This window comes from Corynebacterium silvaticum (assembly GCF_002162115.2).
Taxonomy (GTDB): domain Bacteria; phylum Actinomycetota; class Actinomycetes; order Mycobacteriales; family Mycobacteriaceae; genus Corynebacterium; species Corynebacterium silvaticum.
The window spans coordinates 1901202-1958872 of sequence record NZ_CP021417.2 but is presented as its reverse complement, the minus strand read 5'-3'; the positions used below and the strand labels follow the sequence as shown (position 1 = coordinate 1958872).

General features: G+C 56.6%; 42 protein-coding genes, 2 tRNA genes and 10 pseudogenes (2 of these 54 cut by a window edge). 41 read left to right on the top strand and 13 right to left on the bottom strand.

Translation table 11 applies throughout. From position 1 onward, the window contains the following. The 3 genes from ettA to CBE74_RS21630 all read left to right on the top strand — a co-directional run. Positions 1–426 carry the 3' end of an energy-dependent translational throttle protein EttA gene (gene ettA / locus CBE74_RS21640; RefSeq protein WP_014526132.1) on the top strand. The gene continues 1245 nt to the left of window position 1, outside the view, so 426 of the gene's 1671 nt are visible here — the last part of the coding sequence; the start codon falls outside the window, past its left edge; the stop codon is at positions 424–426. 199 nt (positions 427–625) lie between these two features. Further along, positions 626–1054, top strand: coding sequence for an acyl-CoA thioesterase (locus tag CBE74_RS21635; RefSeq protein WP_087454406.1), 429 nt, complete (start codon positions 626–628; stop codon positions 1052–1054). Positions 1055–1059: 5 nt separating this feature from the next. After that, the gene (locus tag CBE74_RS21630; protein ID WP_087454405.1) at positions 1060–1668 is read left to right on the top strand and encodes a DUF8185 domain-containing protein; all 609 of its coding nucleotides are present in this window, start codon (positions 1060–1062) and stop codon (positions 1666–1668) included. A 1-nt stretch (position 1669) separates the two neighbouring features. Here CBE74_RS21630 and CBE74_RS24655 read toward each other — a convergent pair. The 4 genes and pseudogenes from CBE74_RS24655 to pepN form a co-directional block, all read right to left on the bottom strand. After that, a pseudogene (locus tag CBE74_RS24655) lies at positions 1670–2566 on the bottom strand (DMT family transporter). A gap of 5 nt (positions 2567–2571) precedes the next feature. Then, the gene (locus CBE74_RS21615) at positions 2572–2964 is read right to left on the bottom strand and encodes a globin (RefSeq protein WP_087454404.1); all 393 of its coding nucleotides are present in this window, start codon (positions 2962–2964) and stop codon (positions 2572–2574) included. 24 nt (positions 2965–2988) lie between these two features. Continuing rightward, positions 2989–3953: pseudogene (locus CBE74_RS21610) on the bottom strand (mechanosensitive ion channel family protein). Between the two features lie 128 nt (positions 3954–4081). Next, entirely contained in the window at positions 4082–6697 is a 2616-nt protein-coding gene (gene pepN / locus CBE74_RS21605) for an aminopeptidase N (RefSeq protein WP_087454403.1), read from the bottom strand. Between the two features lie 288 nt (positions 6698–6985). Between pepN and CBE74_RS21600 the strand changes: the two are divergent. From CBE74_RS21600 to CBE74_RS21590, 3 genes and pseudogenes are all read left to right on the top strand, one after another. Next, positions 6986–7603 (top strand): annotated as a pseudogene (locus CBE74_RS21600) (mycothiol-dependent nitroreductase Rv2466c family protein); the annotation flags it as partial. Between the two features lie 181 nt (positions 7604–7784). Then, positions 7785–8258 (top strand): ribose-5-phosphate isomerase, encoded by a 474-nt coding sequence (locus CBE74_RS21595; protein WP_087454402.1) that lies wholly within the window; start codon positions 7785–7787, stop codon positions 8256–8258. Positions 8259–8373: 115 nt separating this feature from the next. Continuing rightward, positions 8374–9381, top strand: coding sequence for a pirin family protein (locus CBE74_RS21590; RefSeq protein WP_087454401.1), 1008 nt, complete (start codon positions 8374–8376; stop codon positions 9379–9381). A gap of 87 nt (positions 9382–9468) precedes the next feature. On the opposite strand, the gene CBE74_RS21585 is transcribed toward CBE74_RS21590, so the two are convergent. Together CBE74_RS21585 and CBE74_RS21580 are read right to left on the bottom strand one after the other, a co-directional pair. Next, a complete protein-coding gene (locus CBE74_RS21585; RefSeq protein WP_087454400.1) occupies positions 9469–10251 on the bottom strand; it encodes a hypothetical protein in 783 nt (260 codons plus the stop codon). Between the two features lie 135 nt (positions 10252–10386). Continuing rightward, entirely contained in the window at positions 10387–10629 is a 243-nt protein-coding gene (locus CBE74_RS21580; RefSeq protein ID WP_087454399.1) for a helix-turn-helix transcriptional regulator, read from the bottom strand. 270 nt (positions 10630–10899) lie between these two features. Between CBE74_RS21580 and CBE74_RS21575 the strand changes: the two genes are divergently transcribed. From CBE74_RS21575 to clpX, 7 genes are all read left to right on the top strand, one after another. Next, positions 10900–10974: transfer RNA gene (locus CBE74_RS21575), tRNA-Gly, on the top strand. Between the two features lie 387 nt (positions 10975–11361). Continuing rightward, positions 11362–11435: transfer RNA gene (locus tag CBE74_RS21570), tRNA-Pro, on the top strand. A 76-nt stretch (positions 11436–11511) separates the two neighbouring features. Further along, a complete protein-coding gene (gene tig / locus CBE74_RS21565) occupies positions 11512–12864 on the top strand; it encodes a trigger factor (protein ID WP_087454398.1) in 1353 nt (450 codons plus the stop codon). Between the two features lie 357 nt (positions 12865–13221). Beyond that, the gene (locus CBE74_RS21560; RefSeq protein ID WP_013912109.1) at positions 13222–13821 is read left to right on the top strand and encodes an ATP-dependent Clp protease proteolytic subunit; all 600 of its coding nucleotides are present in this window, start codon (positions 13222–13224) and stop codon (positions 13819–13821) included. Positions 13822–13836: 15 nt separating this feature from the next. After that, positions 13837–14466 carry an ATP-dependent Clp protease proteolytic subunit gene (locus CBE74_RS21555; RefSeq protein ID WP_013912108.1) on the top strand — a complete coding sequence of 210 codons (630 nt, stop codon included), beginning with the start codon at positions 13837–13839 and terminating at the stop codon, positions 14464–14466. A gap of 76 nt (positions 14467–14542) precedes the next feature. Beyond that, positions 14543–17350 (top strand): aminodeoxychorismate synthase component I, encoded by a 2808-nt coding sequence (gene pabB / locus CBE74_RS21550; RefSeq protein WP_087454397.1) that lies wholly within the window; start codon positions 14543–14545, stop codon positions 17348–17350. 162 nt (positions 17351–17512) lie between these two features. Beyond that, complete coding sequence (clpX, locus tag CBE74_RS21545) at positions 17513–18799, top strand: ATP-dependent Clp protease ATP-binding subunit ClpX (protein WP_087454396.1); 1287 nt, start codon at positions 17513–17515, stop codon at positions 18797–18799. A 59-nt stretch (positions 18800–18858) separates the two neighbouring features. Here the strand turns inward: clpX and CBE74_RS21540 are convergent, their stop codons facing one another. Beyond that, positions 18859–19617: a TetR/AcrR family transcriptional regulator gene (locus CBE74_RS21540; protein ID WP_087454395.1), complete on the bottom strand. Its 759-nt coding sequence runs from the start codon at positions 19615–19617 to the stop codon at positions 18859–18861. Positions 19618–20227: 610 nt separating this feature from the next. On the opposite strand from CBE74_RS21540, the gene CBE74_RS21535 reads away from it, so the two are divergent. From CBE74_RS21535 to CBE74_RS21520, 4 genes are all read left to right on the top strand, one after another. Next, entirely contained in the window at positions 20228–21208 is a 981-nt protein-coding gene (locus CBE74_RS21535; RefSeq protein WP_087454394.1) for a malate dehydrogenase, read from the top strand. 164 nt (positions 21209–21372) lie between these two features. After that, complete coding sequence (locus CBE74_RS21530) at positions 21373–24108, top strand: valine--tRNA ligase (protein WP_087454927.1); 2736 nt, start codon at positions 21373–21375, stop codon at positions 24106–24108. Continuing rightward, positions 24109–25671 (top strand): bifunctional tetrahydrofolate synthase/dihydrofolate synthase, encoded by a 1563-nt coding sequence (gene folC / locus CBE74_RS21525; protein WP_087454393.1) that lies wholly within the window; start codon positions 24109–24111, stop codon positions 25669–25671. Next, positions 25668–26096, top strand: coding sequence for a DUF4233 domain-containing protein (locus CBE74_RS21520; RefSeq protein ID WP_087454392.1), 429 nt, complete (start codon positions 25668–25670; stop codon positions 26094–26096). Before folC ends, CBE74_RS21520 begins: the two co-directional genes overlap by 4 nt. Before the next feature lie 25 nt (positions 26097–26121). Here the strand turns inward: CBE74_RS21520 and CBE74_RS21515 are convergent, their stop codons facing one another. Next, positions 26122–27072 carry an ornithine cyclodeaminase family protein gene (locus CBE74_RS21515; RefSeq protein WP_087454391.1) on the bottom strand — a complete coding sequence of 317 codons (951 nt, stop codon included), beginning with the start codon at positions 27070–27072 and terminating at the stop codon, positions 26122–26124. A 97-nt stretch (positions 27073–27169) separates the two neighbouring features. On the opposite strand from CBE74_RS21515, the gene ndk reads away from it, so the two are divergent. Beyond that, on the top strand, positions 27170–27580 hold the full coding sequence (ndk, locus tag CBE74_RS21510; RefSeq protein WP_029974871.1) for a nucleoside-diphosphate kinase: 411 nt from the start codon (positions 27170–27172) through the stop codon (positions 27578–27580). A gap of 200 nt (positions 27581–27780) precedes the next feature. Here ndk and CBE74_RS21505 read toward each other — a convergent pair. Continuing rightward, positions 27781–28484 (bottom strand): annotated as a pseudogene (locus tag CBE74_RS21505) (hypothetical protein). 423 nt (positions 28485–28907) lie between these two features. On the opposite strand from CBE74_RS21505, the gene CBE74_RS21500 reads away from it, so the two are divergent. The 5 genes from CBE74_RS21500 to proB all read left to right on the top strand — a co-directional run bounded on the left by CBE74_RS21500 (position 28908) and on the right by proB (position 36264). After that, complete coding sequence (locus CBE74_RS21500; protein WP_087454390.1) at positions 28908–32291, top strand: translation initiation factor IF-2 N-terminal domain-containing protein; 3384 nt, start codon at positions 28908–28910, stop codon at positions 32289–32291. A gap of 232 nt (positions 32292–32523) precedes the next feature. Next, a complete protein-coding gene (rplU, locus tag CBE74_RS21495) occupies positions 32524–32829 on the top strand; it encodes a 50S ribosomal protein L21 (RefSeq protein ID WP_013912095.1) in 306 nt (101 codons plus the stop codon). 39 nt (positions 32830–32868) lie between these two features. Then, positions 32869–33135, top strand: coding sequence for a 50S ribosomal protein L27 (gene rpmA / locus CBE74_RS21490; protein ID WP_087454389.1), 267 nt, complete (start codon positions 32869–32871; stop codon positions 33133–33135). 282 nt (positions 33136–33417) lie between these two features. Next, a complete protein-coding gene (gene obgE, locus CBE74_RS21485) occupies positions 33418–34944 on the top strand; it encodes a GTPase ObgE (protein ID WP_087454388.1) in 1527 nt (508 codons plus the stop codon). A 66-nt stretch (positions 34945–35010) separates the two neighbouring features. Beyond that, complete coding sequence (proB, locus tag CBE74_RS21480) at positions 35011–36264, top strand: glutamate 5-kinase (RefSeq protein WP_087454387.1); 1254 nt, start codon at positions 35011–35013, stop codon at positions 36262–36264. Between the two features lie 37 nt (positions 36265–36301). Here the strand turns inward: proB and CBE74_RS21475 are convergent. Both CBE74_RS21475 and CBE74_RS21470 read right to left on the bottom strand, forming a co-directional pair. Next, positions 36302–37902, bottom strand: a pseudogene (locus CBE74_RS21475) (aspartate:alanine exchanger family transporter). Between the two features lie 109 nt (positions 37903–38011). Next, positions 38012–38359 (bottom strand): YbaN family protein, encoded by a 348-nt coding sequence (locus CBE74_RS21470; RefSeq protein ID WP_087454386.1) that lies wholly within the window; start codon positions 38357–38359, stop codon positions 38012–38014. A 204-nt stretch (positions 38360–38563) separates the two neighbouring features. Here CBE74_RS21470 and CBE74_RS21465 point away from each other — a divergent pair. From CBE74_RS21465 to CBE74_RS21415, 11 genes and pseudogenes are all read left to right on the top strand, one after another. Next, a pseudogene (locus tag CBE74_RS21465) lies at positions 38564–39483 on the top strand (D-isomer specific 2-hydroxyacid dehydrogenase family protein). Positions 39484–39541: 58 nt separating this feature from the next. Next, entirely contained in the window at positions 39542–40828 is a 1287-nt protein-coding gene (locus CBE74_RS21460; RefSeq protein WP_087454385.1) for a glutamate-5-semialdehyde dehydrogenase, read from the top strand. Between the two features lie 48 nt (positions 40829–40876). After that, on the top strand, positions 40877–41533 hold the full coding sequence (gene nadD, locus CBE74_RS21455) for a nicotinate-nucleotide adenylyltransferase (protein WP_087454384.1): 657 nt from the start codon (positions 40877–40879) through the stop codon (positions 41531–41533). A gap of 54 nt (positions 41534–41587) precedes the next feature. Further along, positions 41588–42055, top strand: coding sequence for a ribosome silencing factor (gene rsfS / locus CBE74_RS21450; protein ID WP_087454383.1), 468 nt, complete (start codon positions 41588–41590; stop codon positions 42053–42055). Positions 42056–42059: 4 nt separating this feature from the next. After that, positions 42060–42806 carry a histidine phosphatase family protein gene (locus CBE74_RS21445; RefSeq protein WP_087454382.1) on the top strand — a complete coding sequence of 249 codons (747 nt, stop codon included), beginning with the start codon at positions 42060–42062 and terminating at the stop codon, positions 42804–42806. An 11-nt stretch (positions 42807–42817) separates the two neighbouring features. Continuing rightward, complete coding sequence (locus tag CBE74_RS21440) at positions 42818–43648, top strand: DegV family protein (protein WP_087454381.1); 831 nt, start codon at positions 42818–42820, stop codon at positions 43646–43648. 151 nt (positions 43649–43799) lie between these two features. Next, positions 43800–44480 (top strand): ComEA family DNA-binding protein, encoded by a 681-nt coding sequence (locus CBE74_RS24770; RefSeq protein WP_087454926.1) that lies wholly within the window; start codon positions 43800–43802, stop codon positions 44478–44480. Beyond that, positions 44477–45796, top strand: a pseudogene (locus tag CBE74_RS24640) (ComEC/Rec2 family competence protein); the annotation flags it as partial. The gene CBE74_RS24770 and the pseudogene CBE74_RS24640, both read left to right, overlap by 4 nt. Positions 45797–46204: 408 nt before the next feature. Then, positions 46205–47167, top strand: a complete 963-nt coding sequence (gene holA, locus CBE74_RS21425) for a DNA polymerase III subunit delta (protein ID WP_087454924.1) — start codon at positions 46205–46207, stop codon at positions 47165–47167. Positions 47168–47177: 10 nt separating this feature from the next. Next, positions 47178–47579, top strand: coding sequence for an ankyrin repeat domain-containing protein (locus tag CBE74_RS21420; protein WP_087454925.1), 402 nt, complete (start codon positions 47178–47180; stop codon positions 47577–47579). Continuing rightward, positions 47569–48216, top strand: a complete 648-nt coding sequence (locus CBE74_RS21415) for a LysE family translocator (protein ID WP_087454380.1) — start codon at positions 47569–47571, stop codon at positions 48214–48216. Before CBE74_RS21420 ends, CBE74_RS21415 begins: the two co-directional genes overlap by 11 nt. Positions 48217–48314: 98 nt before the next feature. Here the strand turns inward: CBE74_RS21415 and rpsT are convergent, their stop codons facing one another. Beyond that, on the bottom strand, positions 48315–48578 hold the full coding sequence (gene rpsT, locus CBE74_RS21410) for a 30S ribosomal protein S20 (protein ID WP_023636099.1): 264 nt from the start codon (positions 48576–48578) through the stop codon (positions 48315–48317). A 284-nt stretch (positions 48579–48862) separates the two neighbouring features. Continuing rightward, positions 48863–49417, bottom strand: coding sequence for a type II toxin-antitoxin system PemK/MazF family toxin (locus CBE74_RS21405; protein ID WP_087454379.1), 555 nt, complete (start codon positions 49415–49417; stop codon positions 48863–48865). Between the two features lie 195 nt (positions 49418–49612). Between CBE74_RS21405 and lepA the strand changes: the two genes are divergently transcribed. From lepA to CBE74_RS21370, 7 genes and pseudogenes are all read left to right on the top strand, one after another. Further along, positions 49613–51460 (top strand): translation elongation factor 4, encoded by a 1848-nt coding sequence (gene lepA / locus CBE74_RS21400; RefSeq protein ID WP_087454378.1) that lies wholly within the window; start codon positions 49613–49615, stop codon positions 51458–51460. Between the two features lie 218 nt (positions 51461–51678). After that, positions 51679–52149 carry a hypothetical protein gene (locus CBE74_RS21395; protein ID WP_225870268.1) on the top strand — a complete coding sequence of 157 codons (471 nt, stop codon included), beginning with the start codon at positions 51679–51681 and terminating at the stop codon, positions 52147–52149. 131 nt (positions 52150–52280) lie between these two features. Further along, a pseudogene (locus CBE74_RS21390) lies at positions 52281–52909 on the top strand (ATP-binding cassette domain-containing protein). After that, positions 52906–53613 (top strand): ATP-binding cassette domain-containing protein, encoded by a 708-nt coding sequence (locus tag CBE74_RS21385; protein ID WP_087454377.1) that lies wholly within the window; start codon positions 52906–52908, stop codon positions 53611–53613. The pseudogene CBE74_RS21390 and the gene CBE74_RS21385 overlap by 4 nt, the downstream one beginning before the upstream one ends. Beyond that, positions 53610–54858 (top strand): annotated as a pseudogene (locus tag CBE74_RS21380) (MFS transporter). The gene CBE74_RS21385 and the pseudogene CBE74_RS21380 overlap by 4 nt, the downstream one beginning before the upstream one ends. Then, on the top strand, positions 54855–56363 hold the full coding sequence (locus CBE74_RS21375; protein ID WP_087454376.1) for an ABC transporter substrate-binding protein: 1509 nt from the start codon (positions 54855–54857) through the stop codon (positions 56361–56363). The pseudogene CBE74_RS21380 and the gene CBE74_RS21375 overlap by 4 nt, the downstream one beginning before the upstream one ends. Before the next feature lie 6 nt (positions 56364–56369). Beyond that, positions 56370–57671: pseudogene (locus tag CBE74_RS21370) on the top strand (ABC transporter permease subunit); it runs 438 nt beyond the window's last position.

Here is a 57671-nt window from a genome sequence, read left to right as displayed (position 1 = left end):
GGCCAAAACGAGATGCCTTCGCGCGCGTATCTGTCTGCCTTCGGCTTTAAAGGCCCTGACCAGCAGAAGCCATCCAAGGTCTTGTCTGGCGGTGAGCGCAACCGACTGAACCTCGCGTTGACGTTGAAGCAGGGCGGCAACCTGATTCTTCTCGACGAGCCAACCAACGACCTCGACGTGGAGACATTGGGTTCCCTGGAGAATGCTCTTCAGAAGTTCCCGGGCTGTGCCGTGGTGATTTCTCACGACCGTTGGTTCCTGGACCGTACGTGTACGCACATCCTTGCATGGGAAGGCAACGTGGAAGAGGGCCAGTGGTTCTGGTTCGAGGGCAACTTTGAGGATTATGAAAAGAACAAAGTTGAGCGCCTCGGCGCTGACGCAGCGCGTCCTTCCCGCGTCACACACCGTAAGTTGACTCGCTAGTCATAGTGATCATGGCCGGTAGCGCACTGCGCTAGTTGATGCCCCTCGGTACCTGATGAGTGATTGGACAATCGTTCACTAGGGCTGAGGGGCATCGCTGCGCATAATATGTGCGACGAGGCTAACATTGTGGAATATCACACACCGATGCACGGTAGTGTGTGCTTTAACCTGATAGAAAACTTTGAGAAAGTAGAGCATGTCGGCAGAATCCACCCATCAAGTCCACACAACTACAGTTCCCGTTCGGTGGACCGACTTTGATCGTTTTGGTCATGTCACAAACTCAGCGTATGTTGACCTAGCTCAAGAGGCTCGCACCAAGTGGGCAAACGATGAATTTATGGCGCAGGGGCATGACAATCCTGCGGTATTTGTTCGCCGAATTGAGGTGGACTACTTGCGGCCCATCATGCCCAGTACCACTGAGGTTGAGGTTGAAACATCCATCGTCCAGATCGGAACCACGTCGTTTACCACTCGCCAAAGCTTGAAAGACTGCGAGGGACACGTATGCGCAGTGGTGCTCGCCGTACAGGTGGCAGTAGACCTTAAGACTGCGCGCCCTCGCGAGATCGAGGCCCATGAGCTGCAGGTTCTCACCAAGATTGCAGAATCGGCGCGTTAATCAAGATGAACGAGAGTCTAATTATTCCCGAAGGCCCAGCAGCGGGGATAACGAGCCTGTTGCAGCGCGCTGTTGGCTTAGACCGACACGCTTATGCGCGGTTGCAGCAGGTAGGAGGCTACGTGAACGTGTATGTGACTACTCCTTTTGGTGTTGTCGCATCGCGGAGAGTCAGGGGAGAAGCGTCGAGAGACGGCGCGGTTTTGCTGGCTACTGACTTGCTGGCGCGGGGGGAAGGGAAGCCACACGATGCCTCCTGGGCAGGCGCGCTTCCCCCAGTGACGGGCTTTAAGCTTATCGACGAAATCCCCGTCGGCGTTGCCAGCGACCTTGCAGAAAAAGGTCGCTCTTTGGCTCGACAATTTTCCGGCCCGATGGGGCCTCCCGCAAGCTTGTTGGATCAAAAGGTTATGGCGGTATCGAGCGCGGATAGTTCCGTAGATATTTCGATGCGGATGATTTTTGCCTGCACTTCCCTGGGATTTATTCCTCCGGCTACTGCACCAGCGCATATACCGAGGCATCTCCGGGTATCCAGCACCGGACGGTGGGCACGCATTGATGCCCCCTACGGAACGGTCTATGAGTCCAAGGGGCTTTCTTTGCTGCTGTAGGCTACAGCAGCCGGATCATTATGATCCCCGTAAGCATGGCACTAACTCCGAGAATCTGCCGGACTCCTGTGCGCCCACCGCGGATGCGCTCAACGGCAATACTTGAGATCATCATCCCGAGTAATGCTGCAACCACGGTAAGACTGGTTCCGATCTTTGGCACTAATGCCGCGTTAGTGAAAACAAACAATGCCCCAAGGCTTCCTCCAAACCACATCCACCATGGGTGAGAAGACCCGAGACGCTGTATCCGTGGGCGCCAGCGTAAAACGATGTTGAGCACGATGAGAACCGCCGCTCCGACGGCGAACGACACGAGCGCCGCCGTTGCCGCTGAGTGAAGCACAGAACCAAGCCTGCAGTTGATAGCCGATTGCATGGCGGTAAGCATGCCAAATGAGATTCCGGCGAGCCGCCAGAGCCAGTGAATAAGGCTCACCGATTGGGTCTCGGAACTTTTCGGTTTCCCCACGGTGGCGATCACACCGACAAACACCAGAAACGCGCCGAGTACTCGGAGCAGAGTCATCGAGTTCTGCGGAGCATCGAATAAGCCCCAGTGGTCGATGGCTAGTCCCATGAAGATTTGCCCTGAGATCGGCAAGACAACAATCTGCACTGCGCCGAGCCGGGGGAACATGAAAATATTCGCGGTAAGGGCGATGACCCCCAAAAGTCCGCCAAGCCAAATCTATGCGGGGGCGTCGTAAGCAGCTGAGACGTTGGGCAGCTGTCCGGTGACAGCTATAAGCGCTACCGCGAGGGTCAGCGTCTCCACGCAAAAGGAGATCATCGAGGAAGAAAACGGCGTTCCGGTGGATGCACTGAGTCGGGTGTTAACAACCGTTTGGATGGGGATAACCGCACCGGCGGCGACACCAAGGAGAATCCACAGCATGGGAATTAAGAAGTGCGGTTGATGAGCATATCGGCTACGCGCTGCATATGGTCCCACAGCGCGGCGCGATAGGCGTCGGGCAACGTCTCTGCATCGAGGCTATCCAGCGCGGATTCCATGAGCAGCAGCCAACGGTCTGCGGCGGCTTGGTCGATGGGGAAGTGCGCATGCCGCATACGAAGGCGGGGATGTCCGCGATTCTCTGAGAACGTTTGTGGTCCTCCCCAGTATTGGACGAGGAACCAGCGGAGGCGGTCTTCTGCGCCTTCCCAATCGTCGTGTGGATACATGGGCCCCAGGATGTCGTCGGTGCGAACGAGCTCGTAGAAGCGGTGGACGAATGCGCGGAATGTGGACTCGCCGCCCACAGCGTCATAAAAGGATTGGGGAGTAGACATGGGACTTTCGTTTTCTGAGAAGTGTTAGTCGGAGATGCGTCGCGAAGCCGCAATGCCTTCAGGATAAGGCGTATCAATGTTGTTGTGCTGGAGAGCAGTGAGTACGCGCGCTGTTAATTCTCGGGTGACATACCATTGCTGATCCGGGAGGGTTGTTACGCGGGCGCGGATCAACATGTGATCGAGCCCAATGGAATTAACGCCATCGACGGTAGGAGAGTCGAGGAGTACGTCGCTAATAGCCGGCTCTTGTGCCGCGGCATTTACTGCATCAGTCACAGCCTCGATGGCGGCGCTAGCGTTTTCATCCAATGCAATAGGAATATTGATGAGGGCGACAGCATATTCTTGACTGAAAATTACCGATCCTAAGAATCTCACCGTTGCGGACAAACCACTGGGTGCCGTGAATATCGCGCAAGGTTGTGAGCCGGAGACTGACGTCCTCAACGGTTCCCACGATGTCTCCCACATCGATGGTGTTGCCGACACCGTATTGGTCTTCAATGAGCATAAAGACACCAGATAAAAAGTTTTTGACCAGAGACTGGGCGCCAAAACCAAGAGCCACGCCGACGACGCCTGCCGACGCCACGATCGGGGTGACATTGATCCCCAAGTACGTAAGAACCGCCAGGCCTACCCACACCCAAATCACAACTGAGACAGCAGATAGACAGACCTACCGCCGCGAGTGTGAGCATGCGGGATTGCCTGCGCTGTTCCTGCGTTGCGCTGAGCGCCTCGGACGTTTTGTTATTGGCCTTTCCGCGCAGTGGCAGCACGGAAGAAATTTTCGAGGGCTTTTTATTGATATTGATTTGAGCTGCTTTGGTAATGGATTTCCGTAGAAGCCAGTTTGCCACCAGCCCGATAAGGATAGTGATTCCGATTTTGATAGGCCTGTCTACCAGCCATTCTTGGGTGTTTACGGATCCTAACCAGGATGAGACTGCCTCGGTCTGTTCTGTAGCACTAAAGATTGTCATCGCTGCCCACCGTAGCAGCGCGCTGTGTAGTAGGGCTGTGAAAGGGGGCGGTTTTTGTATGGCATTCAAGAAAGACGCGAACGCTGCCGCAGGACACATCGGTTCCTGCGGCAGCGTTGACATAAAAACTAGCGTGCGTCTATCTCGCGTAGGCGCAAGGCACGCTCCTGCTCAGACATTCCTTCAGACACCACCCGGCGAACACCAGCCGGCAAGGAATCCTTGTTAAGGAACTCGTGGGCGTTTTCTACCCCTTGTGCGGAAATATCCCAATGAGGATAGATTCCGGAAAGCGTCACCAGCGCGACCTCAGAAGACATCTCAGCCCAGATCTTTTCCGCCAACGCAAAAATCGCGGAGCTATAGCGGGTGAGATAAGGGGCGGAGCCTGTGAACGTAAGGCCTTCGAGCTTATGTCGCAAGAAAAGATTAGACAGGGTGTTGTGTGTGTCGGTGACTTCAGCAAAAATCTCTGCCTTAACCTCAGCATCCGGTTGCGCGGCATATGCGCGCAACGCCGCCAGTTCACCGGCAGAAGAATGATCCATACCGCGCAACTTCTCCACGTTCTCGCGGACCGCTATTCCAGTGATCTCACCGTGGGCGATAAGCGCTGTGAGCGCCCACCAGCGCAGATCAGAATCTACGGTAAGGCCTGGAAGTGACGTAGAACCTTGCACAATCGCAGCAAACTCGGTGGCTGCCTCTTTGGTAATGCGTATCTTTGCCAGAGCTTGGACAAACGCCAGCTGTGCATCAGAACCAGGCTGTGCGTTGCGAGCACCCACCAAGAGAGCGTCGGCAAGCATGTCGCGTCCGGTGCTATCTGCCCATGCAGGGGCCACGTAGGACCGTACGGCCTTTGCCGCCTGGCTCAGAATTCGTTCAAGCACCGCAATTTCAGTCTCAAACTGGGCGCCACGTGCAACGAGCGTGACAAAGTCACGAGCGCGCATACTCCCGTCCCTTGTCATTTCCCATGCGGCAGACCAACACAGCGTACGCGCCATGGGATCAGAGATTTTGTCGATGTTGTTCACGATGAAATCCAATGAAACTGGGTCCAGCTGCATCAGGCAGTACGTGAGGTCGTCATCGTTGACCAGAATCAGGTCGGCTTGCGCCCGACCGAGTATTTCCGGAACCGGCGTGGATGCGCCCTCAACGTCAATCTCGCATCGGTGAGTTCTCTTCACCTGACCGTCGATAAGCGAATAAAGCCCCACGGCGATCCTGTGCGTCCGAAGCTCGCCCGCGCCGGGTGCTGCTCCACTTTGTTGGATGGCGAACTCGGAATAAACGCCATCCTTAACGGTAAAGGTGGGGGAAAGCTTGTTAATTCCAGTGGTCTTGAGCCATTGGTCGGCCCACTGGGAGAGATCGCGGCCGGAGGCCTCTTCAAAGGCTCCAAGCAGATCATCAAAGGTTGCGTTAGCAAATGCGTGATTGGTAAAGTGCTTACGGACACCCGCCAGGAAGGCCTCCCGTCCCACAAAAGCCTGCAACTGTTTGAGCACCGAAGAACCCTTGGCATATGTAATGCCGTCGAAGTTTTGTTCAACGGTCTCAATATCGGAGGCGTCGGCTGTGATCGGATGCGTGGAGGGGAGTTGGTCTTGGTGATAGGCCCATGACTTTTCCACATTGGCAAAGGTGACCCATGCCGTGGAGTATTCCGTTGCCTCGGCTTGAGAGATCGCCGCGGCCCAGGTAGCAAAGGACTCGTTGAGCCAGAGGTCGCCCCACCACTTCATGGTGACAAGGTCGCCAAACCACATGTGGGCCATCTCGTGCAGGATTGTGTCGCAGCGACGCTCGTAGCGGTACTTGGTGACTTTAGAGGAAAAGACGTATTCATCGCGGAAGGTCACCGCACCAGCGTTTTCCATGGCGCCCATGTTGAACTCCGGAACAAAGATCTGGTCATACTTGTAAAACGGGTACGCCATGCCAAAGTTCTCGTGATAAAACGTGAACCCTTGTCTGGTCTCCCTCATCAAGGTGTCCGCGTCTAAATATCGTGCCAATGATTTCCGACAGTAGATGGACATCGGAATCTCTAGCGCTGTGGGCTGGTCTTCGGGAGTCTCCGGATGGTGCGTCAGCGCGCCAGACCAGGTGTCTGAGACCTCGTGATAATCGCCGGCGCACAACGCGACGAGATACGTGGAAAGCTTGTAATCCACGTGCGAGGTATGGATAGCCTTATCCTCAGTGGTCGTGACCTGGGAATAAGCATTGGTGATTACTTTCCAGGCTTTGGGAGCCGTGATGGTAAAACTATAGGTCGCTTTGAGATCTGGCTGGTCAAAGCACGCAAACATGCGTTTGGCATCAGCTGTTTCAAACTGCGTGTACAAGTAGACGCGCTGATCTTCCGGATCGATAAAGCGGTGAAGCCCCTGGCCTGTATGTGAATAGACGCATGAGGCGGTCACGGAAAGGGAATGCAGTCCCGGGGTCAGCCCTCGTAAAGAGAGTCCCTGGGTCTCATCGTAGCCGTCGGAGGTCAGCGAGACCGCTGCTGCGGTGATGTCTGTGCCGTCGAGAAGCACTTCCGCTACGGACGCTGCTCGAAGATCAATAAAGGTATCTCCGGCTTCCTTTACGGTGAAAGACACCGTGGTGGTGGAAGGGAATTCTTTGTCCCCTTCGGTTAAATCAAGAGAGATACCATAATGATGTACGTCAAGAAGGCGGAAACGCTGCTCGGCTTCTGTTTGCGTGAGATTAATGGAAGACATGTGGTGAAGGATCTCCTTTAGCTTGGGGAGCGAGGCTAGCTAGAGGCTAGGCACGAAAAGCTACGTGGGGGTACTGCATGTGATCTGTGGATTTACTTTACAACTGCCTGCCCCAGCGCAACTGGCTATTGGGAAAGTCTTTTTGGCATAGGACGGACGCAGGGCGGACATCGATTGGACTCAGGCCAGGTGTGGCGCGGAATGATTGCGTGGAGGAATGCGTTGAAAAAGGCAACGGCGGAAGCACGTTGGGTAAGCAACGAGCACGATGAAGTGAAGGAGAATCCTATGACCGAACACGTGACATTCTGGTTCGACGTGAGCTGCCCTTTTTGCTGGGTAACCTCTCGATGGATCAAAGAGGTAGAGCAGGTGCGCGGCGTCCAGGTCTCATGGGTGCCGATGAGCCTTTCTGTTCTCAACGAAGGTCGGGACGAGCTGCCAGAAGACTACAAAGAGAAGATGAAGGCGAACTGGGGACCAGCGCGAGTGTTCGCGGCAGTCGCTTCGCAGCACCCCGATAAGCTCGATGAACTCTACACAGTCATGGGAACCGAGATCCATAACAACGGACACGGTGGCAAGAAGGGTTTTGGCGCCTATGACGAGATCATCAAGACTGCGGTGTCCGCGGTCGGCTTAGATCCCGAATTGGCTGAGGTTGCGAACACCGAGGCCTGGGATAAAGAACTGCGTGAATACCACCACAGCGCTATGGACTTAGTGGGTAACGACGTGGGAACACCAGTGATCAAACTGGGAGACTCCGCGTTCTTTGGCCCAGTTATCACCAGGATCCCGCGTGGGGAAGAAGCCGGGAAGCTTTTCGACGCCTCCATCGCACTAGGTTCCTACCCCTATTTCTTTGAACTAAAGCGGTCGAGGACTGAGAATCCTCGCTTTGACCAGACCAATAAAAGGTGCAGTGCGCCACAGGGTTTCCTGATGCCACACTCGTGTGCCGCCTTGCATAACAAGATATTTCCTTGTTAAGGCCTTAGGAGAAGTAGCGCGGATGAGGTGGGAAGCCCTGAGGTGATTTGTCCCCTTCTTGATGGGGTGCGGTGATGCGATACACTTTGGAACTATGCGCGTTTACCTCGGAGCGGACCATGCAGGGTTCGACATGAAGAATATCATCGCGGAACACCTCAAGATCAAGGGACATGAGGTTATCGACTGCGGTGCACACACCTATGACGCCCAGGATGACTACCCGGCGTATTGCATTGAGGCTGCTAGCCGCGTGGTCAATGACCCCGGTTCACTCGGCATCGTTTTGGGTGGTTCGGGCAACGGCGAGCAAATCGCCGCGAACAAAGTGAAAGGTGCTCGCTGTGCGTTGGCATGGTCGGTAGAAACCGCTCGCTTGGCTCGTGAGCACAACAACGCTCAGCTGATCGGTTTGGGCGGTCGTATGCATTCTGAAGAAGAAGCACTGCAGATCGTCGATGCCTTTATCGAGCAGGAGTGGAGCAAAGAGGAGCGCCACCAGCGGCGTATCGACATCCTCTCCGAATACGAGCGCACAGGAATTGCCCCGGCACTTCCAGAAGCCTAATACTTAACAAGCGTTACGGCTCCTACTAAAACTAACGATCCCTGATATCCGAGGCCTCTCTGAGGACGTGATATCGGGGATTTCTTACTACGCGCAATCGATGAGGAGGAAAACGATGAAGGATATGCATAGCAACCAGGCCATGCGAGCCCCAGTGGAAATCATCACTGCGCGGGAGGTTCCACTCGGAGGACTGCGCGCGATGAGCGTGCGTCGGACGCTACCTCAGAAGAAACGGACAATGATCAGGGCATGGTGCTTTGTGGATCATTATGGTCCCGATGATGTTTCTCAGACCGGCGGCATGGACGTGGCGCCGCACCCGCATAGCGGTTTGCAGACCGTCAGTTGGTTGTTCCGTGGGGAAATAGAGCACCTTGACTCAGGCGGAAACGTCGGCACGGTGCGCCCTGGAGAGGTTAATTTAATGACCTCCGGGGCCGGAATCTGCCATTCGGAGGTGTCTACGGCAACCACGGAGACTCTCCACGGCGTTCAGCTCTGGGTTGCGTTGCCGGATTCGGCCCGGAACACAGCGCCGCGCTCTTTTGAGCATTACTCTCCTGAACCCATAGATTTAGGGGAGGGGCAGGCAATTGTTTTCCTTGGCGAGCTCTGCGGCGTGAAAAGCCCGGTACAAACTTTTACCCCGCTGGTAGGAGCGGAAATACGCATCGAAAAGAAATCATCCCTCACCATATCCCTCGATCCGGCTTTTGAGCATGGGATGCTTATCGACGCCGGCACCATCGCAGTAGAAGACGTTTCCATTCCTCACGCGGCGCTTGCTTACGTGGGAGTGGGCACAGATCGCATTGAGATCACCAACCATGGTGACAGCGAAGGCAGGGTACTGCTCATCGGTGGGCAGCCGTTTGAGGAAGACATCGTTATGTGGTGGAACTTTGTCGGGCGATCGACTGAGGATATTCGCCACAGTAGGCAAGAGTGGGAAGCCCGTACAGATCGTTTTGGCAAGGTCGCTGGCTATCGAGGTCATGGCGGGGTGAATGACGCGGGTGAGGGAATCAACGCGCAGGGTTTGGCCCGGATTGAGGCCCCCGCGTTGCCCAATGTGACGCTGCGTCCGCGTCGTAATCCGGCGCCGTATGCACGACCGTAGGAAGCCAAAGGACACCTAGCAAACAATAAAGTGCCCGTGCATGGAAGCACGGGCACTTGTGTCACAGACTTTGGTGATTTTTAGCGCTTAGAAATCAAAGTCGAATCCGCCGCCATCGCCACTGTCGCCGCCGAAGAAGCCGTCAAAGAATCCGCCGTCATCTCCTCCTCCTATGTCGCCGCCGGCATCGCCGCCGTTGGCTGCAAGGCCTTCTGCATAGCCCTTGTCAAAGCCGGACTCAAAGGCATTAGCGCTGTATCCGACGCCAGACATGCCGTTGAACAGCGAGCTAAAGAGAAACACGGATCCGGCAGTCCAGAGGCCACTGCGCAACGCACCAGCCCACCATGGCTCGGAATACCAGCCGGCAGGAACCGGACGGCCAGCGACCATTCCGCCGGGGTAGTAGTTCGGGGTCTCGGGTGTCGCGTTAGGCGAAGCCGTAATCTGTTGTCCCTCGAACTCGATGGTTCGGTTCTCGGTGACTTTACCTGCTTGACGTTGGCCTTCTAGCGGTGGCAGTTCAGGGCCAGCGGGCAGTCCCATGATCTCACGAGCGGCATTCACATAGTGTAGGCCCTCCAACGCGGACTCGCGCGCTAGCTCGGCTTGGCGCACCGTTGCAGCCGTGCTGATCTGGGATGATGCTGCGTTGTAGCGCTCGGAAGCGTCGGCAATGGCTTGCGTGGACGCCGCATCGGTGCCTGAGATGGTGAGCACCTGCGACCCCAACCTTTCGATCCAACGGCGGGCTTCTGCGATTGAGTCTTGGAGATTGTCTGACTCAATTTGCTGGTTACTTTTATTGCCTCGGCTAAGGAAGAAGATGGCACCGCCGACGACGAGGACGACAAGTAATAACGCAATCATTGTGAATGCCTCCGTGGGAAATTGGGTACGTTAGTTACAGTGAACAACGTTCCAAGGAAACAAAAAGTTCCTCAGCCTAACCTTTTGGGGTGGTCTGCTGAGGAATGAGTTGGGACAAGATTACGTGAGGTGAATTTACTTGTCCGCGACGGGGTCTTCAGGCTCTGGGTCTTTTACCGCATTACGGGCATTAACCCATTCTTTGACTGCTTCAGAATCCCACAGAGTTAGGCCATGGTGTTTAGCTACGGGAGAAGGGGCACGTCCTCGACCTGCATAACTCGTAAATGTGCCTCGAGCTGTGCCCGAGAACTCTGCGCAGTCATTTGCGGTCCACAATTCGCGGCCGGTATCTGCGTCGATGATCTTCGGTTGCATGAAAACATAATAACTCACTAATCAATAATGTGTCTTTTTGTGCAGGTTATCGGGGCTTGGCCCTGGGCGAATGGGGGTTATGAAGCTTCTTTGGCGGTGAAAAACTTTAGAGAAATTATGTAGAAAAACTTGGTTCTGTCAGAGGTGTGGTGGGGTAGGGGACTGTTAGGTGCTGGGGTATAAGGATGTGCGGACATACTGGGGTTTTGTCCTTATCGTGAAAGTCCGCTACTGTTATGCGCACAGCGTTCGACGCACTCAAACGCTAGTGGGAATGTCGTATAGTGGCTAATACCTCAGCCTTCCAAGCTGAAGACGCGGGTTCGATTCCCGTCATTCCCTCCACTTTCTTAAAGCCGGTGGCCTTGATTCAAGGTCACCGGCTTTTTGCGATCTTGTTGGTTTGGAGGAATGTCGTTTTTGAGAACGCTGAAAAATTCGACCGGCGGTTTTGTGAGTTGCATGGCCGCTAGCGTTCTCAAAAACGACAATTTTCGGCTTTGACGGGATGGGGATCGGCGGAAGGATGGCGGAAGGATAATGCGCGAAAAAATTGCCCTAACGTGTGGTGATAATTTCCTCTTTTTGTGGCTTTGAACTGGCGTTTTGGGAATAGTCGATTCTATGGCGTAACTTTTTAGGAGCAGCTTGTACACTGCAAGTACGAACTTGGTGCGAGAAACTCTTGTTCTATGTTTGTATTGTGTGCGCGTTTGTTTGAAAGTTCGACAACGGGACGTGGCGCAGTTTGGTAGCGCACCTGCTTTGGGAGCAGGGGGTCGCAGGTTCAAATCCTGTCGTCCCGACGTAGATCCCTCCACTTGGTAAGGGTGGAGGGATTTTTTAAATTTATTGAGTACCCAACGATCAGGAGAATGGCTCGTGAAGAGTTCCGTCGAAAAGCTGAGCGACACCCGCGTCAAGCTCAACGTTGAGGTTCCTTTCGAGGAGCTGAAGTCTGAGATCGATCAGGCCTACAAGGCGTTGGCTCAGCAGATCAACATTCCAGGCTTCCGTCGTGGCAAAGCGCCGCGCCAGCTTATCGACGCCCGCATTGGCCGCGGACCGGTTTTGGAGCAGGTTGTCAACGACATGCTTCCTACCCGTTACCAGCAGGCCTGCGAGGAGAACGAGCTCGTGGTCTTGGGTCAGCCCACCATTGACATCACCAAGGTTGAAGACGGCGACGTCGTTGAGTTCACCGCCGAGGTTGACGTCCGTCCGGAGATTACCGTCCCAGATTTCGCTAGCTTCAACGTAGAGGTTCCAGCAGTCAAGGCCGATGAAGAAGCAATCGATGCTGAGATCGATCGTCTGCGCGAGCGTTTCGGTGAACTGAAAGACACCAAGCGCAAGCTGAAGACCAACGACTTTGCCACCATCGATCTTGCCGCTTCCGTTGACGGCGAGGCAATCGAAGAGGCCACCACTGAGGGTATGTCTTACCAGGTTGGCGCTGGCGATCTTATTGATGGCCTGGACACCGCTCTCCGCGGTCTGAAGACCGGTGAGTCTGCAGAGTTCACCACCACCCTTCAGGCTGGCGAGTACGCAGGTAAGGAAGCAACCGTTACCGTGACTGTTCAGCAGACCAAGGAGCGCAAGCTTCCTGAGGTCGATGAAGAGTTCGTGCAGATGGCTTCCGAGTTTGACACCGTCGAGGAGCTGCGCGAGTCCGTCACCGCTCAGGTTGAGGAAAAGGCAAAGGCTGCACAGGCAACCGCCATCCGTGATGAGGTTTTGAAGGTGGCACTCGCAGAGTCCACATTCGAGCTTCCAGAAGGCGTTGTTAACGAGCAGGTTGAGGCTCAGTTGCACCAGCTGCTTGGCCAGCTCGCTCACGATGAAGCCGCTTTGAACACTGCTCTTGAGGCTCAGGGAACCACCCGCGAAGACTTTGACGCAGAGAACCGCAAGAACTCTGAAGAAGCAGTCCGCACCCAGCTGTTCCTCGATGCTCTTGCCGAGCAAGAGGCACCTGAGGTCTCTCAGCAGGAGCTGACCGATCATATCCTCTTCACTGCACAGAGCTATGGCATGGAGCCAAACCAGTTTGTGATGCAGCTGCAGCAGTCCGGTCAGATTGCTAACCTGTTCTCCGATGTTCGCCGTGGCAAGGCTTTGGCAGCAGCTATCTGCCGTGTCTCCGTTAAGGACGAGAAAGGCAACGTAGTTGACCCGACTCAGTACTTCGGTGAGGAAGAAGCAGAGGCTTCCGAGGACGAGGCTAAGTAATAAGCTAAAAACAAAAAAGACCTCAATGAGTATGCAACGCTCATTGAGGTCTTTTTGCTATGCCGAGGTAGAAGCGAGATAGAAGATTATGTCGTTTTTGAGAACGCTAGAAAAATCGACGTGGGGTTTTGGGGAGCGCGAGTGCGCTAGCGTTCTCAAAAACGACAACTGGGCAATAAAACCGTGCAACATGCTGTGCCGCTGCGGGGTAGCCGTGAAATAGTGTGGCCCTGCTTGTTAGTTTGTCCTACGCTGTGAGCGAACAGGTGCCATAGGGGGACTAATAGGCAGGTAACGTGGGTTGCATTCGATAGCCACGTGGCTGGCTAAAAATAAAAATCTGTAAGGAGTACTGGAATGAGTGACCAGATCCGCATGGCTCAGGGCAGCGCTGGCCTGAACCTGAGTGATTCCGTGTATGAGCGCCTTTTGCGCGAGCGGATTATCTTCCTTGGAACACAGGTAGATGATGAGATCGCAAATAAGCTCTGTGCGCAGATCTTGCTGCTGTCGGCTGAGGATCCACACCGCGATATTTCCCTGTACATTAACTCGCCGGGTGGTTCTGTCACAGCAGGTATGGCCATTTATGACACGATGAAGTACTCACCCTGCGATATCGCTACGTACGGCATGGGTCTTGCTGCTTCCATGGGGCAGTTCTTGCTCTCCGGTGGCACGAAGGGGAAGCGTTATGCGCTTCCGCATGCACGGATTATGATGCACCAGCCTTCTGCCGGCGTCGGCGGAACCGCCGCTGATATTGCTATTCAGGCTGAGCAGTTCGCGCAGACCAAGCGTGAGATGGCCGAGCTCATCGCAGAGCACACCGGTCAGACGTTTGAGCAGATTACCAAGGACTCTGATCGTGACCGTTGGTTTACAGCTGCGCAGGCTAAAGAATATGGCATCGTCGACCACGTGATTGCGTCCGCACAAGGTCCGCTTTCTAACTAAGGCAGGAGAATATAAATGACTACTTCCGGAATGCAGATGCCCTCTGCTCGTTACGTGCTGCCTTCGTTTATCGAGCACTCTACTTATGGCACCAAGGAGACGAACCCTTACGCCAAGCTCTTTGAAGAGCGCATTATCTTCTTGGGCACACAGGTGGATGATACCTCTGCCAATGACATCATGGCGCAGCTATTGGTGTTGGAGGGGCTTGATCCCGATCGTGACATAACGATGTACATCAACTCCCCAGGCGGGTCTTTTACCTCCTTGATGGCGATCTACGACACCATGCAGTATGTGCGCCCTGACGTGCGCACCGTCTGCTTGGGCCAAGCGGCGTCTGCAGCGGCGGTGCTGCTCGCTGCGGGTGCACCTGGTAAGCGTGCCTGCTTGCCTAACTCTCGTGTGCTGATTCACCAGCCTGCTACGCAGGGGACGCAGGGGCAGGTCTCGGACCTGGAGATCCAGGCGAAAGAGATCGAGCGTATGCGCGCGCTGATGGAGCAGACCCTTTCGCGCCATACTGGTCGTACTCCTGAGCAGGTTCGCATTGATACTGACCGCGATAAGATTCTCACCGCGCAAGAAGCTGTGGAATACGGCATCATTGACCAGGTTTTTGATTATCGCAAGCTCAACGGCTAGCCCGTTTTGGTCTTAAGGAAGTCCCCGCCGCACCCTAAATTATTGGTGCTGCGGGGACTTTGCCATAATCGGGAGCGTGATTACACCTGCTTGCGATGCGAGGGGACGTCGAGAAGCTAGCGGCGAGCCCGAGAAGACTGCTCTCCGCGTTTTAGTCATCGATAATTACGATTCCTTTACGTATAACATCGTGGACTATCTTGCGCGTTGCGGGGCTGCGGTCACAGTGATGCGTAACGACGCCCCCCTCGATACCAATCGCATCTGTAAGCAGGGCGGCGCGTCCCCTGATGCCTTTGACGCGGTCGTGATTTCTCCAGGTCCTGGCACCCCTGCTATTCCCTCAGACCTGGGAATCTCTGCTGCGGCGTTGGAGCATGCGGAGGTGCCGGTACTTGGCGTATGCCTGGGCATGCAAGCGATGGCTTATGTTGAGGGCGGAAGGGTAGAAAAGGCGCCCGAGCCGGTCCACGGCAGGGAAGACACAATCTGGGTGACTTCAACCGGCCCATTGTGGGATGACATCGCGGATTCTTTTACTGTGGTGCGCTACCACTCGCTCGTGGTCACCGACGTCCCCGATTGCATGCGAGTGACCGCTACGAATGCTGAGGGGCTTGTTATGGCCCTAGAACACAAGGCAAAACCGTGGTGGGGGGTGCAATTTCACCCGGAGTCTATCGGCAGCGAATACGGTGAGCAGCTCATTGCTAACTTTGTGGGGATCGCGGAGCAGCATGCACACCGAGGCCCGGGAGAAAACTCGGATGTACAGCAGCGCGAGGTTGTCCGTGCCTCCCGTAGCCGATCTGTTGTGGTGCGTGAGTCGGCTGTCCCAGAGGGAGTAGAACCCGTCGATATTTTTGTGGCCCTCGGAGGACAGGGCGCGCTGGTGGAGTTCGAGGGTAAGAGCATCATTGCGCCCTACGACGGCGGAGAAATAATTGATTCCCTCGATGATTTGTCTCTGAGCGTGGACTCATACCCGCAGGTGCATGTCGAGAGCAACGATGGCGCAACTGCTGCGGCGCTACCCGGGTGGTTTGGCTATGTGGGTTATGAGGCGCACCATTCTGACTTAGGCCCGCAGGCACAGGCGCAAGCTCCCGCGGCCGGTGAAGCACTAAAAATGTTTTTTGCCGAGCGGATTGCGGTCATCGAGCGAGGCCGCCTGCAGCTGGTAGCGCTTGCCCCACACAACGCGCCCGAGGCACAGGAAGCCATAGAGTGGTGGTGTGACGCTGCGATGACGCAGATACATGCTGCCACTCCCGTGGGGACTTTCGACCCGTCTGTGGTGGGACGACTGCGACTGCGGGAATCGCGACGGAAGTATCTGCACAGTATCGCTGAGATTCAAGAGCTCATTAGCCAAGGTGCAACGTATGAGGTGTGCCTGACCACCCAGCTAGAAGCACCAATCGATGGCGACTTTGATGCACCTGCGGCGTATCGACGCCTCACCGAGATTGCTCCGGCCCCTATGCGATCGCTGGTTGTTCTAGGCGATACCCATGTGGTGAGCTCGTCGCCGGAGAGGTTTTTAAAGGTTAACCAGGGTGTCGTGTCCTCGGAACCGATCAAAGGCACTCGCGCGCGGTGCCAGGACGAGGAAAAAGACGCAGACATGCGGCACGACTTGGCCACGAATCAGAAAGACCGCGCGGAAAATCTCATGATCGTGGATCTGGTGCGCAATGATCTGGCGCACGTCTGTGAATACGGCAGCGTGCGGGTGGACGAGCTGTGCCATGTAAAAACTTTTGCCAGGGCGCACCAGTTGGTCTCCACGATCAGCGGGAAGGCGAGGGAGTCTGCGACCCCCGTGGACGTGATTCGCGCGGCTTTCCCCGGAGGGTCGATGACGGGCGCCCCTAAGTATCGGACGATGGAGATCATCGCCACGCTGGAGGGGCATCCGCGTGGGGTCTACTCCGGTGCGGTCGGCTTTATCTCCGTGGACGGAAGCATGGATCTGGCAATGACGATACGCACCGCGGTCGTGCAGGGGCAGCGCTTGAGCTATGGGGTAGGGGGCGCCATCATCGCGCTATCTTCCGCCGATGCAGAATGGGAGGAGATAGTCACAAAGTCTGCGCCGTTGCTGAGCCTGGTTGCGCAGGGCTTTCCCCATGAAGAGCTTCTGGAATGTGATGGCGTCAGGCTACAACCGGCACTCCACACGCAACCCCCGACGGTGATTGATTCCTTTTTGCTTGTCGACGGCCACGTCCGAGGCTTTGACTCCCATTGCCAGCGCTTCCGCTCCAGTTGTGTGGCCCTACAGACAGCGAGGGTGGAAGAGGTCGATAGGTTCTTAGCCGCCGTCAAGCGAGAGCTTCCTCTGCATGGGGAGTGGTTTCCGCGCCTGGAAAGCCTCCCCGGCGGCACGCTGCGCGTGCGGTTTAGGCCTGCGCCGAAGCGTCGAGAAGCTACGACGCTGACCACTGTGATGGTGCAGCCTGGGCAGCTCCAGCATCCGACGATAAAAGGGCCCGACCTGGCTGAACTGTTAAGAATTAACAATGCAGTACCTACCGACGACGCTCTGCTTATTTCCCCACGGGGAGTGCACGAGACGACCACGGCGGCCCTCTTGGCCTGGAAAGATAATGAACTCGTGTCCATGGGGTCAGAACGCCTGGACTCAGTGACTGAGTGCATGGTCAGGGAGATCGCTCGGGAATTGGGGTACCGAGTGGCCCAGAAAACGTATGACCGCTCGGCGCTGCACGGCGTTGAGCTGTGGGTTGTCAACGCGTTGCACGGAATTTCTCGCGTGAGTGAGCTCGATGGTGAGCCAGTTCCATGCGGCACCCAACGACTAGCGCGATTCCGCCATATGTTGGCCGACAAACAACAGCCATTAATCAAAGAAAACTAAGGGATAATTCTGCTACGGTGGATTGTCTTGTGCCTTGGGGTAAAAAGGCGCTGGGCGCGTACGAGCCCGTTAGTTTGACGCACCCGCTAAAGTGAAGGACAGTCGATTACTAATCCGTTTGGCCGCTGACGGCTGGGAAGAATTGAGAGCTTCAACCTCACCATGACACGTATGCAAGAAAGCGCTGACCTGCTCAAATGCTCCTTCTGCGGAAAGAGTCAGAAGCAGGTAAAGAAGCTGATCGCGGGTGGCGGAGTTTATATCTGCGACGAATGTATCGAACTATGCAATGAGATCATCGAGGAAGAGCTCAGCACCGCTGCTGAGGAGAAGAAGGACGAGGGCACTAAACTGCCGCGCCCCTCGGAGATTTCCGCGTTCCTTGACAAATATGTCATTGGGCAAGACGACGCTAAGCGAATCCTGTCTGTGGCAGTGTATAACCACTACAAACGAGTGCGCGCTGAAGAGTCTCGTGTTCTGAGCACACGTAAGAATAAAGACGATGAGACAGAGTTGCAAAAGTCCAACATTTTGATGCTTGGGCCAACCGGCTCCGGAAAGACGTATCTTGCCCAGACCCTGGCTAGGCTTCTCGACGTCCCCTTCGCCATCGCAGACGCCACGTCGTTGACCGAAGCCGGCTATGTGGGCGAAGACGTAGAGAATATTCTTTTGAAGCTGCTGCAGGCGGCGGAATTTGATGTTCAGCGTGCACAGCGGGGGATTATCTATGTCGATGAGGTAGATAAGATTTCTCGGAAGTCGGATAACCCGTCCATTACGCGAGATGTGTCCGGCGAAGGCGTGCAACAGGCATTGCTCAAGATCCTTGAAGGGACTGTGGCGTCCATTCCTCCACAGGGAGGGCGCAAGCACCCCAATCAGGACTTTATCCAGCTGGATACCTCAAACATTTTGTTTATCGTCGCAGGCGCATTTGCGGGGTTGGAAAAGGTTATCGAGGAGCGTCGTGGCAAAAAAGGCATTGGTTTTGGTGCCGAGCTGACCACCAAAGAAGACATCGATGAGATCGATGTATTCAAAGAGGTACTGCCAGAGGACTTGGTCAAGTTCGGGCTTATCCCGGAGTTCATTGGCCGGTTGCCGATTGTTGCCACCGTGGGGAATTTGGATCAACGATCCCTGGTTAAGGTGCTTACCGAGCCTAAAAACTCTCTGGTAAAGCAGTATCAGCGTCTTTTTGAGATGGATGGGGTGGCTCTGGAGTTTGATGATGACGCCCTTGAGATCATTGCTGATCTAGCGATAGAGCGTGGGACCGGTGCACGAGGGCTGCGTGCCATCATGGAAGAGCTCCTAGTCCCCGTCATGTATGACATCCCGGATAGGGAAGACGTGGGAGTAGTCACGGTGACTGCAGCATCGGTGCGAGGCGACGAATCTCCGCAGATGTCTGAACACACTGGAGAAGAAAAGACTGCATAACAGATGAAGAAAAGCGGTTCCACTGGGATAGTGGAACCGCTTTTTAGATACTGATCAATTTAAGAAAACGGATCTGCGTCGACTTGGTAGGAGGCTTCCTCCATGTTGCGTGTGATCGAATCGCTGGGGGCTGTCGACGTGAGGTAGCTGACGTCATCAGAACCTTTGAGATTGGATGTGAGGAAAGCCAAGACGGCGTCGACCGCCAGGCGAGCCATTCCTTGAGTATTGTCCTCATCCATCATGTCTACGCTGTAGAGGTTGAGCGTGGTGGAACGAGAATTGACTCGGAAGACGGCTAGCGAGGCGATGAGGGTAAACACGTCCTGTGCGGAGATCCCAGGACGGAATGCGCCGGCATCTTGCCCTAGCATGAGCAGCTTGTCTAGCTGCAGCATGATAGAAGACTGATCGGAGAGTGGGCTAGCCTCCGCGATTTTGCCAAAGTGGTGCAGGTTTTCCATCTGCAAAATACGAATAGATTCTGGGTGCATTACGTATGTTCGGAAGACAGCTTCGACGACCTTGCGAACTCCATCGACGGGGACAGGTGTTTCTAGTTGCATGTCCTCTGCTGGTGGTCTGAGCCTGCGTACTGCCTCTTCCAAACATCTGCGATAAAGACCCTTTTTATCACCAAAGTGATAATGGATCATTCGTTTAGACATCCCGGATTGCCTTGCGATTGCCTCAAGCTTGGCATCGGAAAAGCCTAGTTCGGAGAACATCTCTAGTGCGATTGCGAGAACCGCCTGCGGGGAGACCTCTGGCGTGTTATCTACGGAAGTATTCTCGTTGTGATCCACAGTGCCATTCACGATGTACTCCTATCTCGAACAATGACGTCGAGGACTGCTGCGTGGGCCGATTAATCCTCGCGAAATATATAGATAAATTAGTGATATTTTTAACTGTTTCCTCCATGGTGGTGCTCCGCCCTATGCCAGCGTGAACGCAGAACACAGGTTAACTTAGCGGTGGAAACGAAAACTTTTAGAGGGAGCAAGAGAAAAACACTACCCTCGTGGCTAAAGATAGTCGAAAAGTGCTGGGTTTCACTGTTAAAGACTATTCGGGGTTAACGTCTCTATCTTTTTGGGGGTGTTTGGGACGTTTTACTGGCTTCCTTCTCGCTGACGTTCCAGCGCGGTTGTCGGCTAAAAGTGGCTAAAAATGCACTTTCGGGGGTAAAATAAGCCGTTTTGAAATAGTGTTTAAACTCACATGTGATCATTGTCTTCTAGGGATGACCTGTGGAAACGATAAACCGACAGGCAAAAAAGTGGCGTTCCTATTACGCTTGAGGGTGGTATTTGACGTAGTTCACAGCCGTGCAGAGTAATTGCTTGGTACCACCATGGGTGGGCGTCGTGCGGTGTGAGCGTCGAATAAAGCTAGGTTCTTTATTTGTAAGGAGTACAACTCACGATGAATCACTCTGTGAAGAAGATTGCTGTCACTGGTGCGGCTGGGCAGATTGCCTATTCTTTGCTGTGGCGCATTGCCAATGGCGATGTATATGGCAAGGACACCCCAATTGAGCTTCAGCTCCTTGAGATCCCTCAAGCAATCGGTGGAGCTGAGGGCGTAGCAATGGAATTGCTCGACTCGGCCTTCCCACTTCTGAAGAACATCACCGTGACTGATTCCGCCGATGTTGCTTTTGATGGTACGAATGCGGCATTCCTTGTGGGTGCAAAGCCACGAGGAAAAGGCGAGGAGCGGGCTGCGCTGCTGACCGGCAACGGTAAAATTTTTGGTCCACAAGGCGATGCACTGAACCGCAATGCGGCAGATGATATCCGCGTCTTGGTCGTAGGAAATCCTGCCAACACCAATGCCCTGATTGCGCAGTTTGCTGCTAAAGACATTCCCGCTGACCGCTTCAATGCAATGATGCGTTTGGATCATAACCGCGGTATTTCCCAGCTTGCGGACAAGATCGACCGCGATAAGAACGGGATTGAGAAGTTTGTTGTGTGGGGTAACCACTCCGCAGGGCAGTTCCCGGACATTGCTTATGCAACCGTGGATGGAGAAAAGCTGTCCGACTTGGTTGATGACGCATGGTACCGGGATGAGTTCATTCCTCGGGTGGCTAAGCGCGGCGCTGAGATTATTGAAGTCCGTGGAAAGTCTTCGGCTGCTTCGGCCGCGTCCTCGGCAATCGATCATATGCATGACTGGATCAATGGAACGGAAGGGCAATGGCGTACGGCTGCTATTCCTTCGGATGGTTCCTATGGCGTCCCAGAGGGTCTCATCTTCGGCTTCCCGACCATCGCGGAAGGCGGCGAATGGAAGATCGTCGATGGCCTTGAGCTCTCAGACTTCCATAAGGAAAGCATCGCCCGTAACGTGAAAGAGCTTGAAGAGGAGCGCGCGGCTGTCGCCGACCTCCTGACGTAGTTCTCCCACAAAGTCTTTCACAAGATTGCTCCCGACAGGGCCTCATGAGGCTCTTGAATCGGGAGCATTTTTGCTTTTATATATTCGGTGAATAAGGAAAGCCGGGAAGGCTCGAGAGCTACCTAAAAACCCCAGCGTGAAGTGTGCTTGGTGCTAACGCTAAGATGGTCGACGTGACTGCGAATAATGAGAATGCAAACCGCGCTGACCGCCTCCCCGCGAGCTGGGATCCCCAAGCTCATGAGCAGGAGCTTTATCAAAGCTGGGTGGATGCTGGCTACTTCACTGCTAACACCTCTAGCTCCAAGCCGCCGTTCTCTATTGTGCTTCCCCCGCCAAACGTAACTGGCCAGCTCCATATGGGCCATGCCCTGGACCATACGCTGATGGACTCCATCGCTCGACGCAAGAGAATGCAAGGCTTTGAAGTCTTGTGGCTGCCGGGTATGGATCACGCTGGAATCGCGACTCAGACCAAAGTCGAGGCCATGCTCAAAGAAAAAGAGGGCAAGAGCCGGTGGGACTATGACCGCGAAGAATTCATCGGCCATGTCTGGAACTGGAAAAACGAGTACGGCGGAACTATCGGTAAGCAGATGCGAGCTATCGGCGATTCCGTCGATTGGTCCCGCGAGCGCTTTACCCTTGATGAGGGCCTCTCACGCGCAGTCCAAACTATTTTCAAGCAGATGTATGACCGCGGGATGATTTATCAGGCTAACCGCCTGGTCAACTGGTCGCCGGTGCTGGAGACTGCCGTTTCCGATATTGAGGTCGTGTACAAGGATGTTGAAGGCGAGCTCGTCTCCATCCGGTATGGCTCTCTGGACGATTCCGAGCCGCACGTCATCGTGGCCACCACACGCGTGGAAACCATGCTGGGCGACGTCGCAGTGGCTGTGCACCCAGAGGATGAGCGCTACAAGGACCTGGTAGGCACCTCGTTGCCGCACCCGTTTATTGCAGATCGGCAGATGACCATAGTCGCTGATGACTATGTTGACCCAGAGTTTGGTACCGGCGCAGTCAAGATCACTCCGGCGCATGATCCGAACGATTACGCGCTTGGTTTGCGCCACAACCTTGAGATGCCAACCATCATGGACTCGACCGGCCATATCACGGGCACGGGAACGCAGTTTGACGGAATGGATCGTGCAGAAGCGCGCGTCAAGATCCGCGAGACACTTGCGGAGCAAGGCCGTATTGTCAAAGAGATTCGTCCGTATGTGCACTCGGTGGGACATTCGGAGCGTTCGGGCGAGGCCATCGAGCCGCGTTTGTCCCTGCAGTGGTTTGTCAGCGTGGAGGAGCTTGCCGCTATGGCTGGCGACGCCGTGCGCCAGGGCGATACCGTCATTCATCCCAAGCCCGCAGAGCCGCGTTACTTTGAGTGGGTTGATGACATGCACGATTGGTGCATCTCGCGTCAATTGTGGTGGGGTCACCGCATTCCGATTTGGTACGGTCCAGAGGACGCCGAGGGGCGTCGTGACATCGTGTGCGTCGGCCCCGATGAGCAGGCGCCCGAGGGCTACACGCAGGACCCCGACGTCTTGGACACCTGGTTTAGCTCGGCGCTGTGGCCTTTCTCCACGATGGGATGGCCAGAAAAGACACCTGAGCTGGAAAAATTCTATCCAACCTCGGTTCTGGTCACCGCCTATGACATCTTGTTCTTTTGGGTTGCCCGCATGATGATGTTTGGCACTCTTACTGCTGAGACCACCCCGGAGCTCCTTGGGGAAGGCCGCGATGGTCGTCCGCAGGTACCGTTTACGGACCTCTTCCTGCATGGTCTTGTTCGCGACGAACACGGGCGCAAGATGAGTAAATCCCTGGGTAACGGCATCGACCCCATGGACTGGGTGGAACGTTTTGGTGCTGACGCACTGCGCTTTACCCTTGCCCGTGGCGCCAACCCCGGCGTCGATCTGCCCGTTGGTGAAGACTCCGCGCAGAGCTCTCGCAACTTTGCTACCAAGCTCTACAACGCCACCAAGTTTGCGCTCATGAATGGCGCACGTGTGGGTGAACTTCCCACCCGCGAGGAGCTAAGCGACGCCGACCGGTGGATCCTTGACCGCCTGGAACAGGTACGCACACAGGTGGATTCCTATTTTGATGCGTATCAGTTTGCTAAGGGCAATGAGGCTCTCTATCAGTTCGCGTGGGGAGAGTTCTGCGACTGGTACCTGGAATTTGCCAAGGTGCAGATTCCGCGTGATCTCGACTCCGCTACCCCGGAGGAGCGTCGCCGCGGAGAAAACACCCAGATCGTGCTGGGACAAGTGCTAGACGCTGTACTGCGTATGCTGCATCCCACCATGCCGTTTGTCACGGAGGTCCTGTGGAAAGCACTGACCGATGGCGAGTCTCTCAACGTAGCGGCATGGCCCACTGAGGCGGAAACAAACGGCGGCGCGCTTATCGACGCAACCGCTGCTCGTCGTATAGCTGATGTGGAGAAGCTTGTTACTGAGGTGCGCCGCTTCCGCTCAGATCAGGGAGTCAAGCCTTCTCAGAAGGTGTCCGCACGTGTGGACTTTAGCGCCTGTGACCTGGAAGAGCAGGAGAGCATCGTGCGCTCCTTGGTTCGCCTTGAGACTCCTGCGGAGGACTTCGCGGCGTCGGCAAGCATTGAAGTGCGTTTGTCGCAGGTCACCGTCGTGGTGTCGCTGGATACCTCCGGAACTGTGGATAAGGTTGCTGAGCGTAAGCGCCTGGAGAAGGATTTGGCAGCGGCAACCAAGGAATTGGAGACCACCGCTAAGAAACTCGGCAACGAGGCATTTTTGTCCAAGGCCCCCGAGGCAGTGGTGGAGAAAATTCGCAACCGCCAGAAGATCGCAGAAGAAGAGGTGGCGCGCATCAATGCCCGCCTTGAGGAGCTGAACTAAGTGGTTGACCAGCAGCATTCACATGATGACGGTGAGCTTGAGCGCACCATTGACGAGACTCTGCACGAGGAGCTTACCACCCTTGGCATGGGGGAAGTGAAACTCAGCGAGGATGGGCTATCCCTCCCAATCTCCATGCACGCTGAAGCCAATGCGCCGGAATCTCGCGAGATCACCCCGGAAGATCTCGCATCGCTGGCGTTGGTAGAGGCCGAGCTGGATCAACGGTGGTCGGAGGTCAAGATTGACCCGACGCTTGACCGAGTAGAGCTCCTCATGGATCTGCTGGGAAACCCCGAACGTGCATTCAACACGATTCACGTTGCGGGAACTAACGGAAAAACGTCGACAGTGCGCATGATTGAGGCGCTCATGCGCGCTTTCCATCGTCGTACTGGGCGCACCACTAGCCCGCATTTGCAGCTGGTCACTGAGCGCATCGCCATCGACGGTGCGCCGATCCACCCGCGGGAATACGTGCGGATATGGGAAGAAATCAAACCGTACGTGGAGATGGTAGACGCTAAGTCAGAGGAATCCGGCGGGCCTAAAATGAGCAAGTTTGAAGTGCTCACCGCCATGGCTTACGCGGCTTTTGCCGATGCACCAGTAGACGTTGCTGTGGTTGAAGTCGGAATGGGCGGACGATGGGACGCCACGAACGTGATTAACGCCGATGTCGCTGTGGTCATGCCAGTAGGCCTCGACCACACAGACTTCCTGGGTGAGAGCATCGAGGAGATCGCAGCGGAAAAAGCGGGGATTATTAAATCCCGATGGGACATTGATGACCTGCTCACGCCGCCGGACAACGTGGCGATTGTGGCGGAACAAGATCCCAAAGCCATGAACGTAATCCTGGAACAAGCAGTGTCGGTGGATGCCTCCGTTGCTCGCTCAGGAGCTGAGTTTGGCGTGATTGAGTCCACCATCGCCGTGGGCGGGCAGCAACTAAGTATCCGCGGACTCGGCGGCGACTACACCGATATTTTCCTGCCACTATCCGGGGAACACCAAGCCCGCAACGCAGCCTGCGCTTTGGCCGCAGTGGAAGCGTTTTTTGGTGCAGGAGCAGGCCGGCAACTAGACCAAGATACAGTGCGCGAAGGTTTTGCCTCAGTGCAGTCGCCTGGACGTCTGGAAAGAGTGCGTACTGCGCCGACAGTCTTCATTGACGCTGCCCACAATCCACACGGTGCCGCGGCACTTGGGGTGGCATTGGACAGGGATTTCGATTTCTCACGACTCATCGGAGTCGTGGCCGTGCTCAGCGATAAAGATTATCGCGGCGTACTGCGGTCGCTTGAACCCTACCTTTCGGAAATCGTGGTGACCACGAACTCCTCGCCACGCGCACTCGACGCCGAAGAGCTTGCCGACGAAGCCCGAAACATCTTCGGCGAAGAACGCGTCCAGGTGGCCTACAACCTGCCTGGTGCGGTCGAACTCGCCGTCGAATTGGCTGAGGATACCGATATCCAATCAGGTGCGGGCGTTATCATCACAGGTTCCGTTGTCACCGCGGGAGAGGCCCGAACCCTTTTTGGAAAGGAACCCGCATGACCCGCTCTTCCGATGACTCGATTGAATACGGGCCACTAGGCCCTGGACACGAACCCGCCAAAGACCCGATGAAGGGGCTACGCGGTGTCATGGCCGGGACCATGATGATGCAAGCCATTTCCTTCTACCTTGTACTTACCGTTATTTTGCGTGTTGATAACGGCATCCACTGGACCACCTTTAACTGGGGCTATGTCACTGCCGTGTCCACAGCGATGCTCATCTTGTCTTTCCTGCAAAAGAAACGCTGGGCGCTGAAAGTAAATATCGGTATTCAGGTGTTCGCGCTCGCAGGATTTGTTGTGCATATTTCCATGGGCATTATGGCCGTCGTTTATATTGCCGTGTGGTGGTACCTGCTGTACCTCCGCAAGAATCTCATTGAGAGAATGAAGCGCGGGTTGTTCACCACCCAGCATCTTTAACCTCGTGGGGAAACCAAGCAGGTTTCTACCGCGGGGTTTTCTCCATCATTCCGATGGCGACCGCAAGGTCTTGCCAGCTCATCCCAGTGCCTTTGAAAATGCGTGGGTGGTGTGAACCCGGATGAGCTGCGCCAGATACCAGACTGCGGAGGTCAACCAGGCGCTCTGTGCTGAGGTGGCCTTCCTCAATAGCCATGATGACGTCGCCGGCCTCGCGCAGTGCAGTAGCAACATCTTCTACTACGACGAAAGCCTCCCGGAATAGAGCTCCGGGAAGTTCGCGGGCGTCTGCTTCGTGCGAGCCCATGGATACGATAATGGCATGGCTCGGCACATCAGAGGTCTCAAAGAGTGGCGTGCGCGCAGAGGTCGCACACACGATGATGTCCGCTGATCGAACATCCACCGCATCGCCAGCACGGGCAGGAATGCCCTGCTTTTGCAGTTTCCCCACGGAGGAAGCAACCGAGGCAGGGGTGCGGCCGATGATCGCTACGTCGGAAAGAGTGCATAGTGCGGCAAATGCTTCCACGTGCCCTAGGCCTTGAGGGCCGGTGCCAAAGACCACGAGACGCCGAGGGCTGAGGGATTCTTGATCGGTCAGTAATAGCTCGGCGGCTAGGGCGGACACCGCTGGTGTGCGCAGGGTGGTGAGGGCTTGGCCGTCGATAAGGGCGCAGATCTGCAGGGTCTCTGGTTCCATCAGCACGTAGGTCGCGTGAATGCGGGGGAGACCGCGTTGTGCATTGCCGGGAGCAAGTGAGGCGATCTTAGTACCAGCCCAGCCGTCGATCACCGAGGGCATGACAAGGAGTTGACCGGCTGGTGCAGGAAGGACAAGGCGGGCTGGGTCGTTGGCAGGATCGAAAGAAGTGCTGAGGGCACGTTTAAGTAAGCGGCGGGCTTTCTCCGGGGAGACAAGACGTTCAACGTCTGTGGCCGTAAAGACACGGGGCTGGCTGGGGGAGTTCACCATGGTTTCTCCTTATAACGATGGGCCCATCGGTGGGAGATCTTTTTCTTAGAGCGCCAAAACTACTTGGAAGTGCCAGGAATTGGCTAGAGTGTGTTCCATGACTGAACGTACCCTGATTCTGATCAAGCCGGACGGCGTCGAGCGCGGTCTGGTCGGAGAAATCATCGCCCGTATTGAGCGCAAAGGCCTCAAACTCAGCGCATTGGATCTGCGCGTTGCAGACACCGAAACAGCCGAGAAGCATTACGCAGAGCATGCAGATAAGCCATTCTTTGGCGAGCTCGTTGAGTTCATCACCTCCGCTCCTCTGGTCGCTGGAGTCGTTGAGGGGCCGCGTGCCATCGAGGCGTGGCGTCAGCTCGCAGGCGGCACTGATCCTGTGTCCAAGGCTACGCCCGGCACCATCCGTGGGGATTTTGCCCTTGAGATGTCAGCCAATGTTGTCCACGGCTCTGATTCCCCTGAATCTGCCGAGCGCGAGATCGGTATTTGGTTCCCGAACCTCTAAAGCGCTTGGGAGCTCCTAAAGGCTTCTGAAAAACAAGGAAACCGGCACATCGTGCCGGTTTTACGCATTTTTGGTGCGGTCGTGGTGGGCGAGAATGTCGTTTTTGAGAACACAAGACAAAGTGCTCGGGGAATGTCCTGGGGTTTTGTAGGGTCAGCCTGGCTAGCGTTCTCAAAAACGACAATGAAGGCGAGAATGAGCTAGGTGGCGGTGGACGTGTGATCGCGTGATGCCAGTGCGCAGCCGACGCGGGTGAGTTCTACGTACCAATCCTTTGGGTTTGTGGGGGATAACGCAGTAAAAGCGGTGATGATGCGGGGCGTCGATGAGAGTGCGCACTGCGAGAGTGAGATCTTCCATAGGGATACCCGAGGCCTTGGCTAAGCTGCCGAGCTGCGCCCGCGAGCCATCTGCGGCCCCGGCGGCGGCGAGAAGTTTCACGATCTGCACTTCCATGTGCCCGAGCGGGAGAAGACTTGCAAGGGTTGCGGGGTCGACATCCTTGCCGTGCTGCGCAATGAGAGCTTTGTCTTTAGACAAAGTATCCGTGTGACTTAAGAAGAGGAATGGCGCGAGTGCTGTGCATAGGACAAACGTGATAGCGGGGTGAAGGTCTCGCAAGAGAGGAGAACCCCATATAGGAAGAACAATGAGGATCCCGAGCGTTCCGCCGCGTAACGCTCGGTTAACGGCACTATCACTGACGTTGTCGATACGAATCCCGTGAAGTGCATAGCGTGGGTGCCTCAGGGCTTTGAATAGCAAGCAGCGCCAGAAGAACTATGACTCCCACAGCCGAGAGCCATCGGCCGTAGATACACAGGGTTGCTATCGCACCGATACTGAGCGAACCCACCAGATAGTGCCACCGGGGTGTGGCAGAAAGCGAAGTAGAACAGGGCATATAGTCACGTCCTACGCGGAGAATAGGGGCCCTGCGGAAAATGCAGTCATTCTAATAGTATAGAGCCACTGCGTATGCGGGAACGGTGGATAGCATATGTGCTATGTGGGGATTGGGTCGTTTGGGGGACTGCCTCACCCATGTTTGGCTGATGGTGTGCCAGAATGAACAGCGTGGGTGTAATCGTTCGCTTCACCCGCGGTCGTGAGAGATGAATCGTGGGATGTCCGCGTATAACAAGGCCGTGGTGTGTGAAACGCTGAGCGAGCCCCATAGAAGAACGAAGCTTATAACTAAAAAATCGAGTCCCTGCATGTCTGTGCGGCGGCGACAGCCTGTGTGTTTGGCGGATAACGCTGGCAGGGCTGTCAGCGCCCGGATTGTGGCAGTGCGATGTCGAAGAGACATTTGAGGAGAAGATCCGTGGCTGAAGGAACCACAAAAAAGGCGCCTGCGCGCCGAGCAACACGAAAGACCGCTGAGAAGCCTGCGGCACCGGAGGTTACGGCGGTACCTATTGATCATGATGCGATCGGTGAGCGGATTAGGGTACATGCGCTCGCTAAATTAGTGTCGGTGAGTTCGCGCGAGCTCATCGCTACGCTTGCCACGCTAGGGCTGACCAAGGTCGCGCAGTCGACGCTGACTCGCGAAGAAGCCTTCAAGCTTCTCGACGCCCACCACATTGACACCTACTCGGCTGAAGAAAAGCTGCGTCATCGGGTGGAGAAGAACGTGGAAAATGAGATTCATCAGATCGAGGAAAAGGTCGAGCGCGAGCTTAACCCCGACGCTGAGGTCGCCAAGCTGGATGATCCGGAAGAATCCGAGAAACTGCGCCGGCGAATAGAAAAGAACGTGGAAAATGAGATTCATCAGATCGAGGAAAAGGTCGAGCGCGAGCTGCAAGACCGAGAGTCTGCGCAAGCAGAGGCTACCTCGGAGGCTCCAGCAGATATAGCAGTAGAAGATCTGGTTGTGGTGGTTACCGAGGACGAGGTAGCGGAGCTTCTTGCGGATATTGAGCCAGAGATTACGCCTGCTCCCGCGTTGGGGCAGGCTGCCCCTGCTTTCCCCACGCCGCTGTTCATCGCGCCTACTCCTGCAGAAGAGCTGGAAAACCACACGGATGAGACCATAGAAGACGATGAGGAATCTGCACAGTCTCGCCGTCGCCGCCGCGGTCGCCGGGGTACTGGGAGGGGAAAGAAGACTGAGATCGAGGGCGTTTCCGCAGCCGAGGACTGTGAAGAATCGCTGGACGGCGAGGATACAGACGTTGAAGAGTCTGAGGAGCTTATCACCGAACCGGTAGCGATCAAGGGGTCTACCCGCCTTGAGGCGCAGCGTCGCCGCCGCGCGGAGATGCGAGAGGAATCGCGCAATAAGCGCCACATCGTTTCTGAGGCGGAGTTCTTGGCGCGCCGGGAATCTGTAAAACGCACCATGATTGTGCGTGAGCGTGAGCGTAGCGACCACCCAGGAGCTGTGACCCAGGTGGGGGTTTTGGAAGACGATCTGCTCGTTGAGCACTTTGTTACCAGCGATACGCAGTCGTCAATGATTGGCAACATATATTTGGGACGCGTCCAAAATGTGCTGCCGAGCATGGAAGCCGCGTTTATCGATATCGGAAAAGGCCGCAATGGCGTTCTCTACGCGGGCGAGGTGGATTGGCGTGCTGCCGGCTTGGGCGGTCGGGGGCGTCGCATTGAGCAGGCCCTAAAATCTGGCGATCAGGTGCTTGTACAGGTGTCCAAGGATCCTGCAGGGCACAAGGGTGCGCGACTGACCACCCAAATTTCCTTCGCGGGGCGCTATTTGGTGTACGTGCCTAACGGGCGTAGCGCGGGTATTTCTCGCAAGCTTCCTGCCACAGAGCGCAAGCGGTTGAAGAACATCCTCAAAGAGGTGGTTCCTAAAGACGGCGGAGCTATCATCCGCACTGCTGCGGAGAACGTTTCTGCGGAGGCTATTGCTGCGGATGTGAACCGACTGCACAAGCTGTGGAACCAGATTCAGGAGCTCACGGAGAAAGAGAAGAACTCCAAGGGCGCTAAGCCAGTCACCATGTATGAAGAGCCCAACATGTTGGTGAAGGTAGTGCGCGATCTTTTCAACGAGGACTTCTCGGAGCTGATTGTCGACGGCGACCGCGCATGGAATACCGTTCACGCTTATATTCAGTCGGTGGCCCCTGAGTTGAGTGATCGCCTGATCAAGTTTGACCGTGCGGCGCACGATGGACGCGATGCGTTTGAAGCACACCGCGTAGACGAACAGCTGCATAAGGCGCTATCGCGGAAGGTATGGCTTCCTTCTGGCGGAACCTTGGTGATCGATCGCACGGAAGCGATGACTGTCATCGATGTGAACACCGGAAAATTCACCGGTGCTGGCGGGAACCTCGAAGAAACCGTAACTCGTAATAATCTTGAGGCTGCGGAGGAAATCGTCAGGCAGATGCGGTTGCGCGATCTTGGCGGCATGATCGTCGTGGACTTCATCGACATGGTGCTTTCAGAAAATCAGGATCTGGTGCTGCGCCGACTCACCGAGGCGCTGGGGCGTGACCGGACGCGTCACCAAATTTCTGAGGTGACGTCGTTAGGCCTTGTACAAATGACTCGCAAGCGTCTTGGCACGGGCTTGCTGGAGACTTTTGCCACGGAGTGTGAGCATTGCGAGGGCCGTGGCGTTATCATCCACGATGACCCGGTGGAGCAAGGCGTTTCGGATGCTGCCATTGAGAAATCCTCACGTGTGCGTTCCGGAAGGAATAATGCGGCTCGTGACCATGGGGTTGCTCACCAAGATCCGGCACAGCATCCTGCAGCCGTAGCGATGCACCACCACGAGGAGAACACTTCTGACGCTGATAACCGCACCAGTATCGATGACCTTGCAGCTGCTGTTGTGATTGATGACGCAGAGCTGGAGAAGGTCGTAGAGGCCGTGTCGGGTGGCGCCGAGGAAGCTGCGCCGGCGGAGTCCGCCAAAGAGAAGAAGGGACGCAGGCGGCGCCGTGGCTTGCGTAACGCCAAGCGCAAGGACAAGGGTGCAACAGACGATGTTATGGGCATTGTCGACGCAGCTTTGGACAGGGCTTTTGAGGAAGACCCGGACGAGCCCTCGGGTGCTGATCATCTGCCGCTGGCGGACAACAAGCTCAGCCGCAGCACCACCGCTGTTACGTACGAGGAAGCGCTGGCAGCGTTTGAAGCTTCGCCACGGAGAAAGCGCGCGGTGCGCGGAAACTCCACATCGGATCATGCGCCGAAGCCAGAGGACTTTAAGCGTATCGACGCCACCGTGGACGCCGACGTAGAAGCGCATGCGGATGAAGACTCTGAGGAAACCCCTTCGGATAGCCGCCGTCGCTCACGTCGCGTTGCTAGGAAGCGTAACGACGCTCGGAAGGTTGTGGAAACTGAAACTGCAGAGCAACCAGACGTTGTGGATGACGCTGACTCGACGGACGACACCGTGAAGGCAGATTCCCCACGGGGGAGGCGTGGGCGCCGACGTGCCGTGCGCAAGAAGCTCCAGGAAGCAAGCCTCGACCACTCGGCTAGCAGTGCTGCGGTAGAAGAGTCACCTGCGAGCGCCCGGCGGCGTCGGCGCGCAGTGCGTAAATCCGTGGGGAAATCCCCGGTGAAAGCACCACGCAAGTCTGTGATCGGTGAGGAATCTTCCGGCGTATATGTGAAAGGTGAGACGGGACTAGACACGGGTGACGCATCATCTGCGGGTCGGGGACGTCGACGCGTGACGCGTCGGGTGACCACGGCGGCAAAGAGAAACTAACGTATTTGTTTTTTCCGAGCTGTTAAGGGTAGTCTTTGACAGTCGCTGTTTTAAAGCGATCTACTATGCGCATGTCCTGCATCGAGAGGCTGATATATCACCTCAATCAATGCGGGGCGAGGTATTACGCGTGAGTGGATGCTTTAGAACAGAAATGTAATCACGTAAGTCCAATTCAGATGCTTCATTATGATGCGTCTGAGCCGAGTATCAGATAAGGGGTAGCCCTCGTATGTACGCGATCGTCAAGACCGGCGGCAAGCAGTACAAGGTTGCCGAAGGTGACTTCGTCAAGGTCGAGAAGATCGAGGGTGAGCCGGGTTCGTCCGTGGCTCTCACCCCCGTCCTGCTCGTCGATGGCGCTAATGTGACCACAAAGGCAGCTGACCTCGCTAAGGTGAGCGTCAATGCTGAGATCGTCGAGCACACCAAAGGCCCGAAGATCAAGATCCTGAAGTACAAGAACAAGACCGGCTACAAGAAACGCCAGGGTCACCGTCAGAAGCTGACCGTGGTCAAGGTCACCGGTATTAAGTAAGCCTCGCGGCTCGCATTTTCCTAAAGGAGGGAAAACCACATGGCACACAAGAAGGGCGCGTCTAGCTCCAGCAACGGTCGTGACTCTGAGGCAAAGCGCCTTGGCGTTAAGCGATTTGGTGGCCAGCAGGTCAACGCCGGCGAGATCCTCGTTCGCCAGCGTGGCACCAAGTTCCACCCAGGTGAGAACGTCGGTCGCGGTGGCGACGACACTCTGTTCTCACTGAAGGCTGGCGCTGTGGAGTTCATTACCAAGCGTAACCGTCGTATGGTCAACATCGTTGAAAACGAGACCGTTGACGCTTAAGTCTTAATATTTCTGGCGGCGTTCAGATCCTTTCTAGATACCGCTAGGAAACGGATAAAGCGTACAGCTTTATCTTTGCCCGACTGCACCTGCTCCATGCACTGCGGTCGGGCGTTTTTCTTTTCCACCCCTGCGATGTCCTAAGCACTTGCTAGGATCGGTCTGCATAGGGTCGCTGCTAGCGGCGATGCGTGCAGCGAGCTGGGGGCGTCGAAAAGCTCACAGCATTGTGGCTTAGCGGCGCGCATACACTTTGGACCTAATTTAGGAAGGTATCCACTCATGGCACGATTCGTGGACCGAGTTGTTCTGCACCTTGAAGCCGGCGATGGCGGTAACGGATGTGCCTCAGTGCACCGCGAAAAGTTTAAGCCGCTCGGGGGCCCAGACGGCGGTAACGGCGGGCACGGCGGCGACATCGTGCTCGAAGTGTCCAACCAAGTGCACACCCTCCTTGATCTCCATTACCGTCCCACCCTTAAGGCGAAGCGCGGTGCCAACGGCGCTGGCGATCACCGAAACGGTGCGCGTGGCGATGACCTCGTGCTTGAGGTACCCGCAGGAACTGTGGTTCTTGCTCAGAATGGTGAGACTCTCGCGGATCTCACGTCTCCCGGTATGAAGTTCGTGGCGGCCAAGGGCGGCTTTGGCGGGCTCGGTAACGCAGCTTTGGCCTCGGCGGCTCGCAAGGCACCGGGCTTTGCGCTGAAGGGGGAGCCAGGCGAGGTCCACGATGTGATCCTAGAACTTAAATCCATGGCAGACGTGGGCCTAGTGGGATTCCCCAGCGCGGGTAAGTCTTCATTGATTTCTGTGCTTTCTGCCGCAAAGCCGAAGATCGGTGACTACCCCTTTACCACCTTGCAACCCAACCTTGGCGTGGTGGAGGTAGGCCACGATACCTTTACCATCGCTGATGTCCCCGGGCTGATCCCCGGCGCCTCAGAGGGCAAAGGCCTAGGTTTGGACTTCCTGCGCCATATTGAGCGCACTGCGGTTCTAGCTCACGTGGTGGATGCAGCGACCATGGAACCAGGGCGCGACCCGCTTTCGGACATTGAAGCGCTGGAAGCTGAGCTTGCCGCATATCAGTCTGCGTTGGATGATGACACCGGATTGGGCGATCTGCGCGACCGCCCGCGTATCGTGATCCTGAACAAAGTGGACATACCGGATGCGTTAGAGCTGGCAGAATTCCTCAAAGAGGATATTGAAGAGAAATTCGGCTGGCCGGTGTTCATCATTTCCGCTGTGGCGCGCAAGGGGCTGGATCCACTGCGCTATAAGCTGCTGGAGATTGTGCAAGAGGATCGGCGCAAGCGTCCGAAGCAGAAGTATGAAGAGCGCATCGTGGTGCGTCCTCAGGCCGTGGACTCCCGTAAAAAGAAGAAGGACTTTGAGATTATCGAGGATCCTGACGTGGAGAACGGCTACGTTGTGCTGGGTGAGAAGCCCGAGCGCTGGATCATCCAGACGGACTTTGAAAACGACGAGGCCGTGGGCTACCTGGCAGACCGTCTCGCCCGAATGGGCGTGGAAGACGAGCTGTTCAAAAAGGGCGCACGTCCTGGCTGCACCGTCAGTATCGGCGAGGTGTCCTTTGAATGGGAGCCAACCACTGCCGCTGGCGTAGAGGTGACCATGTCCGGACGCGGAACAGACATGCGTTTGGACAAAAACACCCGTATGTCTGCCTCCGAGCGCAAGCGTGCCTCGCAGGTGCGTCGTGGTCTTATCGATGAGTTCGACTTCGGCGAGGGCCAGGAAGTCACCCGTGAGTCTGCTAACCGCGATAGGTGGCAGGGTTAGCGTTCTGCTGTTCTAACTCCAAGGGGAATCAAATGTGCGATTCCCCACGGGCTACACTAGATCCTCATGGAGAATAGCCACGATCCCCTTGGTACTGCGGAACTCACCGGAATCGGTTTAGCAAGTTCGCCATACACTGGCGCCACCAGCTCCCTGGGCTTCCCGGAGTTGCCAGCCGAGGTTGCCGACTCACCGGCGTACGGCCACGATTCTCCTGTGCGTGATCGCATCCGTGAGGCGCGTCGTATCGTGGTAAAAATCGGAAGTTCCTCGTTGACAGACGAGAATTTTCAAGTCGATCCGGTACGCATCGATAAGCTTGTCGACGCCCTCCAAGCCCGTATGGAGCGCGGTTCCGACGTCATCGTCGTATCCTCAGGCTCCATAGCCGCGGGCATGGGTCCCCTAGGACTTACGCAACGCCCCACCGACTTGGCCACCAAACAGGCGGCAGCCTCCGTGGGGCAGGTATATCTCGCCCATTCGTGGGGAACCTCCTTTGGCCGGTACGGGCGTTCCATCGGCCAAGTCCTGCTTACTGCCTCTGACGCGGGGCGTCGTGATCGCGCCCGCAACGCGCAGCGCACCATCAATAGGCTCCTCCAGCTAGGGACTGTGCCCGTGGTCAACGAGAACGACACCGTGGCAACCACCGGTATGCACTTTGGTGATAATGACCGTCTCTCTGCCCTCGTGGCCCACCTCACCTGCGCGGACGCGCTGATCCTCCTTTCGGACGTCAACGGCCTCTACGACCGCAACCCCATAGACTCCGATGCGCGTTTTATTCACGAGATTCATGACGGCAATGACCTCAAAGATGTGGTTGCTGGCGATGGGGGGCGGGTAGGAACTGGCGGTATGGCGGCGAAGGTCACAGCTGCGCGCCTTGCCTCCCGTGGGGGAATTCCGGTGTTGTTGACCTCCGCGGACAGCATCGGTGCGGCATTAGATTCTGCTCGCGTGGGAACGGTATTTGATCCCAAGGAAGATCGCCTTTCGGCCTGGAAATTCTGGGTGCTCTACACCGCTGACGTGGCAGGAATTTTGCGTATCGACGCAGGCGCCGTGGAGGCCGTCACCGTGGGCGGAAAGTCACTGCTCGCCGTGGGAATTACAGATGTTGAAGGTGATTTCCAAGCAGGGGAGATCGTAGAGATCCATGGGCCTGAGGGCGAAGTCGTTGGCCGGGGAGAGGTCTCCGTGGACTCTGCTACGCTGAGCGCGCTGAAAGGTCTCCCCATGTCCAGCTTCCCCCGTGGGCAGCAACGCGCCGTGGTGCACGCGGACTATCTTTCTAACTACGCGACACGCGCGTAAGGGCGGCGGGGGCGTCGATAAGCCTAACCGCAGGGCGCTATAGGCCGGCAAGGACCTGCGTAGTGAGGATTTTGGCGATCATCGCGACCGGGTAGATGAGCGAGTAGCCCAGCGCGACGCGAGGATCAAAACCGGTGCGCGAGTTGGCAAAAGCCAAGACCGCAGGTTGCGTCTGCACGCCAGCGATATAGCCGGCTAGTTTGGTGCCTCCCATGCCGAACATCCAGCGCATCACCACATACACGGAGGCGGCTAGGAGAGAGGTCAGGATGAAACCGAGGGTCAAAATGCTGAGCCACTCACCGGAACTGAAGGCGTGAATGATTTGGCCGCCGGCTACGGTGCCGGCTTGGGCGAGGAAGATGAGCAGCCCAAATTCAGAGAGAACGATGGTGGCTGTGTAAGGCAACGTTGTGATTATTGAGCCGATTCGGCCGATCTTTCCTAGGATGAGCCCCACGATGAGCGTGCCCGCTGCCGCCCCGATATGGAATGTAGAGCCGCCACCGGTGGGGATGGGAATGCCTCCCAACAGCAGACCGGCCACCATGCCCAGGCCTAAGATGACTGGATTGATGTCGCTGAGTCCGCCTGCGGAGTCGCCGAAGAATTTAGTGATCTGCGGCATCTTCTTGGTGGGGGCGACCACGCGGACTCTGTCGCCTTCCTGGAGGACTAGGTCGGCTTGGGCAATCATGTCTACGTCCCCACGGCGAACGCGAGAGATCGTGGCATGGTAGTCGTCGGTGAGGTTCAACGATGAGACAGTGCGCCCGGCGATCTTGGGGTCGGAGATCGTAATGCGACGGAAGTCTAGCTGAGAGCGGTCTTGTATCAGTGAGCGGGTGGAATCGCGGTCTAGAAGCGTTGCGGCACGATTGATGTCTTTGCGCGGACCCACAACGGTAATCAGATCCCCCTTAAGCAGCACACGCTCGGGGGCGGCGTGTTGGACCGGTTGGTCGCCACTTTTTACGCGGGAGAACGCTACTTTGTTGTCTACCAGGGTAAGAATGTCTTGGATAGTTGGCTTATCAGTGCGATCGACCACCACTGTTTGATTATCCAAAGGGGAAGGCGCGTCTCTATCAGTGCGCGAGTATCGCAGAGCAAAGAGCACCGCGATCATCATCCCTACGACGCCATACAGATAAGACACTGAGTATCCCACTGTTGTGAGGGCGGGTTCTCCCGATGCTGCGCTGGCAGCGGCGAGGGAAGGTGTATTTGTTAGCGCGCCGGCGTAGGTACCGGCGACGACGGCGATGTCTAGGTGGAAGAGGTGGACTCCTACGCCGTAGGCCACAGCGGCGACTGCGCCAAAGAGAACCACGGTTGCTAGCAGCGGTAGCGGTACGAGAAAGTTTTTCACACTGTGGAAGAAACTCGGCCCAGCGGTGATGCCGATGCTAAAGGCAAATAAAGCAAGACCGAAATGACCAATGTCGCTGGGTAAGGCCCAGTTGCACCCCCGTAGCGGGGAGCAACAGCGGAGAAGAGGATCGCGCAGAACAACACACCCGCTGCGCCGAGCCCAATAGCGCGTAGTTTGATACGGCCAAGTGCCATACCTAATCCGCAGAGCAAGAAGACAAGAACTACTGGATGGTCAGCCAAATAGTGGAAAAGACTGGACACAGCAGCGTACCCCTTAGCGATTCAAGTGTTGTATCACAAATCATGGTACTGGCTGTGAAGCAAAATTTAAGGGTTTTTGAACAACGATCAATTGACTCGTTGTTTTAGTTCATCTTCCGAGCCGCACGATATGCGTGGAGACAGCCGCACCGATACACATAAAGACAAACCACATCACAGGCTTGTCGACGAGAAACGCTGACACCAATAATCCTGTCCACATCAGCGTGAGCGTGCGTGCCTTGTGCGAGGTGGTCATCTTCCCCTCGTAGTAGTTGCTGAGGTAAGGGCCAAACCATCTGTGATTGAGCAACCAGTGATGGAAACGTTCAGAGCTCCGTGCAAAGAAGAAAGCAGCCGCTAACAGAAAGGGTGTCGTGGGAAGTATCGGTAGGAAGACCCCGAGCATCCCAAGTGCCACGCACAGCATCCCCAATGTAATCAGAACAAATTTCACAAGGTGTGATTGTAGCGGAGAACGTGGAAAAAATTTAGGGGACGCTAAGTTTCGGGTTGGGAATCACTCGCGGGATCACTTGCCGGAGCATCTGTTGGAGACTGCCGTGGGAGACACGGCGGGAAATTCCCCACGGGGAATAAAAGCGTACCTTGTGTGGCAAGACACAAAGTGACAGATCCGCGACAAGAAAGGCAGCAACCGATGAAGTTTGTCATGTACCCGGAGATCTGGGAGAAGGCCACTGGACAGCTGGAAGCAGCCGGACATACCCGAGTGGACGACCTGGATGAGGCGGATTTCCTTGTCTTTAATGGCACGGGTCGGCAGTTTCCGGAATTGCCCGCAGGCTTGAAGTTTGTGCAGGTGGCCTTTGCTGGCGTTGACGGGCTCGCAGAGGCGGGGGTGCTCACCCCGGAAGTACGGTGGGCCAATGCAGCTGGTCTCTATGCGGATTCAGTCGCTGAGTCCACGCTCACCATGTTGTTGTCGGTGCTGCACCATATTCCGGCAGTGGTGCGGGCCCAGACGTGGGGCATAAGAAAACTGCCAGATGAGAAGACTAATTGGCTCTATGACAACAAGACCTTGGTTGTGGTGGGTGCGGGAGGGATTGCTCGCCGTCTGTTTGAACTTGTGTCTGGTTTTGGGCTGCACACGATCGCTGTCAACCGTTCGGGGCGGCCGGTGGAACAAGCCGATGAGACGGTGAGTTATGTGGAGCTGGACCGAGTACTCGGTGTCGCGGATTATGTGGTGCTTCTTGCGCCCTTGACCTGACCTCCGAGACCCGTGGCATGGTGGATGCGCGGACCCTAGGGATGATGAAGCCGGAAGCCGTGCTGGTGAACGTGGGGCGCGGTGGTCTCGTGGTTACGGAAGACCTTGTTCATGCGCTACAGCAGGGCACCATAGCCGGAGCGGCTCTTGACGTTACAGATCCAGAACCGCTGCCCGATGGGCATCCGCTGTGGTCAATGGACAATGTTCTTGTCACCCCACATGTGGCGAACACGAAGGACCGCATGCATGCGCTCAGCGGCGAATTGTTCGTGGCCAATGCTCGGGCGTTTGAGGCGGGGGAGACGATGCCCACGGAAGTGGATGTGGCAGCGGGGTATTAGCAGGCAGCCCGGCGCTGCGCACGACGCTTAGCTGTGACGTTGGGTACGGTAATACGTTATGACCAACGCAGATATCCGCAGCATCGAGCGTGACGACGTCCTAGCCAAGGCGCGCGCAGCGCATGCCATTTCCCCACGGGTGGCACGTTTACGTAGCTCACAGAAAAACGCGATCCTTCTTGCCGCCGCTGAGGCCCTCTGTGCCCACACCCCGACGATTCTTTCGGCGAATGCCCGCGATGTGGAGGAAGGGCGCGCTCACGGGATGAGCGAGTCGCTCATTGACCGTCTGAGCCTGGACGAGGGGCGTATTACTGCTATGGCTGATGGGCTGCGTCAAGTCGCGTCTCTCGCAGACCCCGTGGGCAATGTCGTGGATGGTCGAGTAATGCCTAACGGCATCCAGATGCGTCAAGTACGCATTCCTTTGGGCGTTATGGGCATGGTGTACGAGGCTCGCCCTAACGTGACGGTGGACGCATTTGGTTTGGCGCTGAAGTCGGGAAATGTGGCTCTGCTGCGCGGTTCCAAATCTGCCCGTTACTCCAATGCTGCTTTGGTGAGCGTGCTCCAAGACGTGCTGGTTTCTCATGACGTCCCTGCGGAGGCCGTGCAATTGTTACCGTGTGATACCCACGAGAGCGTGCAAGATCTGATCACTGCACGTGGACTTGTCGACGTCGTCATTCCACGGGGCGGCGCAGGACTCATCGAAGCTGTGGTCACGGGAGCCACGGTTCCCACAATCGAGACTGGAACAGGAAACTGTCATTTCTATATCGATAGAGACGTCGCCGATATCGACCAGGCCATTGAGATGTTGCTCAACGGCAAGACACGGCGTTGTTCGGTGTGCAATGCAACAGAGACTGTCTTGATCGATGGTGCATTGCCGGTGGAAACGCAGCGGAAAGTGATCGACGCCCTGCAGCAGGCTGAGGTGACGGTACATGGGGACGTCGACACGCTAGGACAGCTGGGCGTTAGCAACATCGTGCAGGCGAAAGAGGAGGATTGGGCCGAGGAATATCTTTCCATGGACATTGCCGCGCGCATCGTTGATGGCATCGACGGCGCACTTGACCATATCCGAACCTATTCCACGGGGCACACCGAGGCGATAGTCACCGGAAACATCGTGACTGCACAGCGTTTTGCAGATGAAGTAGACGCTGCAGCGGTCATGATCAATGCTTCCACGGCGTTCACAGACGGTGAGCAGTACGGGATGGGGGGCAGAGATCGGGATCTCTACCAAAAGCTGCACGCCCGTGGCCCGATGGCGCTGCCGGAGCTGACCACCACCAAGTGGATCTTGCAAGGTACCGGCCAGACGCGCCCCTAGTCGGAGACTTATCGGAATCTGATTGGAATAAACAGGAAGGATACGGCCATGACCGTCATCGAGCATCCGCGCCGGGTAGGGATCATGGGCGGCACCTTTGACCCGATTCACCATGGTCACCTGGTGGCGGCCAGCGAGGTAGCCGCCAGATTTGATCTGGACCTGGTGGTATTTGTCCCCACGGGAACATCCTGGCAGAAGGAAGAATGCGATGTGTCGCATGCCGAGGACCGCTATCTGATGACGGTGATTGCCACCGCTTCTAACCCACGGTTTAGCGTGAGTCGGGTAGACATTGATCGTCCAGGGGCAACCTATACCGTTGACACCCTGAAAGATCTGCAAGAGCAATATCCGGATGCGGAACTGTTTTTTATCACCGGTGCGGATGCCTTAGGTAATATCCTTACGTGGAAAAACTGGGAGCGCGTTCTTGAACTTGCCACGTTTGTGGGGGTCACGCGCCCCGGATACGTGCTTAAAGAGGACATGCTGCCGCTGAAGTATCAAGAGCGCGTTGAGCTCATTGAGATTCCGGCCATGGCTATTTCTTCTACGGGGTGCAGGCGCCGTGCGCGTGAAGGCCTGCCCGTGTGGTATCTGGTACCCGACGGAGTTGTGCAATACATAGCAAAACGCCGCCTGTACCATCCCGGTGGTGCGGACACATATCGTGATCCAACTCCGAAACCACGAACCAGTTAGCCAATCATGGCTATTACATGGAACAATTAGGCTCGATTTAGGAAAGGACCCCCTGTGACCGCAACCCAAGACACTATTCGCTTGGCTTCCAGTGCAGCACTTGCCGCAGATGAGAAACAAGCAACCAACATCGCAGTGATTGATGTCTCCGATGTCATGGCGATCAGTGAGGTATTTGTACTGGCCTCCGCAGACAATGAGCGTCAAGTACGCGCCATCGTCGAGGAGATCGAGGACGTTCTCACCGCAGAAGGATACGAGCCAAAGCGCCGTGAAGGAAACCGCGAAAACCGCTGGGTGCTTCTGGACTACGGCATGCTCGTCATTCACGTCCAACGCAACACCGAACGCGACTTCTACGGGCTGGATCGCCTCTACCAAGACTGCCCGCTTATTGAGATCGAAGGCGTAGAGACGATGAACCGTCCCGAAGAATGGGCCGATGACATCGATGTACGCAACGTAGAGTCTCTCGACGAGATCCCCCTCGCCGGTGAGGAACCCGCCGAAGAGGAGTTCTAGTTCCATGACCCGCCGTCTCATCCTGCTCCGCCACGGACAGACTGAATACAACGCGACGCGTCGCATGCAGGGGCACCTCGATACTGTGCTTTCCGATGCCGGTTGGTCGCAGGCTGAAGCGGCGGCGGACTTCCTGGCTACACTTCCCATCGGAAAAATCATCTCCTCAGATCTCGCCCGTGCTCGCGACACGGCTGCCGTGGTCGGCAAGCGCCTCGGCATCGACGTGACCACCGACCCTCGGCTTCGGGAAACCGACTTGGGAGAGTGGCAAGCCAAAACCATAGGCGAGGTGGATGCTGACTATCCCGGTGCGCGCGCTGTGTGGCGTCACGACGCCACCTGGGCACCTCCCCGTGGGGAATCGCGACTCGACGTGGCACACCGGGCACGCCCCGTTGTCGACGAGCTGATGCGGGATTACCACGACTGGGATGACACAAGTGTGCTTATCGTTGCCCACGGTGGGACGATCAGCGCGTTGACCTGTCATCTCCTAGGCCTGGAGGTCGGTCAATACCCGATATTCTCGGGCCTGAATAACACCTGTTGGGCGCAGCTCACAGCACGCCCTGAGTTCAAAGACCCACATAGCGCGAGCCAAGAGGCGGAAGAAAAGGCCTATGCCTCCCAGCTGACAGCCCGTTTCACCCCAGAGACCGCAGCGCATGCGCAATGGTATCTCGACGGCTGGAACATGGGCGTGAGCCTCGGGCGAACCAACGTTACTCCTTCGTCTCAACCACAGTAGGGGGTCAGTCGATGCCAGTCAGAATTATCACTGACTCCTCGTCTGGGCTGCCGCAAGACGTGATAGAGGAGTTGGGGATTACCGTCCTTGACCTCCACATCCTTCGTGGGGAATCAGAGGTATCAACGTCTGGGCTCACTGCCCTGGAACTTGCCGCTGCCTATGCGCGTCAACTGGAACGCGGCGGCGACGACGGCGTGGTTGCTCTGCACCTTTCCAAGGAACTTTCCGCTACCTGGTCGGCTGCTGTTGCTGCTTCCGGCGTTTTCGACGGATTAGTCCGCTTGATCGATACCGGAACCGTTGGTATGGCTGTGGGGGCTGCTGCTATGGCTGCTGCCCGCATTGCGCTCGACGGGGCTTCCTTGGACGACTGCGAGGCGTTAGCGCGGGACACGCTCACGCGCTCTGATACATGGCTTTACCTGCACCGAGTAGATGAGCTGCGCAAGTCGGGGCGTATTTCTGCGGCCACCGCGGTGGTATCCGCTGCACTGGCTACCAAACCCATTATGAAGCTGCACAATGGAAAAATTGAGTTAGCTGTAAAAACGCGTACGCAGTCGAAGGCCTTTGCCAAGCTCTCTTCCGTCATTGTGGAACGCTGCGCAGACCATCCGGCGTTCGTGGCGATTCAGCACGCCGATGCAGAAGAAGCTGCGCACAGCCTGGCAGAACAGCTGAGGTTAGCGCTGCCTAGTGGGTCGAGTTTTATGATTACCACGCTTGATCGCAGCGTGACGGTTCACTGTGGCGCAGGGGCTTTGGGAATTTCCGTTGTCTTCTCTGAGTATTCTTCCCCGGAGGAAGACACAGATGATCCCGAGCCTAATAAAAACTAGTCTCACTGCATAGCGCCCCACGGAGTTATCCACAGCGAGAGGGGGTGGTGAAGCGTTATCCACAGGCAGAGGCGCTTCTCACGCTAGGCAGTGGCAGTCCATAGCGCCCGGAGTTTAGTGTGACCCCATGAAGCGGGTGCAGAAAAAGGCTATGGGGAGGCTGCGCGAGCTCACACGTCCGACGGGGACTGAAGACGTGATGGATGTGGATTTTCCCCACGGGGTTCGATGGGAGATCAGTAAAAAGCACGCAGTGATATGGGCAATCGTTCTGATCGTGGCGGTAGGAGCGATAACGCTAGCTCGCGGTGGGGGACCCACGGCTACCGACAAAGCGCTCAAACCTGCGGATCTTGCTGCAGAGACCCATATCCATCAACAAAGCGTGACTACGACAGCAGAGACGACGGTCGTGGTTGCCGTGGTCGGGGCGGTGGAAAAATCGGGGCTTTATACTCTGCCTGCCGGGGCACGTGTCGCGGATGCCCTCCGGTTGGCCGCACCATATCCTGACTCGGATGTGCGTTCCTTGAATCAGGCACAAAAGCTTGTCGACGGCACCCAAATCAGCGTTCCCGGCGCCGGCGAGCCGCACGCCGCGGTAGCACCTAATGCAGCTGGGGCATCTTCGCAAGAGGGAGGGAAAACATCTCTGAACAGCGCAACAGCGGAACAACTGGCTCAGCTTCCTGGCGTCGGTGGGAAAACCGCCGAGGCGATCATCTCGCACCGCCAACGAATCGGCGGGTTTAAAGATATTGGTCAGTTGAAAGACGTCAAGGGGATAGGTCCCAGGAAATTTGAGGCCTTATCGGGGAATGTGATGTTATGACAGAGCTTCGGCTAGTTCCCACTGCAGTCGTGGTGTGGCTGTGCACGTTAGCTGTGTTGTGGAGCCGAACCCCGTGGTGGGGGTTGATCATCGCAGGTATAGGAGCTGTAGCGGTGGTGCGGTGGGATCGCGGGCAGGCGATTGCTGTGGCCGCTGGAGGGGCGTCGATAAGCATAGGGTGCTGGCTGCGGGTCATCGCGGCAGACACTGCACAGTTTGGTAGGGAAATCACTGCGAAGGTGAGTACTACTGTGCAAGAAGTGCGTTCCGGTTGGTTGTTTCGCGCGCATGTTCCGGGGTTTCCCGAGCCAATACCAGTGTTGCTACGAAAGCCAGTAGCAGGATTAACTCCGGGAACGGACATAACCATGACTGGCACAGTGACAACGAGCCGTTCTGTGGGGTTGGGGCGGAGGTTTTTCTTTGCCGACGACATCACAGTGACAGTGACACATGGCCCAGACGGAATACATGCGATAAGTGCCCTTCTGCGCACTCGCTTTAATGAACGCGTGGCGGCGCTCACTGATTCGCCGTCGCAGGGCCTGGTACCCGCCATGGTAATGGGGGACACGTCGCTGCAAACGTCGGAAGAAAAGCAGGAGTATATTGCGACCGGCCTTGCACACCTTTCCGCTGTGAGCTGGGGAAACGTCACTATTCTCATCACCACCGTTATGTCACTTTTGGCAGCATGCGGTTGTAGCCCGCGCGTGCGTAGATGGGCTGCAGGCAGTGCGCTTGTGGCTTTCGTCTGCGTTGTTGGCCCAGAGCCTTCCGTGTTAAGGGCCTCTGTCATGGGAGGCGGGGGTCTTATCGCGGCGATGAATGCGTCAAGAACCCCACCGATTCACGCTCTGTGTCTCGCTGTGGTCTGCCTCCTCCTCTGGGAACCCGGGCTAGCGGCGCACTATGGTTTCGCTCTTTCTGTAGGAGCGACTGCTGGGATTATCACTCTGCACCCCCTGATCTACCGGCCTCTGGCACGCGCCAGTCTCCAGCGACAACGAACACAATTGGGTATCCCTGACATTATTTTGCGGTCGATAGCGGTTGCGATCGCCGCAGAACTCGTGACCGTCCCACTCGTAGCCATGATGGCAGGTCGTATTTCTTTGGTGTCAGTCCCCGCCAACGTTATCGCCGCACCTGTCGTGCCTCTCATTACCGTGATCGGCCTTGCAACCGTCGCACTCGTGTGGATTCCTCCCTTCGATTGGCCGGCGATTCAGCTTCCTGATCTCCTCGCCAGCTGGATCGGCCTGGTCGCCCACACCTGCGCTTCCTGGCGAGGCTCAACGTTAGGCGTACCCCTGCCAGAATCCACGCTGCTTGGCACCTGCTGGGTGATCGTGGTTGCGCTATGGGCTTTGTTGGCTTTCCACTCTCACAAGGCGTGGCCGCTGGGCATTGCGCTGCTCGTTGCCGGGCCTTTTGTCGTACACACCCCACGCGAAGTCGATTACCGCACCTTAAGCATCGTCGTAGTGGAAACCTCCGCCGACGCTGAGACCGCTCCCACCGGCGTTGACTTGATCGTGGTCAAAGAAAAAAACAAAACCACCCAAACGGCCCGTGATGCGTCTCGACGGCACGCCTGTCCTCTTTCCCCACGGGGACGGAAACGTGGCTGTGCTTATCGACGGCACCCAGAAAGCCTCCGACGGACGCTTCTGAGGAACAGTGCCCGCCTCTATGGCACTATTGTCTGCGTGGGTACAACAGTGGGACCGGTCCATCTTGTTCTTGGCGACGACGAATTTCTAGCCGAACGCGCACGTCTGCGCGTCATCGACAGCATCAAAGCTCAAGCCGGCGACGACATCACCGTGTCTTCTCTCCGGGCCGGTGAAGTCAACCAATCGGAACTCATCGACTTATTGAGCCCCTCCCTGTTCGGCGAAGACCGAATCATCGTGCTGAACAAAGTCGAAGAAGCCGGCAAAGAACCAACCCAGCTCATTCTCTCTGCTGCCGTCGACCCCGGGCCCGGCATATACATGATCATCGTGCACTCCGGTGGCGGCCGGCAAAAAGCGACGATCCCCAAATTCAAAAAAATCGCTGAGGTTCATGAGGCCAACAAACTCAAACCCAGCGAACGCATCCCGTGGGTAAACGCAGAGTTTCGTGCACACGGAATTCGTCCCACGCCTGACGTCGTTCATGCGCTTCTAGAAGGCGTGGGCTCTAATCTACGAGAGCTGGCATCCGCGATTAGCCAGCTGATAGCGGATAACAATGGCGAGATAACTGCCGCGAAGGTCCGTGATTACTACGTAGGAGTTGCCGAAGTCTCCGGGTTCGACGTGGCAGACCTGGCATGCTCAGGGCAAACGCAGCGAGCAGTGGCGAGCGCGCGCCGGGCATTGCAATTGGGGGTTAGCCCTGTGGCGCTGGCGGCGGCATTGAGTTACAAGATCGGCGGAATCGCAAGGCTCTACTCCGCCCGCGGCCGGATTGACTCTGCGGGGCTTGCTCGCCAATTAGGTATGGCGCCTTTTGTGGTTGAAAAGACGGCTAAAGTCGCGCGCGCATGGAATGGCGATGCAATTAGCCAAGCAGTCATTCTCATGGCTGACCTTGATGCGAGCCTCAAAGGACATGGCCCCAACGGGACCCTAGGCGGCGACCCGGATTTCGAAATAGAGAATGCAATCCGGCGCATCTCTGAGCTGGCCCGCTAAAATATTGACCGTGAATGACAAATCTGTACCCGAAGACGTCCAAGAGCTGGCATCCAAGCTTTTCGACATGGCCCGCAACGGCGACACCACCAATCTCGCCGCCTACATCGACAACGGCGTAGACCCCAACCTCACCAACCAAGACGGCAACAGCCTGCTGATGCTCGCTGCATACGCCGGGCATCATGAGACACTCGACGCCCTTATCTCCCGTGGAGCAAACGTCAACCAGCTCAATGGTCGCGGGCAGTCACCTCTTGCGGGTGCCGTGTTCAAACAGGATATGACGGTGGTGGAAAAGCTACTCAACGCCGGCGCATTTCCCCACGAAGGGCATCCGAATGCCATCGACACTGCCCGGATGTTCGGATTAGACGAGCTAGCCGCCACGCTTTCCCAACATGGAGCTTAGCCAGCTCGGGACCTTGGTCGTCATCAGCCTGGTCGGCATGGTGACACCTGGATCCGATATCTTTTTTGTCACCCGTCTGGCCACCAAGTCGCGTCGACACGCGTACGCCGCGGTGTGCGGCATTACGATTGGCGTTACGATCTGGCTTACGTTGACCGTGTTTGGTGCGACTGCGTTATTGACTGCTTATCCAGCTATTTTGAGCACGATTCAGCTGGTAGGTGGCCTGTGGATTTTGTGGATGGGAAGCCGGTTGCTGTTGTCGGCGCGGGCGCAGTTTCGCGATGGTGGGGTTACGGTGGCCGCGAATCTTGATTCCCTCGTGGGGACTCCGGCGAGTTGTCTCCGACAGGGATTTTTCACAAATTTGTCTAACCCCAAGATTATTCTTTACCTTGCGGCGATTATTGCTCCGTTTCTCCCCTCGGAGCCAAGCATCGGCACGGCGCTGTTGGTCATTGTGACGCTGGTGGTGTGTACATTCGGCGGCTTTATGCTTCTGGCTACCGTGATTAGTACTAACGCGATGCGGGTGAAGCTGCTCAAGGCTGGCCCATGGATAGACCTGGGCGCTGGCCTTTTCTTTATTTTTGCGGGTTGCGGTTTGGTCTTTACCGGAGCGACTTCGTTGTTCTGACCAAAGCAGCGTGCACCGTCCTCTGTGTTCCCCACGAGTAAGCGCCCGGTATCGTGAAGCAAAACTCCAGATACCGGGCGCTTACTCGTGCGTAAGACTTAAGCCATCTTGTTCAGCGCGTGAGCCATGTTGGACTTCTTGTTTGCCGCGTTGTTGCGGTGGAAGACGCCCTTGGACACGGACTTGTCCAGTGCGCGGGATGCGACGCGAAGCTGGGTCTCAGCTGCGGTCTTGTCGCCGGCAGCGACAGCCTCACGGAACTTGCGGATCTCGGTGCGAACAGCGGAACGAATGGTCTTGTTACGCAGACGAGCCTTCTCGTTGGTGAGAACGCGCTTTTTCTGGGACTTGATGTTTGCCATGGCAATACCTCTTAATTTTCTGTTGAGCCTTTTGTTGGATTGCGGTGAGCTGACACGCGGAACGCGCTAGCTGAGCTGTTCTCGCTATGAAAGCGGACCCAAGGTCCTGACCGCCTTGCGGGAACATCCACCAAAAGGACATTAATGGACAACGAGCGGAAATTTTACCAGCTCGTGGGGGCGGGAACAAACTATTGTGGTCGTGTTGAGAAGGCTAGGGGTGAGGATGCACTTATAAAAAGCTGCCGTGGTGGAAGTCAGTGGTCAGTTATAGGTTTTCCGTGTTATTCCCAGCCGAATTCCCCACGAAGGCGGTTGGCGATGCGATCAAAGCGCCTAGACGGCATGACCGCCCCTGAGCGTCGAATATCGGCTTCTGGCACGGAGACGACTTTGTCTAGCCGTACCCAGCTTTGTCGCCCGGCTTCATCCCAGGGGCCGGCGCCGATGTCGAGCCAGTGGTCGTCGTTGTTGTGCGTCGGGTTGGGGGAGATGAGCAGACCGAGAACTTTGGGGCCATGGCGCCCTACGACCACGATGGAGCGTTCGCGGAGTTTCTTGGGGGAGTTGTCGCTGGGGGCCCAGAACCATACGACCTCTCCGGGGTCGACTTGTCCGTCCATGTTGGGGGCATAGAAGATGGTGCGCGCGCATTCGCCGGAGGGGCGTACTTTGCAGGAGACGATATCCATCCGGTGGAAGCGTCGGTGTTCGTGGTCGAGTCCGATTCGGTCGTTAAGTCTGTCCAGGCCGCGATCGAGTGGGATAGTGGATTCGCGTGTGAGTATGGCTGCGAGTCTGCTTAGCCAGCGCATCTTCACTAGGTCTTTCATGCCCATGCTCCCATACCCTAGCCCTCGCGTAGTGAGTTTGCATGTGTTGTGTAGTTTTGGGGACTTTTGTGGGGGCTGTCGCGTTACGCTTTTGTGTGTGGGGGTGGGCTGCTGAGATGCTAACGCTGCATTGTTCGAGTGTGGCGTGGGTCGGGTAGTGTTAGGGAGAATTCACAAGGAAAGGTACGAGTAGTAACGCCCATGGCCGATAAATTCGCGGAGACGACGTTTACGGATCCCTCGCAGATTCGAAACTTCTGTATCATCGCTCACATTGACCACGGTAAGTCCACCTTGGCGGACCGAATTTTGCAGCTGTCCAATGTTGTCGACGCCCGGGACATGCGTGACCAGTATCTGGACAACATGGATATCGAACGTGAGCGTGGCATCACCATCAAGGCGCAGAACGTGCGTTTGCCGTGGGTTCCGCGTTCTGGCGCGTTTGCCGATCAGCAGATTGTCATGCAGATGATCGACACCCCCGGCCACGTGGACTTTACCTACGAGGTTTCCCGCGCACTTGAGGCCTGCGAGGGCGCGATTTTGCTTGTCGACGCCGCCCAGGGGATTGAAGCCCAAACGCTTGCGAACCTTTATCTAGCTATGGAAAAAGACCTGGAAATCATTCCAGTCTTGAACAAGATAGACCTACCCGCTGCCGACCCCGAGAAATACTCGTTGGAGATAGCCAACATCATCGGCTGCGAGCCTGAGGACGTCTTGAGGGTTTCCGGTAAGACCGGTGAAGGTGTGGCGGAGCTCCTGGACAAGGTTGCCGAGCTGGTTCCGGCCCCCGCTACTGATTTTGGCTCGGAAGCACCCGCCCGCGCGATGATTTTCGACTCGGTCTATGACATCTACCGGGGCGTCGTCACCTACATTCGTATGATCGACGGCAAGCTGACCCCGCGCCAAAAGATTCAGATGATGTCTACCGGCGCAGTCCACGAGTTGCTGGAAATCGGCATCGTTTCCCCCACGCCTAAGAAATGTAAAGGTCTGGGCCCTGGCGAGGTGGGGTACCTGATCACCGGTGTGAAGGACGTGCGCCAGTCCAAGGTGGGCGACACCGTTACGTGGGCCGTCCACGGGGCAGAAGAGCCGTTGCAGGGGTACGAAGAACCGCGTCCCATGGTCTACTCCGGTCTTTTCCCGATTTCCCAGGCTGATTTCCCGGATCTGCGCGATGCTCTGGAAAAACTACAACTTAACGACGCCTCCCTCACCTACGAGCCGGAAACCTCCGTGGCTCTGGGCTTTGGCTTCCGGTGCGGCTTCCTCGGACTTCTGCACATGGAGATCACCCGTGATCGCCTGCAGCGTGAGTTTGACCTCGACCTGATCTCCACGGCACCGTCGGTAAACTACCGCGTGGTCGCCGAAGACGGTGCAGAAACCCGGGTTCATAACCCTTCAGATTGGCCTGCCGGAAAACTGCGTGAGGTTTATGAACCGATCGTGAAGACCACCATCATTGTTCCCTCAGATTTTGTGGGCACCACCATGGAGCTGTGCCAGACTAAGCGCGGAATCATGGGAGGAATGGATTATCTCTCCGAAGACCGCGTGGAGCTGCGCTACACCATGCCGTTGGGCGAGATCATCTTTGACTTCTTTGATCAGCTCAAGTCTCGTACTAAGGGCTACGCCTCCCTCAACTACGAGGAATCAGGTGAACAGATGGCAGACCTGGTCAAGGTAGACATCCTCCTGCAAGGCGAGCCGGTCGACGCATTCTCCGCCATCGTTCACCGAGATAACGCTCAGTGGTACGGCAACAAGATGACCAAGAAGCTCAAGGAACTCGTCCCTCGCCAGCAATTCGAGGTCCCCGTGCAGGCAGCAATTGGCTCCAAAGTGATCGCCCGCGAAAATATCCGAGCCCTGCGTAAAGACGTCCTCGCCAAATGCTACGGCGGCGATATTTCGCGTAAGCGCAAGCTGCTGGAGAAGCAGAAGGCCGGTAAGAAGCGCATGAAGAACATCGGCTCGGTGTCCGTGCCGCAAGAAGCCTTCGTGGCAGCTTTGTCCACGGACGAGGGATAAACACCGCCTGTAACACACACGAGTTCTCCCGATACCATACCCCCTGTATCGGGAGAACTCGTTTATTATTCCCCACGGGGATAGTTTTTGAATCTATGGACATAGGATCACTAGCGGAATGGGCGGGAGCTTTGAGCGGCCTCGCGGCGCTGTTCGTCGCGGTTCAGGCGAATCGGCAGTCGAGAAAATCTGAAAAGTATGCCTGAGAGACAGAAAGCTTGAGCGTTGAACTCAATAGGCATATTCGTGAGGAACAACGACAAACCGAGCTTGCTATGCACAAGCGCGAGCAAGAGCGGGATCACCGAGATATGGAACGCGATCGTCGTCTGATCGCAGGGGGATTACAGGCCTGGTGGTCCTACCGTGACCAACAAGACACATGCCAGCAGTGGGGCCTTGTTGTATCCAATGAAGGCTCGCAGGTATCGATCTTCTACAACGTACAGATCGACGTAGAGGTTCAGGGAATCACCACCCGACCTTTGTGCATAAAAGTACTTCCACCAGGTCGTTATTTTGCTATCAATAGGTTTGAGCAGGGATGGGAGCTTCCGGAGGAATGTGGGTCTTCGCAGACACACGCGCTGTTATCGAGTACCAGGCATCAAGTAGTGAGGATTAGCTTTCAGGATTCCTTGGGAAAGCGCTGGGTGTGGAATCCTCAGGAAGGCCTGAATCCGGGTTAGGTGCACACCTGTGTCTGTGCTAAGCTAGCCGGCGGCAGAACTATTGAAAAGCGAAATACGTTCAATAGCGTCGGTGCGCCGTTGACGGGTCGCGCCGGGAAATAACCGCCCAGGCCCGTGAGGAGTAGATCGTGGAACGCGACCCCGCTGAGCCGATCGTTAGTGTACGGAGTCTCACCATAGCAACAGCGTCTGGTACGACGCTGCTGAGCGTGGATAAGCTTGATATTTTTTTGGCGACAAAATCGCGATCACTGGTCGCAGCGGCTCAGGAAAAACTATGTTGTTGCGTGCGTTGTGTGGGGCGACGACGCCGGGAATCGTCGTCACAGGTGAGATCACACGCGCACGACGCACGGCGCTGATCATGCAGGATTCTTTGGGCTCGCTTAATCCGTTGGTGCGCTGCGATAAACAGGTGCGGCTCATGGCAACGTCCAACCAGGTGGCAGAGCGAGCTTTGGCTAACTGCGGTATCACCAGTGAGCTGGGACATCGCTATCCATTGGAGTTATCGGGCGGTCAGCGCCAGCGCGTGGCGATCGCGGGAGCTCTTGCGTCGCACCCCGAGCTTTTGCTTGCCGACGAGCCCACCTCAGAACTCGATCCCATAGCCACCCTTGCTGTGATCGACGCATTGGACGCATTCCATGAGGCCACGGGCGGCGCAGTAGTGATCTCCACCCATTCGCGGGGAGTTGCTAGGCGATTAGGCACCCGGCAGTTGCATGTTGCCGACGGAAAGATGACACAGCTATGACCAGACGCGTTCTTGTAAAATTTTGCGAGGCTACCGTGGCTGGGCGCGTCGAAAAGCTATCTTTTGAGGTGAATGCGGGCGCGAAACTCGGAGTCATCGGCCCCTCGGGTGCCGGCAAAACCACGCTGATTTCCCTCATCACAAAAATGATCGCCCCGGATTCCGGCAGCGTGAGCGTCGACGCGGCAGTGGTGGGCTACATTCCTCAAGATCCTGGTTCCTCACTGTGCCCACGGATGACAGTGGCCGAGTGCATCATCGAACCGCAAGTGATTCGGCTTCGTGGGCAGGAGGGGAGCGCGGAAAAACTCAACCACCTCCGTGGGGAAATACCCGGTCTTCTGCAGGCGCTTGGGCTGGACCCGGCGGTAGCACAACGCAAGCCCAGGCAGCTCTCTGGCGGGCAGCGGCAACGCGTGGCGATCGCCCGTGCGCTGCTGGGATCTCCTGAACTCGTGATCGCGGACGAGGCCTTTTCGGCCTTGGACGGCGAGACCGCGCGGCTATTGCAGGCGCTGCTCTTGGAATCCGATGCAACAGTTATCTTTGTCTCCCACAATGTTGCCGCGCTGCGCGCCACGTGCAGCCAGCTTCTTGTGATGGTCGGTGGAACAGCGCGCTATGTCGGGCCAGCCGATCACATAAAAACAACCGACCCTGAAGTACAGGTATTTCTCCGCGCTGCTTTGGAGCTTGACCAGTGAAACTAACCAATCTTCCTATCCATATCTCTACGCTGCTTGTCACTCAGATGCTCTTTAACATCGGGTTTTACTTAGTGGTGCCGTTTATTGCAGTTCAGCTTTCAGAAAACCTTGGGGCTGCGGGAGCCGTGGTTGGCCTGGTTTTGGGGATTCGTACCTTTAGTCAACAAGGGCTGTTCTTCCTAGGCGGCGGGCTGGTAGATAAATGGGGCGCTGGTCCCATTTTGCTGGTGGGCGTTGCCATCCGGGTGCTGGGCTTTATCACCGTGGGCATGGCGACGGGTGTGGGGTCGATGACGCTCGGCGTGGTGCTCATTGGTTTTGCAGCAGCATTGTTCTCCCCGGCAGTGGAATCCATTTTTGCCTCTGAAGGCTTCACGCTGGAAAAACAGGGCGTGATTACGCGCGCACGGTTGTTTGCCCTAGACGCGTCCTATTCCCGGGTGGGCTCGTTAACAGGGCCTTTGCTGGGAGCGTTGCTGATCCCCCTCGGATTTTCCACCGTCTCGTTTGCCGGCGCCGCCATCTTCGCTGGCATCTTTGTGATGCACGCGTTGCTATGGCGCCGGTGGAACAAGAACCCAATTCCCCACGGGGAGAGTGCACCTTTGGGGATGGTCGCAGTATGGGCGAGCGTGATCACCAACAAAAAGTTCGTGGTCTTTGCGATTTTATATTCCACGTATCTGCTCGCATACAACCAACAGTATCTTTCGCTGCCGGTGGAGCTTCGGCGCGCTGCTGGCTCGGATAGCTCATTGGGCTGGTTTTTTACAGGCGCTGCGATTTTTGTGATCGCGCTGCAAACGAGTGTGACCCGCTGGGCTGAAAAGCAGCCTACCAAGGTGGTCTTAGGCGGCGGCTTTGGCCTCATGGCTGCGAGCTTTGCCGTGGTTGGTGCAGCGTCAGGGATAGACATACACGGCTGGGCAGCGTACCTGCCAGCCGTGATCATGATGGTGCTGCTGCATACCGGAATTATGATCGCGGTCCCGATAGCCCGAGATCTTGTTGGCGACCTAGCCAGCAACGAGAACCTGGGCTCTTACTACGGGTTCCTTAACGGCTTCGGCGGCTTGGCAGTTCTGCTGGGTTCTGTGGCCGTGGGGGCGACTCTGGACAAAGCGGAAATCACTCAGCCGGCGGGCCGCAATCCCGTGGCTGACTATGACTGCGCTGCTTGCCGTCTCGGCGGTGGGGCTTGCCAAACTTAAAGAACAAAAGAAAGTAGACGTTCAACAATGAAAATGAAGAAACTCGGATTGGCAGTTGCCACCTTGACCGTTGCCGCGACTCTGTCTGGCTGTTTCACCAACTCAGGTTCTGACTCCGCCGACGGACAGACCTTGCGCGTTGCGCTGCAGTTCAAGCCCGTCGCTGGTTTCTCCCTGTTCTCTGACGATTCCGTGCTTAACCTGCGTATGGGTGTCGCGGAGACCCTGGTCACCCTTGACCAGAACGCCAAGCTCAAGCCAGTACTCGCTGAGAAGTGGGAGATGAAAGACGACCGCACTGCTGTGCTTAGCCTGCGTCAGGGCGTGACCTTCCACGATGGAAGCAAACTCGATGCAAAAGCCGTGAAAAATGCCCTTGAACACGCTCTTTCTGCAGCTACCCGACCAAAAGGCCTGGGCAAAGCAGACCTGAAAGTCGAGGCCACCGGCGAGCATGAGGTGACCGTCACGTCGCCTAAGGCTGACCCCATCTTGGTTCAGCGTTTCTCTGACCCCGGCACCGCCATCCTCGCGGAGGCCGCATATCAGGGGGAGAATCCCGACCCATTTGCCCACGGGACGGGGCCCTTCAAGCTGGTCAAGAAAGAAACCGACGGTTCCGTCACCGCTGAGGCCTTTGGCGACTACTGGAACGGCAAGCCCAAGACCTCCGCTCTAAAAGTCTCCTTCATTGAAGACGGCGCAGCTCGCGCCAATGCTTTCCGTGCTGGTGACCTTGACGTGGTCAAGGGCGTCCCTGTGGTCTCGCTGCCAGAGCTTTCCGACGCTCACATCACCGACGTTCACCTCCCACGCGCCGTGCTGCTGCACCTCAACGCTGAAAAGGGCGTGTTCGCAGACGCTCACCTGCGCGCTGCTGTCGCGGGCGCCATCAAGACAGAACCCATCGTGGAGAAAATCTACGAGGGTAAAGCCAATAAGACGCAAGGCTCTCTCTTCAACCAGGACACCGAGTGGGCTGCAGCTCAGAAGGCTAAGCCGCTTGCATCGGAGGCTCCTAAGGCCGACGCGAATCTCGGGGCAGGCAAGACTGTTCGCCTAGCCACCTGGGACTCTCGCGCCGAGCTCCCCGAAACCGCGAATCTCATCGCCGACCAGCTTCGTGCTTTGGGCTTTAACGTGGAGATCACGGTCGCCGACTATGCCTCCCTGGAAAAGCAGCTTCTCGACGGCTCCTTTGACGCCATCATCGGATCCCGCAACTACATGTCTGGTGCTGGTGACCCCCTCGCATTCCTAGAGACCGATTTCTCCTGCGAGGGTTCTTACAACCTGTCGCGCCTCTGCGACCCGAAGATCGACAAGGACATTGCCGACGCTAAGGGCGAGAAAGATCTCAACACTCGCCTCCAGAGCGCCGCATCCATCGGCGCAGACGTGGTATCCACCGGAGCCGTCGTCCCGCTGGCCCACGAGCAACTACTGGTCGCTTCCAAAAATGTAGAGGGCCTGTCCACCGACCCCATGGAACGTTCCCTCATCACAGAAAAGACGGAACTTTCCGCTAAGAAGTAACCCCACATGAGATCGCCTCGCTTTCGCGCACGCACGCTCACCACGGTGGGCATTGCCGTAACAACATATCTGCTAGCCCTCGTAGCCACCGCCTTATTGCCGTGGTTTACCGGGCGCGAGCCGGCTTTCGCCGTCCTCCGAGCCCGCGAACGCGAACGCGAGGCAACTCCCGAATTACTCCAAGCGATCCGGGAGGAATTCGATCTTCCGCAGACTCCGTGGGAATCGGTGTTGCGGTGGTTTGCCGGCCTCTTCCGTGGGGAATTTGGGGTTTCGTGGACCAACCCTGCGCAGGATGCATGGCAGCAGGCCACCCACGGATTAGGAATTACCGCCACCCTCACTTTTGCCTCCACGATGCTGTGTTTGGTGGTGGCCCTCATGATCGTGGGGCCGCGCCTGGCCGGGGCCGCTCGCGGTAAAAGCGCCGGGGCGGCAGCGCCCCAGGTGTTGGCAGCGCTGGCGGCGCTTCCAGACTTTGTTGTCGCTGTGATCGTGTTGTGGTTTTTTCCTTGACTCTGCACGTGTTACCCGTGGGCGGGTGGTCGTCGCCGGCACATATGGTGTTGCCGTCGTTAGCCCTGGGGGTATGCGCCGGCGGTGTCTATGGGCGAGTGCTGTTGATTTCATCTGATTCCGCGATGCAAGAAACGTGGGTGGAATCCTGGCGGATTAATGGCGTGGCACATTCTCGTATTGTCCGCCAGCTACTGTGGCGTTCATTGGTACCCACGATTCCTCTGCTCACCCTTTTCTTCGCCGGTACTCTTGCGAGCACTGCAGCCGTCGAGGTCACCTTTAACATTCCTGGCTTTGGTCGCACCGTGGTGGAATCCGCATTGAGTTCCGATCTTCCTGTGTTGCAAGCTGCAGTTTGTGGTGCTTGTTGTCGGCGCAGTGAGCGGCATCGTGGCGAATTGGCTGCGTCGCTTCATCTTGCGACGTCTGGAAAGCGACGTGGCTGGGGTGTCGTTAGGCACCGGCGTGAACGCAGGAACCAGCGCGGTGTTCGATCGCATCAGCCTTGCTGTGGCGCTGCTTCCGCTTATCGCAGTGGGCGTTGGCGTTGTGCACAGCGGTGCGATTAACACCGACGACCGTTTTTCCGGGTATTCCCTTAGCCATCCGCTGGGTGCAGATCAGCTTGGCCGCGACATCTGGGCCAGGCTTGCCGACGGCTTTGCCTATTCCATAGGAGTCGCCATCGCAGTGACCGCCGCCTGTGCACTCATCGGGCTGATCGCTGGGCATATGGGGTCGTGGGTGCTGCACATCGGCGATGCTCTCAACGCTTTCCCGCCGTCCTCC

Coding starts and splice junctions, on each gene's coding strand:
- lepA (WP_087454378.1), top strand. CDS start 49,613: ATGGCCGATAAATTCGCGGAGACGACGTTTACGGATCCCTCGCAGATT.
- CBE74_RS21595 (WP_087454402.1), top strand. CDS start 7,785: ATGCGCGTTTACCTCGGAGCGGACCATGCAGGGTTCGACATGAAGAAT.
- proB (WP_087454387.1), top strand. CDS start 35,011: ATGGAGAATAGCCACGATCCCCTTGGTACTGCGGAACTCACCGGAATC.
- CBE74_RS24770 (WP_087454926.1), top strand. CDS start 43,800: ATGGGGAGGCTGCGCGAGCTCACACGTCCGACGGGGACTGAAGACGTG.
- CBE74_RS21520 (WP_087454392.1), top strand. CDS start 25,668: ATGACCCGCTCTTCCGATGACTCGATTGAATACGGGCCACTAGGCCCT.
- CBE74_RS21615 (WP_087454404.1), bottom strand. CDS start 2,964: ATGTCTACTCCCCAATCCTTTTATGACGCTGTGGGCGGCGAGTCCACA.
- CBE74_RS21530 (WP_087454927.1), top strand. CDS start 21,373: ATGGTCGACGTGACTGCGAATAATGAGAATGCAAACCGCGCTGACCGC.
- CBE74_RS21460 (WP_087454385.1), top strand. CDS start 39,542: ATGACCAACGCAGATATCCGCAGCATCGAGCGTGACGACGTCCTAGCC.
- pepN (WP_087454403.1), bottom strand. CDS start 6,697: ATGTCTTCCATTAATCTCACGCAAACAGAAGCCGAGCAGCGTTTCCGC.
- ndk (WP_029974871.1), top strand. CDS start 27,170: ATGACTGAACGTACCCTGATTCTGATCAAGCCGGACGGCGTCGAGCGC.
- obgE (WP_087454388.1), top strand. CDS start 33,418: ATGGCACGATTCGTGGACCGAGTTGTTCTGCACCTTGAAGCCGGCGAT.
- CBE74_RS21405 (WP_087454379.1), bottom strand. CDS start 49,417: ATGGGCATGAAAGACCTAGTGAAGATGCGCTGGCTAAGCAGACTCGCA.
- CBE74_RS21560 (WP_013912109.1), top strand. CDS start 13,222: ATGAGTGACCAGATCCGCATGGCTCAGGGCAGCGCTGGCCTGAACCTG.
- CBE74_RS21440 (WP_087454381.1), top strand. CDS start 42,818: ATGCCAGTCAGAATTATCACTGACTCCTCGTCTGGGCTGCCGCAAGAC.
- CBE74_RS21535 (WP_087454394.1), top strand. CDS start 20,228: ATGAATCACTCTGTGAAGAAGATTGCTGTCACTGGTGCGGCTGGGCAG.
- CBE74_RS21555 (WP_013912108.1), top strand. CDS start 13,837: ATGACTACTTCCGGAATGCAGATGCCCTCTGCTCGTTACGTGCTGCCT.
- CBE74_RS21590 (WP_087454401.1), top strand. CDS start 8,374: ATGAAGGATATGCATAGCAACCAGGCCATGCGAGCCCCAGTGGAAATC.
- CBE74_RS21585 (WP_087454400.1), bottom strand. CDS start 10,251: ATGATTGCGTTATTACTTGTCGTCCTCGTCGTCGGCGGTGCCATCTTC.
- clpX (WP_087454396.1), top strand. CDS start 17,513: ATGACACGTATGCAAGAAAGCGCTGACCTGCTCAAATGCTCCTTCTGC.
- rpmA (WP_087454389.1), top strand. CDS start 32,869: ATGGCACACAAGAAGGGCGCGTCTAGCTCCAGCAACGGTCGTGACTCT.
- nadD (WP_087454384.1), top strand. CDS start 40,877: ATGACCGTCATCGAGCATCCGCGCCGGGTAGGGATCATGGGCGGCACC.
- CBE74_RS21415 (WP_087454380.1), top strand. CDS start 47,569: ATGGAGCTTAGCCAGCTCGGGACCTTGGTCGTCATCAGCCTGGTCGGC.
- CBE74_RS21515 (WP_087454391.1), bottom strand. CDS start 27,072: ATGGTGAACTCCCCCAGCCAGCCCCGTGTCTTTACGGCCACAGACGTT.
- rplU (WP_013912095.1), top strand. CDS start 32,524: ATGTACGCGATCGTCAAGACCGGCGGCAAGCAGTACAAGGTTGCCGAA.
- CBE74_RS21385 (WP_087454377.1), top strand. CDS start 52,906: ATGACCAGACGCGTTCTTGTAAAATTTTGCGAGGCTACCGTGGCTGGG.
- CBE74_RS21445 (WP_087454382.1), top strand. CDS start 42,060: ATGACCCGCCGTCTCATCCTGCTCCGCCACGGACAGACTGAATACAAC.
- CBE74_RS21635 (WP_087454406.1), top strand. CDS start 626: ATGTCGGCAGAATCCACCCATCAAGTCCACACAACTACAGTTCCCGTT.
- CBE74_RS21375 (WP_087454376.1), top strand. CDS start 54,855: ATGAAAATGAAGAAACTCGGATTGGCAGTTGCCACCTTGACCGTTGCC.
- CBE74_RS21630 (WP_087454405.1), top strand. CDS start 1,060: ATGAACGAGAGTCTAATTATTCCCGAAGGCCCAGCAGCGGGGATAACG.
- rpsT (WP_023636099.1), bottom strand. CDS start 48,578: ATGGCAAACATCAAGTCCCAGAAAAAGCGCGTTCTCACCAACGAGAAG.
- CBE74_RS21580 (WP_087454399.1), bottom strand. CDS start 10,629: ATGCAACCGAAGATCATCGACGCAGATACCGGCCGCGAATTGTGGACC.